41 protein-coding genes are annotated in these 49,360 nt (G+C 71.5%); 30 read left to right on the top strand and 11 right to left on the bottom strand.

Annotated features, from left to right (window positions below; translation table 11 throughout):
• Window positions 1-32: 32 nt before the first annotated feature.
• Both ACPT94_RS28555 and ACPT94_RS28550 read right to left on the bottom strand, forming a co-directional pair.
• Window positions 33-1,199 (bottom strand): IS630 family transposase, encoded by a 1,167-nt coding sequence (locus ACPT94_RS28555; protein ID WP_425247161.1) that lies wholly within the window; start codon window positions 1,197-1,199, stop codon window positions 33-35.
• 31 nt (window positions 1,200-1,230) lie between these two features.
• Complete coding sequence (locus tag ACPT94_RS28550; RefSeq protein WP_360348910.1) at window positions 1,231-2,073, bottom strand: oxidoreductase; 843 nt, start codon at window positions 2,071-2,073, stop codon at window positions 1,231-1,233.
• 68 nt (window positions 2,074-2,141) lie between these two features.
• Here ACPT94_RS28550 and ACPT94_RS28545 point away from each other — a divergent pair, with 68 nt between their 5' ends.
• The 5 genes from ACPT94_RS28545 (at window position 2,142) to ACPT94_RS28525 (ending at window position 6,191) form a co-directional block, all read left to right on the top strand.
• Window positions 2,142-2,807 (top strand): DNA-binding response regulator, encoded by a 666-nt coding sequence (locus ACPT94_RS28545; protein ID WP_425247160.1) that lies wholly within the window; start codon window positions 2,142-2,144, stop codon window positions 2,805-2,807.
• Between the two features lie 116 nt (window positions 2,808-2,923).
• Entirely contained in the window at window positions 2,924-3,289 is a 366-nt protein-coding gene (locus ACPT94_RS28540; protein ID WP_360349224.1) for an Rv2175c family DNA-binding protein, read from the top strand.
• 118 nt (window positions 3,290-3,407) lie between these two features.
• Window positions 3,408-4,058: a thiamine phosphate synthase gene (thiE, locus tag ACPT94_RS28535; RefSeq protein ID WP_425247159.1), complete on the top strand. Its 651-nt coding sequence runs from the start codon at window positions 3,408-3,410 to the stop codon at window positions 4,056-4,058.
• Window positions 4,059-4,230: 172 nt separating this feature from the next.
• Window positions 4,231-5,154, top strand: coding sequence for a methylenetetrahydrofolate reductase [NAD(P)H] (metF, locus tag ACPT94_RS28530; RefSeq protein ID WP_360349230.1), 924 nt, complete (start codon window positions 4,231-4,233; stop codon window positions 5,152-5,154).
• A gap of 56 nt (window positions 5,155-5,210) precedes the next feature.
• A complete protein-coding gene (locus ACPT94_RS28525) occupies window positions 5,211-6,191 on the top strand; it encodes an SCO2102 family sporulation regulator (RefSeq protein ID WP_425247158.1) in 981 nt (326 codons plus the stop codon).
• Window positions 6,192-6,227: 36 nt separating this feature from the next.
• Here the strand turns inward: ACPT94_RS28525 and ACPT94_RS28520 are convergent, their stop codons facing one another.
• From ACPT94_RS28520 to ACPT94_RS28505, 4 genes are all read right to left on the bottom strand, one after another.
• Window positions 6,228-7,700 carry a phytoene desaturase family protein gene (locus ACPT94_RS28520; RefSeq protein WP_360349236.1) on the bottom strand — a complete coding sequence of 491 codons (1,473 nt, stop codon included), beginning with the start codon at window positions 7,698-7,700 and terminating at the stop codon, window positions 6,228-6,230.
• Window positions 7,701-8,269: 569 nt separating this feature from the next.
• Complete coding sequence (locus ACPT94_RS28515) at window positions 8,270-8,896, bottom strand: TetR/AcrR family transcriptional regulator (RefSeq protein ID WP_360349239.1); 627 nt, start codon at window positions 8,894-8,896, stop codon at window positions 8,270-8,272.
• 50 nt (window positions 8,897-8,946) lie between these two features.
• Complete coding sequence (locus tag ACPT94_RS28510) at window positions 8,947-11,031, bottom strand: YhgE/Pip family protein (protein ID WP_425247157.1); 2,085 nt, start codon at window positions 11,029-11,031, stop codon at window positions 8,947-8,949.
• Window positions 11,003-11,746 (bottom strand): ATP-binding cassette domain-containing protein, encoded by a 744-nt coding sequence (locus ACPT94_RS28505; protein ID WP_360349245.1) that lies wholly within the window; start codon window positions 11,744-11,746, stop codon window positions 11,003-11,005. Before ACPT94_RS28505 ends, ACPT94_RS28510 begins: the two co-directional genes overlap by 29 nt.
• 185 nt (window positions 11,747-11,931) lie before the next feature.
• On the opposite strand from ACPT94_RS28505, the gene ACPT94_RS28500 reads away from it, so the two are divergent.
• From ACPT94_RS28500 to ACPT94_RS28490, 3 genes are all read left to right on the top strand, one after another.
• Window positions 11,932-12,495, top strand: coding sequence for an SAV_6107 family HEPN domain-containing protein (locus ACPT94_RS28500; RefSeq protein WP_425247156.1), 564 nt, complete (start codon window positions 11,932-11,934; stop codon window positions 12,493-12,495).
• 258 nt (window positions 12,496-12,753) lie between these two features.
• Window positions 12,754-13,581: a methyltransferase gene (locus tag ACPT94_RS28495; protein WP_425247155.1), complete on the top strand. Its 828-nt coding sequence runs from the start codon at window positions 12,754-12,756 to the stop codon at window positions 13,579-13,581.
• 277 nt (window positions 13,582-13,858) lie between these two features.
• Window positions 13,859-14,260 (top strand): SCO2097 family morphological protein, encoded by a 402-nt coding sequence (locus ACPT94_RS28490; protein WP_360349253.1) that lies wholly within the window; start codon window positions 13,859-13,861, stop codon window positions 14,258-14,260.
• 210 nt (window positions 14,261-14,470) lie between these two features.
• On the opposite strand, the gene ACPT94_RS28485 is transcribed toward ACPT94_RS28490, so the two are convergent.
• From ACPT94_RS28485 to ACPT94_RS28470, 4 genes are all read right to left on the bottom strand, one after another.
• Complete coding sequence (locus tag ACPT94_RS28485) at window positions 14,471-16,978, bottom strand: transglutaminase TgpA family protein (RefSeq protein ID WP_425247154.1); 2,508 nt, start codon at window positions 16,976-16,978, stop codon at window positions 14,471-14,473.
• Window positions 16,975-18,351, bottom strand: coding sequence for a DUF58 domain-containing protein (locus tag ACPT94_RS28480; RefSeq protein WP_360349258.1), 1,377 nt, complete (start codon window positions 18,349-18,351; stop codon window positions 16,975-16,977). The genes ACPT94_RS28485 and ACPT94_RS28480 overlap by 4 nt, the downstream gene beginning before the upstream one ends.
• Window positions 18,351-19,385, bottom strand: a complete 1,035-nt coding sequence (locus tag ACPT94_RS28475) for an AAA family ATPase (RefSeq protein WP_360349261.1) — start codon at window positions 19,383-19,385, stop codon at window positions 18,351-18,353. Before ACPT94_RS28475 ends, ACPT94_RS28480 begins: the two co-directional genes overlap by 1 nt.
• A gap of 172 nt (window positions 19,386-19,557) precedes the next feature.
• Entirely contained in the window at window positions 19,558-20,175 is a 618-nt protein-coding gene (locus ACPT94_RS28470) for a beta-class carbonic anhydrase (RefSeq protein ID WP_425247153.1), read from the bottom strand.
• Between the two features lie 406 nt (window positions 20,176-20,581).
• Between ACPT94_RS28470 and rsmH the strand changes: the two genes are divergently transcribed.
• The 16 genes from rsmH (at window position 20,582) to ACPT94_RS28390 (ending at window position 38,421) form a co-directional block, all read left to right on the top strand.
• Entirely contained in the window at window positions 20,582-21,538 is a 957-nt protein-coding gene (gene rsmH, locus ACPT94_RS28465) for a 16S rRNA (cytosine(1402)-N(4))-methyltransferase RsmH (RefSeq protein ID WP_425247152.1), read from the top strand.
• A gap of 73 nt (window positions 21,539-21,611) precedes the next feature.
• Entirely contained in the window at window positions 21,612-22,142 is a 531-nt protein-coding gene (ftsL, locus tag ACPT94_RS28460; protein WP_360349269.1) for a cell division protein FtsL, read from the top strand.
• 5 nt (window positions 22,143-22,147) lie between these two features.
• Window positions 22,148-24,109, top strand: a complete 1,962-nt coding sequence (locus tag ACPT94_RS28455) for a peptidoglycan D,D-transpeptidase FtsI family protein (RefSeq protein ID WP_360349272.1) — start codon at window positions 22,148-22,150, stop codon at window positions 24,107-24,109.
• 196 nt (window positions 24,110-24,305) lie between these two features.
• On the top strand, window positions 24,306-25,892 hold the full coding sequence (locus ACPT94_RS28450) for a UDP-N-acetylmuramoyl-L-alanyl-D-glutamate--2,6-diaminopimelate ligase (RefSeq protein ID WP_425247151.1): 1,587 nt from the start codon (window positions 24,306-24,308) through the stop codon (window positions 25,890-25,892).
• 4 nt (window positions 25,893-25,896) lie between these two features.
• Window positions 25,897-27,312, top strand: a complete 1,416-nt coding sequence (locus tag ACPT94_RS28445; RefSeq protein ID WP_360349278.1) for a UDP-N-acetylmuramoyl-tripeptide--D-alanyl-D-alanine ligase — start codon at window positions 25,897-25,899, stop codon at window positions 27,310-27,312.
• Window positions 27,309-28,382: a phospho-N-acetylmuramoyl-pentapeptide-transferase gene (gene mraY / locus ACPT94_RS28440; protein ID WP_264931384.1), complete on the top strand. Its 1,074-nt coding sequence runs from the start codon at window positions 27,309-27,311 to the stop codon at window positions 28,380-28,382. The genes ACPT94_RS28445 and mraY overlap by 4 nt, the downstream gene beginning before the upstream one ends.
• Window positions 28,364-29,791, top strand: coding sequence for a UDP-N-acetylmuramoyl-L-alanine--D-glutamate ligase (gene murD / locus ACPT94_RS28435; RefSeq protein WP_360349281.1), 1,428 nt, complete (start codon window positions 28,364-28,366; stop codon window positions 29,789-29,791). Before mraY ends, murD begins: the two co-directional genes overlap by 19 nt.
• Window positions 29,792-29,864: 73 nt before the next feature.
• Window positions 29,865-31,220 (top strand): putative lipid II flippase FtsW, encoded by a 1,356-nt coding sequence (gene ftsW / locus ACPT94_RS28430; RefSeq protein WP_360349284.1) that lies wholly within the window; start codon window positions 29,865-29,867, stop codon window positions 31,218-31,220.
• Window positions 31,221-31,226: 6 nt separating this feature from the next.
• The gene (gene murG, locus ACPT94_RS28425) at window positions 31,227-32,324 is read left to right on the top strand and encodes an undecaprenyldiphospho-muramoylpentapeptide beta-N-acetylglucosaminyltransferase (protein WP_189938601.1); all 1,098 of its coding nucleotides are present in this window, start codon (window positions 31,227-31,229) and stop codon (window positions 32,322-32,324) included.
• Between the two features lie 39 nt (window positions 32,325-32,363).
• The gene (locus tag ACPT94_RS28420; protein WP_425247150.1) at window positions 32,364-33,158 is read left to right on the top strand and encodes a cell division protein FtsQ/DivIB; all 795 of its coding nucleotides are present in this window, start codon (window positions 32,364-32,366) and stop codon (window positions 33,156-33,158) included.
• A gap of 288 nt (window positions 33,159-33,446) precedes the next feature.
• The gene (gene ftsZ, locus ACPT94_RS28415) at window positions 33,447-34,643 is read left to right on the top strand and encodes a cell division protein FtsZ (RefSeq protein WP_360349290.1); all 1,197 of its coding nucleotides are present in this window, start codon (window positions 33,447-33,449) and stop codon (window positions 34,641-34,643) included.
• On the top strand, window positions 34,640-35,368 hold the full coding sequence (gene pgeF / locus ACPT94_RS28410; RefSeq protein WP_360349293.1) for a peptidoglycan editing factor PgeF: 729 nt from the start codon (window positions 34,640-34,642) through the stop codon (window positions 35,366-35,368). The genes ftsZ and pgeF overlap by 4 nt, the downstream gene beginning before the upstream one ends.
• Before the next feature lie 6 nt (window positions 35,369-35,374).
• On the top strand, window positions 35,375-36,109 hold the full coding sequence (locus ACPT94_RS28405) for a YggS family pyridoxal phosphate-dependent enzyme (RefSeq protein ID WP_425247149.1): 735 nt from the start codon (window positions 35,375-35,377) through the stop codon (window positions 36,107-36,109).
• Between the two features lie 126 nt (window positions 36,110-36,235).
• A complete protein-coding gene (locus ACPT94_RS28400; protein ID WP_189938610.1) occupies window positions 36,236-36,877 on the top strand; it encodes a cell division protein SepF in 642 nt (213 codons plus the stop codon).
• Window positions 36,878-36,940: 63 nt separating this feature from the next.
• Window positions 36,941-37,225 carry a YggT family protein gene (locus ACPT94_RS28395; protein ID WP_020129925.1) on the top strand — a complete coding sequence of 95 codons (285 nt, stop codon included), beginning with the start codon at window positions 36,941-36,943 and terminating at the stop codon, window positions 37,223-37,225.
• 53 nt (window positions 37,226-37,278) lie between these two features.
• Window positions 37,279-38,421, top strand: a complete 1,143-nt coding sequence (locus tag ACPT94_RS28390; protein ID WP_360349299.1) for a DivIVA domain-containing protein — start codon at window positions 37,279-37,281, stop codon at window positions 38,419-38,421.
• A 597-nt stretch (window positions 38,422-39,018) separates the two neighbouring features.
• On the opposite strand, the gene ileS is transcribed toward ACPT94_RS28390, so the two are convergent.
• Window positions 39,019-42,162 carry an isoleucine--tRNA ligase gene (gene ileS / locus ACPT94_RS28385; protein WP_425247148.1) on the bottom strand — a complete coding sequence of 1,048 codons (3,144 nt, stop codon included), beginning with the start codon at window positions 42,160-42,162 and terminating at the stop codon, window positions 39,019-39,021.
• A gap of 601 nt (window positions 42,163-42,763) precedes the next feature.
• Here ileS and ACPT94_RS28380 point away from each other — a divergent pair.
• The 6 genes from ACPT94_RS28380 to ACPT94_RS28355 all read left to right on the top strand — a co-directional run bounded on the left by ACPT94_RS28380 (window position 42,764) and on the right by ACPT94_RS28355 (window position 49,235).
• Window positions 42,764-44,506 carry a TraR/DksA family transcriptional regulator gene (locus ACPT94_RS28380; RefSeq protein ID WP_425247147.1) on the top strand — a complete coding sequence of 581 codons (1,743 nt, stop codon included), beginning with the start codon at window positions 42,764-42,766 and terminating at the stop codon, window positions 44,504-44,506.
• Window positions 44,507-44,573: 67 nt separating this feature from the next.
• Window positions 44,574-45,212 carry a signal peptidase II gene (gene lspA, locus ACPT94_RS28375; RefSeq protein WP_360349309.1) on the top strand — a complete coding sequence of 213 codons (639 nt, stop codon included), beginning with the start codon at window positions 44,574-44,576 and terminating at the stop codon, window positions 45,210-45,212.
• 51 nt (window positions 45,213-45,263) lie between these two features.
• Window positions 45,264-46,208: an RluA family pseudouridine synthase gene (locus ACPT94_RS28370; RefSeq protein WP_425247146.1), complete on the top strand. Its 945-nt coding sequence runs from the start codon at window positions 45,264-45,266 to the stop codon at window positions 46,206-46,208.
• Complete coding sequence (locus ACPT94_RS28365; protein ID WP_425247145.1) at window positions 46,205-46,675, top strand: GNAT family N-acetyltransferase; 471 nt, start codon at window positions 46,205-46,207, stop codon at window positions 46,673-46,675. The genes ACPT94_RS28370 and ACPT94_RS28365 overlap by 4 nt, the downstream gene beginning before the upstream one ends.
• A gap of 118 nt (window positions 46,676-46,793) precedes the next feature.
• Window positions 46,794-48,380 carry a Na+/H+ antiporter gene (locus tag ACPT94_RS28360; protein ID WP_425247144.1) on the top strand — a complete coding sequence of 529 codons (1,587 nt, stop codon included), beginning with the start codon at window positions 46,794-46,796 and terminating at the stop codon, window positions 48,378-48,380.
• A gap of 114 nt (window positions 48,381-48,494) precedes the next feature.
• Complete coding sequence (locus tag ACPT94_RS28355; RefSeq protein ID WP_425247143.1) at window positions 48,495-49,235, top strand: SDR family NAD(P)-dependent oxidoreductase; 741 nt, start codon at window positions 48,495-48,497, stop codon at window positions 49,233-49,235.
• The last annotated feature ends 125 nt before the right edge of the window (window positions 49,236-49,360 follow it).

The following is a 49,360-nucleotide window of genomic DNA, read 5'->3' as shown; positions in this document are numbered from 1 at the left end:
AGTGGTCGCACTGGTAAGTCCTTCAGGGGTGCTCATGCTGCCAGCGCAACGGAGGCTTCTTCTTGGTGATCGGCGGTGTACCGGTCGAGCCTGGCGAGCAGATCGTCCAGGTCGGAGGTGGTGAACTTCCACTGGAACGGCTGTGCCGTGGCGTTGTAGCGGTCTTCGAACGCTCGGAGCCGGTCCTCGACTTCGGTCAGGTCGGTGAAGTCGTTGGGTGAGACGACCTTGCGCTGCACGACGGAGAAGTAGATCTCTACCTGGTTCAGCCAGGAGGCGTGCACTGGGGTGTGGACCAGCACCGCGTTCGGGAACGCGGCGGTCTGCCGGTCGGCGGCCTTCTTCCCACGGTGGGAGGAGCCGTTGTCCACGATCCAGAACACGCGCTTGGCACTGGCATAGGGCTCCTGGTTCATGACCCGGGTGACCAGGGCCATGAACGGGTCGATGCCGGTCCTGGGCTCAGTGCGGCCGAACACTGTCGCGTGGTGAACGTCGTAGGCGACCAGGTAGGACAGTGCGCCGCCGCGGCCATAGGTGTGGTTGACGCGCATCGCGCGGGCCTGGCCGGGGGCGAGGGTGGGGTGGCAGCGGCAGCGGGCCTGGATGGAGGTCTTCTCGTCGGCGCTGATGACGAACTCGTCCGCGCCGAGGGGTTCGCCGTTCCAGGTGCGGGCGTACAGGTCCAGAACGCGCTCGGCCTTGGGACGGAAGTCGGGGTCGGTGACAAAGATCCAAGAGCGGTGCTGCCAGGGCTTGAGTGCGTCCCGCGCGAGCCAGCGGCGCACGGTGGAGGCCGACAAGGAGGGCGCGATGCCGCGCTTTACGGCCTCGCGGGCCAGTTCGGGGGTGGTCCAGCGGGACAGTGGCGCGCCGGTCTCGGCGGGCAGCTGGCAGGCGAGGGCCTTGACCTGGGTAGCCTGCAGCGAGGTGAAGGTGGGCGGGCGTCCGGTGCGCTTACGGTCGGCCAAGCCGGGCATGCCCTGCTCAGCGAAGCGGCTCCGCCAAGTGCGCACGGTGTCTACGTGCACACCAACCCGCTCGGCTATCCGCGCGTTCGGCAGCCCGCGGGCCGCGTGCAGCACGATCTGTGCGCGCACCCGCAGCCGGTGCTCGGTCTTGTGGCCCCTGGCTGCCTTCTTCAACCGGTGCAGCTCGGTATCGGTCGGGGATATCGGGCGGGCGGTGGCAACGGGCATGGCAGGCAAGCCGATTTCCGGAGCCGCCCAGTCAACCTCGCAGGTCAGACAGGTCCTGGTCGCTGAGACTGAGATCGTTCGCGGCGAGGTTCTCCTCTAGGTGATCGAGTGAACCAGTGCCCGGAATCGCCAGCAGCGAGGGCGAGGTCGCCAGCAGCGAGGCGAGGTGCACCTGCGTGGCGGTCGCGCCCAGGCGAACTGCCACCTTGTCCAGCCGTTCGGTGTCCAGCGGACTGACACCACCGCCGAGCGGAAAGTACGGCACGTACGCGATACCCGCTTCCTCGCATTCCGCCAGCAGCCCCATGTCACCTGTGTGACGGTTCTGCACCGCCGCGACAGGCGCGATCTCCCGGGCCTCGGCGAACTGGAAGGCGTCGACGTTACTGACGCCCAGGTGCCGGATCAGCCCCTCCGCGCGGAGCTCGGCCAGCACCGCGAAGCGTTCGGCGATCGCCTCGCCGCCTGGCCCGGTCATCCCGCCCACCCGCAGATAGACCAGGTCGAGCCGGTCCAGCCCAAGAGAGCGCAGGTCCGCCTCGACCAAGCCGCGCAGCTGATCAGGCGTCGCCTGCCCACTGGGCACACCGTCTGGCGTGGGCAGTGGCCCGACCTTCGTCGCGATCACCAGATCGTCACGGTACGGGGACAGCGCCCTACGGATAAGCTCGTTGGCCCGCACCGTACCCCTGCGGTAGAAGTCGGCCGTGTCGATGTGGTTCACGCCCAGTTCCACGGAGCGCCTGAGCACCGCGATGCCGTTCTCAGGATCTCGTGGCGGGCCGTCAAAGGTGTTTGCTGCCAGGCGCATCGCGCCGAAGCCGAGCCGGTTGATGGTCAGGTCCCCGCCGAGGGAGAAGGTCTTGATCGTCATAAGGCTTATGGTGTCCACCGCCATGACGTCCCTGCGAGCTTGTGGCAGCTTGCTGCCAGACTTGAGGTATGCGGAACGAGCAGGTGTTCTCCGTCCGAGGGGACACAGAGCTGATCGAGCGTGCCGGCCATCTCTTCGAGTCCGCGCAGGCCGAGTTCCTGTGCGCCGCCCGAGACCTCAAGACCTTCTCGCAGCCACAGGCCAGGGCCGCGATCCGCAACCGGATGCGCGCTGCGCACTCCCCGGACTTCATCCCTCGCAAGCTGCTCAGCCCGGTCGCGCTCGCTGACGAGGAGGCCCGCGCGCATCTACGGCTGGTGCAGAACAAAGGAGCTCTCGTCCGGATCAGCGGCTCGCGACTGCCGCACGAGACCATCATCATCGACCGGCGGGTGATGATCCTCGCCGGCGCAGAGACCCCTACCGGCCGCGAATACACCGTGACGACGTCGCAGATCCTGGTCGACGGCGTCCACTCGCTGTTCCAAGCGATCTGGGACACCGCCGTCGGTCCCGACACGTATCTGCGGAAGAACATCCCCCACCTCGATGCTGACGGCCGCGTGATCCTCAAAGCCCTCGGTTCGGGACTCACCGACGAATCAGCCGCCAAACAGCTCGGCCTTTCGCTACGCACCTACCGGCGGCGCGTGGCCGAACTGATGGTCAAGCTAGAGGCCAACTCCCGCTTCCAGGCCGGGCTGCGCGCGGGTGAGCTGGGGCTACCCCGCTGAGACCATAGTCATCACACCCCTGCAGGGTCTGTACACCTGAGCACCTCGGTATACGTAAACAACCGTCGCGTCAACCCCCGAATAACTTCCGGAGCCGACCACTTAGGCTTGTTCCCGTGACCGAGATTGACGCAAAGATCGATGCTCTCGTCCCCGCCTGGCTCACCCTGCCCGACATCGCCGAACAGCTCGGCGTCGAGGTGACACGCGTCCGGCAGCTGGTCAAGGAGGGCCAGCTCATCGCCGTACGCCGTGGCGAGAACCGCGCGCTGCACGTCCCCGCCGCCTTCATCGACGGGGACAAGGTGGTCAAGGGCCTGTCCGGGACCCTGACGCTGCTGCGGGACGACGGCTTCTCCGACGAAGAGGCGCTGGAGTGGCTCTTCACCCCCGACCCGTCCCTGCCGGGGACCCCGGCGCAGGCCCTGAGCGAGAATCGCGGCACCGAGGTGAAACGCCGCGCCCAGGCGCTCGCCGTCTGACCGCGGAGTCCGATCCGCAGAGCACGACCCGCAGACTCGAACAACCGCCTGGTGTACGGCCCTGGCGCGCCCCGTGGCTCGCCACGGCCGTACACCACCGCCCCGGGGGGACCCACGTATGCCCGACACCGCCCGCGCCCGGCTCGCCGACGCGCGTCTCTACCTGTGCACGGACGCCCGTAAGCGCCAGGGCGACCTGGCGGAGTTCCTGGACGCGGTCCTCGCGGGCGGCGTCGACATCGTCCAGCTGCGGGACAAGGGCATGGAGGCGGCCGAGGAGCTGGAGCACCTGAAGGTGTTCGCCGACGCCTGTGCCCGGCACGGCAAGCTGCTGGCGGTCAACGACCGCGCGGACGTGGCGCACGCCGCCGGCTCCGACGTCCTCCATCTGGGCCAGGGCGACCTGCCCGTCCCCGCGGCCCGCGCCCTCCTCGGCGACGACGTGCTCATAGGCCGCTCCACACACGCGGAGGCGGAGGCGGCCGCCGCGGCCGTCCAGGAGGGCGTGGACTACTTCTGCACCGGCCCGTGCTGGCCCACCCCCACCAAGCCCGGCCGTCCCGCCCCCGGCCTCGGCCTGGTCCGTCACACCGCGGCCCTGGGCACCGACCGCCCCTGGTTCGCCATCGGCGGCATCGACCTGGCCAACCTCGACCAGGTGCTGGAGGCGGGCGCCCGCCGGATCGTGGTCGTCCGGGCGATCACCGAGGCGGACGACCCGGGCGCCGCGGCGGCGGAGTTCACCAAGCGTCTGAGCCAGAGCGTCTGAGGCGGAGCACCTGAGCTAGAGCGTCTGAGGCGGAGCACCTGAGCCAGAGCGTCTGAGCCAGGCGTGGGCCCCGGTTGGCCCGGTTGTCCAAGGGATGGACAACAAATCGACAATTCGGGCAAATATCCGAGATCCGGTTGGGCGACCGCCGCCCCCTGGTTAACCTGCGGGTATGGCCCTCGGAACCGCATCCACCAGGACCGACCGCGCCCGGACCGTGCGCGACATCCTGGCCACCGGCAAGACGACGTACTCGTTCGAGTTCTACGCGCCGAAGACCCCCAAGGGTGAGCGGAGTCTGTGGAACGCCCTCCGCAGGGTCGAGGCGGTGTCCCCGGACTTCGTCTCCGTGACGTACGGCGCCGGCGGTTCCACCCGGGCGACCACGGTCAAGGAGACGCAGCAGATCGTCGCCGACACCACCCTCACCCCGGTCGCCCACCTCACGGCCGTGGACCACTCCATCGCCGAGCTGCGCAACATCATCGGCCAGTACGCCGACGCCGGGATCCGCAACATGCTCGCGGTGCGCGGCGACCCGCCCGGCGACCCCATGGGCGAGTGGGTGCCGCACCCGCAGGGCCTGACCTACGCCGCCGAACTCGTCCGGCTCATCAAGGAGTCGGGCGACTTCTGCGTCGGCGTCGCGGCCTTCCCCGAGATGCACCCGCGCTCCGACGACTGGGACACGGACGTCACGCACTTCGTCGACAAGTGCCGGGCCGGCGCCGACTACGCCATCACCCAGATGTTCTTCCAGCCCGATTCCTATCTGCGCCTGCGCGACAAGGTGGCGGCGGCCGGCTGCGCGACCCCCGTCATCCCCGAGGTCCTGCCGGTGACGAGCGTGAAGATGCTGGAGCGGCTGCCCAGGCTCAGCAACGCCCACTTCCCGACCGAGCTGAAAGAGCGGATCCTCACAGCCAAAGACGATCCGGCCGCTGTACGCTCGATTGGCATCGACTTCGCCACGGAGTTCTGCGCTCGGCTGCTCGCCGAGGGAGTGCCCGGACTGCACTTCATCACGCTCAACAACTCCACGGCGACGCTGGAAATCTACGAGAACCTGGGCCTGCACCACCCGCCGCAGGCCTAGACCGGTCGCACCCACATACGACACACTGCGTAGCGGCCACTGGGAGAGGGGCGTACATGGGCTGGACGGTCCTCTACATCGCGTTTGGCATCGTCGCGTTGTGGCTACTCGGAGAGGTTCTGCTCCAGTACAAGGCACGGCTGCGCTGGCGCCTCCTGGCGTTCGTCGGCTTCCTCGGCGTCGTGCTGGGTGTGCTGATCCCGTCCGTCATCGTCATCGGTCTGGGCGCGATCGCCTTCGCGGTCGGCCAGACCTACGTCACGCTCTCGTTCCGCCGCGGCTTCGCGGCGGGCTGGGCCGTCAGCCGCCCCGGCGCCGACGGCGCCAAGCGCCGCCGCGGCAAGGCCGAGCGCCAGGACCCGACCCTCCAGGTCTCCGACCTGGAGGCGACCGACGCCGGCGGCGACCCCTACGGCCAGGACGCCGGCACGCCGTTCGGCGGCGACAGCGTGGCGTACGGCCAGGACAAGGGCTCCTACGACGACTACGACCGCGACGACGTCTTCACGCCCGCCGCGCGCGGCAACACCCCCACGGCCGCCGAGACCACCGCCGTCTACGAGCCCCAGCCCATGCCCGACGACACCGGCTCCTACGGCATATACAGCGACTCCGCCCACGCGGCCGCCGCCCAGCCCCAGGACCAGTACGCGACGGCCGCCCAGGGCGCGGACCAGGGCTACGGGTACGACGGCTACACCGGGTACGGCCAGCAGCAGTACGGCTACGACACCTCCGGCGAGCAGCAGTACGCCGCCTACTCCGACCCGTACATCGGCACCCAGACCTACGGCGGCGCCTCCTACGACGCCGGCTACGGGCAGCAGCAGTACGGGCAGCAGGGCTACGGGCACGACCAGTACGGCACCGGCACCTACGGGGAGACCCCGGCCGGCGGTGTCTGGGTCCCGCAGCAGCGCACCACCGACGATCCCCTCGGCGGCGAACTCCCCGCCGAGCAGCAGTACCCCTACCAGGGCGACGGACAGCAGGGGCAGGGGCAGGGGAACGGGTACGACGAGCAGTACCGGTTCTGAGGACCGCTCAGCGCCGGTGGCCGGGGCGGCCGGGTCTCACTGCGAGCCCCGGAACTCCGGCCCCTCCACGATCAGTCCGGACACCAGCGCGCCCGACATGCCCGCGTGGGGGAGCCCACCACCCGGGTGCGACCAGCCGCCCACGGTGAACAGCCCCCGCACACCGGTGGAGTTCGCCGGGTGCAGCAGCCGGCCCTCGGCCGCGGCCAGCGCGGGCGCCGGAACGGACCCGCCCCGCGCGCCGGTCTCCTCCGCGATGTCGGCCGGGGTGCGGACCTCGCGCCACAGGACGCGGTCGCGCAGCCCGGGCACGGCCCGCTCGGCGACCGAGACCAGCGCGTCCACGTGCTCGTCGTGTATCTCCGCCCCGGCGGGAACCACGGCGCTGAGGGTGACCGCCTCGTGGGCGGTGTCCGGCGCCAGGTCCGGATCGTCGGGCCGCAGGACGGTGACCGTCGGCCGCGCCGGCACCGCCGGTGCCGTACCGAAGAGGCTCTCCAGTTCGCCGTCACGGTCGTCCGTGTGCACCACCGTCCGGTGAGCGGCTCCCTCCGGACGCCCGCCGCGCAGGGCGAGCAGCACGGTCAGCCGACTGGGCAGACCCTGCCGGGGTACGACCTCGCCCTGGCCGCGCGGGGGAAGACCTGCGGCGCTGCCCGGGGCGACCACGAAGTCCGCCTCCGCCACCCTGCCCCCGGCCAGCTCCACACCCACCGCCCGGCCGTCCTTCTCCAGGATCCGGGTGACCTCGGCGCCGAAGCCGAACTCGACCCGGCGGGCCAGGCACCGCTCGTACACCGCGCGGGCCAGCTCCCGCATCCCCCCGCGCACGTACCACATGCCGAAGGCGTGCTCCATGTACGGCAGCACGGCCGCGCTCGCGGGGGCGACGCGGGGATCCAGGCCGTACGCGAGCGCGTGGCTCTCCAGGAGCGCGGCGAGGCGCGCGTCGCGCAGTTCCCAGGCGCCGACCTCGGCGAGCGTGCCGGCCCTCCGGGTGCGCAGCAGGCGCTTGTGCGGGACCGACGGGTAGGGCTCGCGCTCGGCCAGCACCGACCAGTTCGCCCACAGGGGCTCCTCCAGGAGCGGCCGGCGGGTGCGGTCCCAGGCCTCGCGGGCCCGGACCAGGAAGTCGCCCCAGCGCTTCCCGGCGCCCGCCCCGAGCGTCTCCTCCAGGGCGGAGACGACTCCCGCCCGCGAGGCGTTCGGCAGAGACACCTCGCTGCCGTCCGCGAACACATGCCGCGCCGACGGATCGACCTGGACGAGCTCGACACAGGCCTCCAGAGGCTCCTTGCCGGTCTTGACGAACAGATCCCGCCAGACCGCGGGCAGGGGCAGCAGACCGGGCCCGGTGTCGAAGGAGAACCCGTCCCGCTCGAAGCGGCGCACCGCACCGCCGTACGTCTCCGTACGCTCGTACACCGCCACCCGGTGGCCCGCGACGGCCAGCCGGGCGGCGGCCGCCAGCGCGCCCATCCCGGCGCCGATCACCGCAATCCGTGCCATGCCTGCGACTTTATCGGCCGCCACCGACAGTGACCCCGTGAGCCCTCGGCGGGGGCCTGACCGGCGGCGAATCCGCGAGACGGGGAAGCCGGGAACCCCCGGACCCGCCGTGCGAGGGAGTACGGGCCCGGACGCGATCGGCACCAGGCGGCCGCGCGGCGCCCTGGAGTTGAGTACGCACGTCTGAGTACGCGTACCTAGGCGATGAGATGAGTACGCGCGCGGATGGGGGGCGACCTGCGCGAACGGGAGAGTGGAGGCACGGGAAGGGGCGCGGCACCGGCACCGCCGACACGGGGCGGCGGAACGGGGCCGCCCTCGACCGCTCCTTCCGCCGGCCCGGTCGGCGGAAGCGAGGCACGGGGGGACCCGGGGGAACGACCGAACGGGGGAGCAACGGGGAGGGAAACGGGGGACGGGGGATCGGGGGGATCGGGGGAGCACGAGGAAGCGCCGGTTCGCGGTGGCCCACGGGGGACGTGGCCACGACGGACCGGCGCTTTCGTGTACGCGCGCGTGGCGGGGCGGTTTCGCCGGCCCCGTGCACGCGCGCGTGGAGGGGACCGGGTTCAGGCCCGGCCGCTCACCCGCCCCTGCAACAGCCGCGACAGCGCCGCGTGGACGTCGTCCAGGGACCGTTCCGGCTGGAAGGCCTGCCAGTCCAGGGCGGCCACCAGGACCATGCCGACCAGCGCGGCCGCCGTCAGCGGCACGTCGATCTCGTCGCTGAACTCGCCGCCCTCGATGCCCTCGCGCAGCACGCCCTCGACGACGGCCACCGCCTCCTGCCGGACCACCATGAGCGTGGACTGCCAGGCCCGGTTGGTGCGCCACAGCTCGGCCACGTAGAGCTGCGTGAACGCCGGATAGCGGTCGATGAAGAGGAGACCCGCGCGGATCATCGCGTCCAGGGCGTCGACCCGGCTGCCGCCCTCCCGCGCCGTGTTCTCCGCCGCCTCCCGCAGGGAGGCGGTGAGCAGGCCCACGCCGTGCCGCAACAGCTCCTCGAAGAGAACCGACTTGCTCGCGAAGTTGTAGTAGACCGTGCCCTTCGCGACGCCGGCCCGCTCGGCGATCTCGTCCACCGTGGTGGCGGAGAAGCCCTGCTCGGCTATGAGGGTGACGGCCGCCTCGTAGAGCTTCTGCCGGGTGGCCTCGCGGCGGGTGCGGCCGCCGGGCGTGGTGGTGCTTTCCATGCCCCTGATTGTCACAGGAACCCGGCTCTCCCGATCCCGCGATCGCGTGCTCACAGGCTCAGCTCCGGGTGCAGCCGGTCGAGCGTCCACACCTGGCGGCGGCGCGCGGACAGGGCGGTCAGCGCGAGAGCGCCCGCGGTGAAGGCGATCAGCACCATGCACGCGTGCCACACCGGTTGCAGACCGCCGCCCGTGATGAGCCTGCGGAGCGCCTCGACGACGTAACTCATCGGCAGGTAAGGGTGGATGGCGTTGAAGAAGCCGGGGCTTGTCTGCACGGGGTAGGTGCCGCCCGCGGACGTCAGCTGAAGCATCAGCAGGGCGAGGACGAGGATCCGGCCCGCCGCGCCGAAGCGCGCGTTGAGCCACTGCACGAGCGCCGCGAAGCAGGCCGTCACCAGGAACAGGAAGCCGACCGTCCCGGCCGCCCGCGCCATCTCCAGGCCGACCGCCCAGTGCAGCACCGCCATCAGGGCCGTCGTCTGCAGCACGCCGACCGCCACCACCGGCAGCCAGCCCGCCAGCGCGATCCGCCACGCCGGGGCGCCCACGGCCAGCGCGCGCCGGTTCAGCGGCGTGATCAGCATGTAGGCCACCATCGCGCCCACCCACAGCGACAGCGGGATGAAGTACGGGGCGAAGCCGGTGCCGTAGTTGGGGGCCTTGTGCAGGTCCTTGGCGGCGAGCTGTACGGGGTCCGCCATGACGGCCGTGCGCGCGTCGCGGTCCTGCTGGTCGTAGTCGGGGATCTGCTCGGCGCCGTCGTGCAGACCGCCGGCGAGCTTCACGGAACCGTCGACCAGCTTGTACATACCGCCGTTGAGGTCCTCGGCGCCCGTCTTGAGCTTGCCGACGCCCTTGTCGAGGTCGCCGGCCCCCGTCTTGGCGGTGCCGAGGCTCGTGTGCAGCTTCTTGGCGCCGGCGGCGACCTTGGCGGCCCCCTTGTTCAGCGCGTTGATCCTGGACACGGCGTCATCGACGTCCTCGGAGAGGTGCGGGGCCCGGTCGGCGAGCGCCTGGGCCTGCTTCTGGAGCGTGCCGAGGTTCGCGCGGAGCGTCTTCAGGTCGCCGTCCTGGTCCGCGACGATCGTGTTGACGTCGTCGGCGACCAGCGCCACGTCGGCTGCCGCGTCCCGCGCCTTCCTCAGGTCGGCGCAGGCGGCGTCGGGCAGCACCGGCGTCTCGCAGCGCGTCCTGTAGACGCCGGCCAGCGTGTCCGAGGCGGTGTGCGCGCCCTTGGCGGCGACGGGCGCCGTCTTCACCAGGGTGGCGAGGTGGCCGCGGATCACCTTGGCGGAGTCGGCGACCAGTTGGGCGGTGTCCCCGATGGTCTTCTCGTTGTCCTCCAGGAAGGGCCCCACCTTGCCGGCGACCCCGTTGACCTTGTCGGCGAGCGCCTTGGTGCCGTCCGCGACCTTCTGCGAGCCGTCCTCCAGGTTCCCGGCGCCCTTGTTGAGCTTGTCGAGTCCCTTGGAGAGCTTGCCGCTGCCCTCCTTGGCGTCCTTCAGCCCGTCGGCGAGGTCCTGGGAGCCCTTCTCGGCCTTCCCGATGCCGCCCTTGAGCTTGTCCGCCCCGTCGGCGGCCTCCACCGTCCTGCCGTGGATGTCGGAGAACGAGATGAAGATCCTGTCCAGGAAGGAGCGCGACGCCTTGGTCGACGCGGCGGTGCGCACCTCGCTGAAGACGGTCCGTGAGATCTGCCCGACGATGTAGTTGTTCGCGTCGTTCGTCCGCACCTGGAGGGCGCTCGTCTCGGGCGAGTCGCCCGAACTGGAGGCGATCCGCGCGCTGAAGTCGGCCGGCATGGTCAGCGACAGGTAGTACGTCCCGTCCTCCACGCCCGCGCGTGCCTGCGCGGCACTCACCTCGTGCCAGTCGAAGACCTCGCTGTCGCGCAGCCCTTGGGCGATGTCGTCCCCGGCGGCGATCCGCTTCCCGTCGGCGGTCGCCCCCTTGTCGTCGTTCACCAGCGCCACGGGGATGCGGTCGAGCCGGCCGTACGGGTCCCAGAAGGACCACAGGTACAGGGCGCCGTAGAGCAGGGGCAGCAGCAGGAGCGCGACCAGGGCGGCCCGGGGGAGCTTCCCCCGGCCGAAGCGGCGCAGCTCAAGCGCGGCCAGTTCCGGCGAGCGCATCAGCCGTCTCCTCCTCGTCGTTCTCGCCGCTCGGGCGGGTGGTCACGGTGACGGCGCCCTCCGGGGCCTCGCCGCACACCGCGACGACGGTCGTCCCGGCCTCGGTGAGGGAGGCGAACAGGGCCCGTACCTCGGCGCGTTCGGCCTCGGACAGCTTCAGGTCGGCGTCGTCGACCCCGAGCAGCCTCGGCCGCCCGACGAGGGCCAGCGCCACGGACAACCGCAGCGCCTGAAGCCGCTCCAGGTCCCGTACGGCGGTCCGCGCCCCCTTGGGCAGGGCCTCCCGGTCGAGCCCGGCCGCGGCCAGCGCGGCGTCCACGCGCAGCTTCGTCCGGTCGGACTTCTCCGCGCGCGGCCGCAGCAGCTCCCGTACCGAGCCGCCGAACCGCCGCTCCAGCAGGGCCCGTTCGCGCAGGTGCTCGCCGACGGTCAGGGCCGGGTCGAGATCGGTGACGCCGGCGACGTGGGCCAGGGCGCTGATCCGGCGGACCGCCGCCGACTGTTTCGGCAGGCGTGCCGTGCCCACGGTCGCCGTGCCCTGCGTGGCCTTCATCCGGCCGGTGAGGGCGAGCAGCAGACTCGTCCGGCCGGATCCGGACGGTCCCTCGATCGCGATCAGCGAGCCCGGCTCCGCGTCGAGGCCGACGCCCCGGAACACCCACCCGCGAGGGCCCCGGAGCCCGAAGCCCTCGGCTGTGACACCGACTCCGTCCACAGCTCCCCCTGTCTTCCTGAGCACCGCATGAATTTGAACTGACTGGTCAGTGCAAAAACTAACCCGAACCTTCGACCGAAGCAAAAGACCAGGTCAGAACGGATTGTCAGTGGCATACCGCACGATGGGCACATACGGCGTCCCCTGCCAGGGCATGCCGTCACACAGACGACAGGAGGTTCGTCATGGCCAGCTACCACGCAGCAGCCGCCCGCCGGCGCCGCGCCACCGGCCCTGCCCCCTCGCTGACCGGCCCGGCGAGCGACGTGCACCCCGTGCTGCGCCGGACCACGGCCCCGCCCGCCGCCCTCGACCTGCTCGCCCAGGCCCGCGCCGGACTGGACGAGGCAACCGTCCTCGAAACCCCCAACGAGCGGTACGCCACGGCCCATCTGGCGGCCCTGCGCACCGCCGCCGCCGTACTCGCCGCGCGAGGCCGGCCGGAGACCTCGCCCCGACGCCGGGCCCGCATCAGGAGCGCCTGGGAAGTGCTCCCCGAGATCGCGCCCGAACTCACCGAGTGGAGCGCGCTGTTCGCCTCCGGAGCCCGGCGCCGGGCCCGGGCCGAGGCCGGCATCCAGGGCGCGGCCAGCCGCCGGGACGCCGACGACCTGATACGCGACGTGGCGATGTTCGTCCGCCTCGTCGAGCGGATGCTGGTCCTCCAGCCCGTCCTGCCCCAGCCGCGCCAGGAAGGCGAGGATCCGGACGGACCCGGTGCGGGGCGGGACATGCCGGACGCGGGCTGAGGAGGGACGCGCGCCGGGGCGCGGACCGGCGGGCGCGTCCTCGACACCGGGGGCGGCAGCGGCAGGGGTCCGGGCCGGGCGAGGCCTCACCCGGGCGCCGGACCCTTCCACCCGTGCCCACCGCGGGGGCCAGGTCCCCACCGGAGGCAATAGGGTGGAAGACGCCTGAAGCCTTCCCTCCTCCCGCAGCCGGGCCGGGGAGGCAGCCCGTTCGCTCCGCCGTGCAAGAGGCGGTGCCGCGCCGAGGAGTCAACTGCCGTGTCGGACCCGATGCGCCCTCCGGTCTCCCACCACCGTCCTCACACCGCGTCGCTACGCTCCGACCCTTCCCGGCCCCGCGCCGCTCTCCGTACCGCCGTGGTCTGGGAGGTCCTCCAGGACGCCCTCGACCGCCGGGTCAAGGCCACGGGCCGTGAGTCACTCGACGTCCTCGACACCGGGGGCGGCAGCGGCAACTTCGCGGTGCCCGTCGCCCGCCTCGGACACCGGGTCACCGTCGTCGACCCCAGCCCCAACGCGCTGTTCGCCCTGGAGCGCCGGGCCGCCGAGGCCGGCGTCGCCGACCGGGTGCAGGGCGTCCAGGGCGACGCCCACGGCCTCTTCGACGTCGTCGAGCGCGGCGGCTACGACGCCGTGCTGTGCCACGGCGTCCTGGAGTACGTCGACGACCCCGCCGAGGGCGTCCGCAACGCGGTGGCCGCACTGCGCTCGGAGGGTGTCCTCAGCCTGCTCGCCGCCGGCCTCGGCGGAGCCGTCCTCGCGCGCGCCCTCGCCGGCCACTTCACGGAGGCCCGGCAGGCCCTCACCGACCCGGACGGCCGCTGGGGCGAGGGCGATCCCGTGCCCCACCGCTTCACCGCCCAGCAACTCACCGACCTGGTCGAGGGCGCCGGCCTGAGGGTCGGCGCCGTCCACGGCGTGCGGGTCTTCGCCGACCTCGTCCCCGGCGTGCTCGTCGACACCGAGCCCGGCGCCCTGGAGGCCCTGCTGAAGCTGGAGGAGGCCGCCGCCGAACTGCCCGCCTTCCACTCCGTGGCGACGCAGCTTCATGTGCTCGGTGAGACGCCGGGAGCGGACGGGGCCTGAGCCCCCTGCCGGGGCGTGCCGCTGATCAGCGGCTCGGCTGCACATGGAGTACGCCACAGGCCCCCCGTTCGGGCGCAGTGCGCCGTATGATCGAGGGAGACCGCCCGGCATGACGGGTCGGCCGCCGGGGAATGGACTCCCCAGCGGACCGGGACGTCCATGACGGGCTCCGGTTGGCCAATTGGCGTAGAGGGGCGGGTTTCACGGGGGCGATTCCCTGCCTATCCTGAAGGGACCCCCCGGGTCGCCCCGGCGACTGCACGATGAGGAGGACTCCGTGCCGCTCTCGGAGCACGAGCAGCGCATGCTCGAGCAGATGGAGCGAGCGCTGTACGCCGAAGATCCCAAGTTCGCGTCGGCGCTTGAGGGAAGCGGGCTGCGTACGTACACCCGGCGGCGGGTCTACCAGGCAGTCGCGGGCTTCCTCGTGGGTATCGCGCTCCTCATGGCCGGTATGGTCGCCAAACAGGTCTGGCTCAGCGTGGTGGGCTTCCTCGTCATGCTGGGGTGCGCGGTTCTCGCCGTGACCGGCTGGCGCAAGGCTCCCAAGCCGGGTGAACAGCCGACGGGTGCAGCGCCGCACGCTCGCGGTCAGGGACGGCCGAAGCGCTCCATGATGGACCGCATCGAGCAGCGCTGGCAGCGCCGCCGGGACGAGCAGGGTGGCCACGGCCACTGACCTCGTCACCGGCTGCCGACCAGGAGCCGCGTACTGACGTTCTGAGGGGGTGACCACCCACCGGGGGTCACCCCCTCACCCTTGCGCCCACACCGCCGACCCGGCCCGCACGGCGACAGGACACCCGGTCCGGCAACGGACCACAGCGTTCGGCCCCCGTCCCCGGAGATCTCTCTCCCGGGACGGGGGCCCAACGCTGTCCTTACCGGCTCAGCCGCCCTCCTGCCCGGTGGACGGCGACGGGCGGCGCACCAGGGTCGCCAGGCGGGCCGCCCAGGCGGCCTTGAGAGCCGTCCAGCGGTCGGTGAGGTCCCAGACCGCGCGGATGGCCGAACGCGGTGCGACGACCGCCCGCAGCCGGGTGCGCCGGCCGGCCCGCTCGCGCAGGGCGGCCCGCACCTTCCGCACCTCGTCGGCCAGCCCGGCCTCGGCCCGCGGCTGCGGGGCGTACAGCACCTGCTCCACGGCGCCCGCCACCCGATGCACCGACCGGGCCACCGGCTCCTCCAGCTCACCGAGCCGGACGACCCGCGCGGCAGCCCGCCGGGGTGTGAGCGCCTCGTCGGGGACGATGCCGTAGTCCCAGGCCGTGTCCGTGAGCTCACGCCAGACCGCCAGGACGTGCCCGACGGCCGCCTCCGTGACCTCGTGCGCCGGCACGTCCACGACCACCGTGCCCGCGTCGGCCTCCGACCGACCGTCGCCGCCGTCCTTGCGCGGCCCCGGGCCCGCCCCGGCCGGCGCGGACCCGGCGTGCTGGCCCGACGCCAGCCGCACCGAGCGCCGTCTCAGCCGCCACAGCATCGGCAGCAGGGGCAGGACCAGCGCCGCCGCCCCCAGCAGCGACCATCCGGCGATCTTGTACCAGGCCGTGCCACCGCCGCCCTGCTCCGGACCGTCCAGCGGCAGCGCGCTGGCGCAGCCCTCGAGCTTCTTGTCCGCCGCCGAGCAGCTCGTGCTGGCCGACGGCTCGCTCGACGGCGCGGCGTTCGCCGAACGCGAGGCCTGCGGCAGGTCGGGGAGGGCGTCGCCCGAGGACTCCGGCACCGTGTACGAGGGCGTCGTACCCCGGGTCGGGGTCGGCTCGAAGCGGGTCCAGCCCACACCCTCGAAGTACAGCTCCGGCCAGGCGTGCGCGTCCTTCAGCCCCACCGACACCGAACCGTCCGCCTGCGGGGAACCGGGCGCGAAGCCCACCGCGACCCGGGCCGGTATGCCGAGCGTGCGGGCCATCGCCGCCATCGCGAACGAGAAGTGGACGCAGAAGCCCTGCTTGTCCCGCAGGAAGCGGGCGATCGCGTCCTTGCCGGTGCCGACCTCGACGTCGGTGTCGTACTCGAAGCCACCCGTCACCGCGAAGTAGTCCTGGAGCTTGACCGCCCGCTCGTAGTCGTTCGTCGCGCCCGCGGTCACCTCGCGGGCCGTACGCGCGACCACCGCCGGCAGCGAGTCCGGCACCTCGGTGTAGTCGCTCTTCAGCGAGCCGGGCGCCTCGGGCGCCGAGGCCAGCTGCTGCGCCGTCGGCCGCACCTCGAGGCTGTTCACCTCGTACGTCTTGCCGCGGGTGTTCTGGCCGTGGTCGCCGACCAGGGTCATGCCGACCGGCTCGTACCGCCAGTTGCCGCTGATCTTCACGCTGCTCGGCGGGTACGGCATCGGCAGCCAGTCCTGGGCGTACCAGTCGGCGGCCGAGACACGGGTCGTGATCTGCGTGCGCCGGACCTGCGCGCCCAGGCCGGCCGGCGTGGGCAACTCGTCGGGCACGGCGACGATGTTCCGCTTCGCCGGCTTCCACGTGGTGCCGTCGAAGTCGTCCAGGGAGACGATCCGCAGGTACAGGTCGGACAGGTCGGTGGTGCTGGTGCGCAGGGTCAGGACCGTGCGGTCCTCGTCCACGTTCAGGCTGTCGCGCAGTGACACCAGCGGGTTGACCGCGGAGATCGTGCCCCCGCTGCCGTTGCCCGCGCCCACTCCGGTGCCGGCGCCGTCCAGCAGGCCGCCGTCGATCGCGGGCAGCGGCAGCAGCGGCACCACCAGGGCCACGCCCAGGGCGACCGCGCCGATGCGCCGCCCCGTGCGCACCGGGGCCACCGGGCCGACCGGCCCGCCCGGGCCGCGCGGGGCGCCGCCGAAGACGCGGCCCCACTGCGACAGCCGCTCGCGGCCCTCGGCGAGGAGCAGCATCAGGTATCCGGCGGCGGCGACCAGGAACCACAGCCAGTCGGCGGCTCCGTCGGACAGGCCCGCGGCGATCGAGTACAGCGCGAGCAGCGGCAGACCGGCCGGGGCCGCGTTGCGGAAGGTCACCGCGAGGGTGTCCACCAGCAGGCCGATCAGCAGCACACCGCCGACCATCATCAGCCGGATGCCCTCGGACAGCGGCGCCGGTATCGCGTACCGCCCCACGTCGTCCGAGCCCGCCTGGAGCAGGTCGGCGAGGTGTCGGAAGGCCTCCGGGCCGGGGATCAGCCCGACCAGGGCCTGCTCCCGGGCGAAGACCAGGGTCAGCAGCACCAGCGTGACCAGGGCCTGCGCCAGCACGGTCAGCGGCCGGGCCAGCGGAACCCTTCGGGCGACCGCGCCCACCCCGGACTGGACCGCCAGCAGGAACGCCGCCTGGAGGAACCAGGTCGCCGGGTCCACCAGAGGGAGCAGGGCGCACGAGGCCATCAGCGTGGCCGCCGCCGAGCACAGCGTCAGCCGGGCCCGTCCGCTCATGATCCCGCCTCCCTTCCGCTCGTCCCGCCCGCCGTCACGACGCCTGAGCGCTCATGGTCCGCCTGGCGCCACAGGTCGCCCAGCGAAGCGCCCCGCGGCACGCTCAGGGCCGTCCAGCCCGCCTCCCGCAGCATCCGCAGCCGCTCCTCCGTGCTGTTCATCGGTCCGGGCACGTCGTTCGGTTCACGCCCCCAGCTGTCGCCGTCCATCAGGAAGGCGACCGCGCCGCCGCTGCGCTGGCGCATCTTCGCGGCGACCGCGGCCTGCTCCTCGTCGAGGTCGCCGAGAAACGCCACCAGCAGCCCCTCGTTGCCGCCGCGCAGCACGTCGTAGGCCCGGGACAGGCCGGCGCCGTCGGAGTGGTCGATCACCGCGAGGGTGTCCATCATCAGCCCGGCCGCGTCCGCGGACTCCTGGTTGGCCCCGGCGAACCCGTCGGCGCCCTCGCCGGGCACCGAGTTGCCGGTGTCCGTCAGCAGCCGCACGGAGAAACCCCGCTCCAGCATGTGCACCAGCACGGAGGCGGCGCCCGAGACCGCCCACTCGAAGGCCGAGTCGGGGCCGGCCCCGGCGTAGGCGAGGCCACGGGTGTCGAGGAACACCGTGCAGCGCGCACGCTGGGGCTGCTCCTCGCGGCGCACCATCAGCTCGCCGTAACGGGCCGTGGAGCGCCAGTGCACGCGGCGCAGGTCGTCGCCGTAGCGGTACCCGCGCGGGATCACGTCGTCCTCGCCGGCCAGCGCCAGCGAGCGCTGCCGCCCGTCGCCGTACCCCTTCGCCTCGCCGCTCAGCCGGACCGGCGGCAAGGCCTCCACGCGCGGGATCACCGTCAGCGTGTCGTACGTCGAGAAGGAGCGGCTCAGCTCGCACATGCCGAACGGGTCGTTCAGCCGGAGCTGGAGGGGGCCCAGCGGGTAGCGGCCGCGCAGGTCGGAGCGGACCCGGTAGGACACCTCGCGGCGGCCGCCCGCCTCGACCCGGTCCAGGACGAAGCGGGGGCGCGGGCCGAGCACGTAGGGCACCCGGTCCTGGAGCATCAGCAGGCCCGTGGGCAGCCGCGAGACGTTGTCCATCCGCAGATGGACGCGGGCCTCGCTGCCGGCGGGCACGCGCGCGGGGGAGAGCCGGCGGCTGCCGGCGACCCGGTACCGGGTGCGGTAGACGACGGCCGCGCAGACCAGCGGCAGCGCCGCCAGCAGCAGCCCCACCCGCAGCAGGTCGGGCTGCCCGAGGACGTACGCGCAGATGGCGGCCGCGACGCCGGCCGCCAGGAAGGAACGGCCGCGGGTGGTGAGGCCGGCCAGAGCGGTGCGGGCGCCGCTCTTCTCGCCGCGGCCGGTCTCCGCCTGCCCGGTCCCCCCGGCGGTCGTCATCACAGGCTCCGCGGCGGCTGCTCGCCGTAGGCCTGCGCACCGGCGCCCACGCCGTAGGCGCGCTGCTGGGGCGCCGCGGGCACCGGGGTGCGCTGGAGGATCTCCTCGACGACCTGCTCCGCCGTACGGCGGTTGAGCTGGGCCTGCGCGGTGGGCAGCAGGCGGTGGGCCAGAACGGCCACGGCGAGGTTCTGCACGTCGTCCGGCAGCGCGTAGTCCCGGCCGCCGAGAGCGGCGGAGGCCTTCGCCGCGCGCAGCAGATGCAGCGTCGCGCGCGGGGAGGCGCCGAGTCTGAGGTCGGGGTGGGTGCGTGTGGCGGCGACCAGGTCGACCGCGTACCGCCGGACCGCGTCGGCCACATGGACACCGCGGACGGCGTCTATCAGCTTCACGATCTCGTGCGCGTGCGCCACCGGCTGGAGGTCGTCCAGGGGACTCACCCCGCCGTGGACGTCGAGCATCTGCAGCTCGGCCTCGGGGCTGGGGTAGCCGATGGAGACGCGGGCCATGAAGCGGTCGCGCTGGGCCTCCGGCAGCGGGTAGGTGCCCTCCATCTCGACCGGGTTCTGCGTGGCCACCACCATGAAGGGACTGGGCAGCTCGTACGTCTGCCCGTCGATGGTGACCTGACGCTCCTCCAGGGACTCCAGCAGCGCGGACTGCGTCTTCGGCGAGGCACGGTTGATCTCGTCGCCGATCACGATCTGCGCGAAGATCGCGCCCGGCTTGAACTCGAAGTCCCGGCGCTGCTGGTCCCATATGGACACACCGGTGATGTCCGACGGCAGCAGGTCGGGCGTGAACTGGATACGCCGCACCGAACAGTCGATGGACCGCGCCAGCGCCTTCGCCAGCATCGTCTTGCCCACGCCGGGGACATCCTCGATCAGAAGATGCCCCTCGGCGAGCAGCACGGTCAGCGAAAGCCGTACGACCTCGGGCTTGCCCTCGATCACTCCTTCCACCGAACTGCGGACACGCTCCACAGTGGCGGTCAGATCAGTGAGGTTCGCTCGATCGTCATAGGTCGTCACCCGGCCCTCCTCGGCCCGTTCTTACGGGCCGACGCCTGCTCTGCGGACCGGCCCACCCCGAAACACGGGCACCACGCGTGGAAAGTTCCGCGTGACGCCACTCCCGCATTCTTGCCGCCGTTACCGTTTCGTGTCACTCGCCTGTGGACAACTGACAGCGATATGTCAGCTCTTAAGACGGTTGGACCGGATCGATCTCGCGCAGCAGACCCGTCTTCACGTCGAAGACGAAGCCCCGCACGTCGTCGGTGTGCAGCAGGAACGGCGAGGTGCGCACCCTCTGCATCGACTGACGTACGTCCTGGTCGACGTCCCGGAAGGCCTCCACGGCCCAGGCGGGACGCTGACCCACCTCCATCTCCAGTTCGGTACGGAATTCCTCCGTGATCGTCTCAAGGCCGCAGCCGGTGTGGTGAATCAGGACGATGCTTCGGGTACCCAGCTTGCGCTGGCTGATGGTGAGCGAGCGGATCACGTCGTCGGTGACCACACCGCCCGCGTTGCGGATCGTGTGACAGTCGCCGAGCTGCAGACCGAGCGCGGCGTGCAGGTCGAGACGGGCGTCCATGCAGGCCACGACCGCGACGTGCAGGACGGGGCGGGCGTCCATGCCCGGATCGGTGAACTCGGCGGCATATCGCTCGTTCGCCTCGACGAGACGGTCGGTCACGGCGCCGCCGCGTATGGCGCCTGCGGACTCGGTGGGTACGGATGCGGAGGTCGTCATACCCATGACAGTACTGGTCACCGCCGTTGCGGTCCTGTTGTGAGATGGGAAAAAGAGCGTCATCACGCTGAGCTTGTGAGGTAAGCCACAGGGGTGAGAGCCGGTTACCCGAGCGGGTGATTTTCGCCGGTTCGGCGCTTCACGCCCGCGCCGGGTCGCGACGCGCAGGCCGGTTGATTGACCGCGACAGAGGGTGGACTAAAGTGACGCGAAGCGGGAGACGGCGGTCTCCCTGCTGCATTCCCTGTGAGATCCCGGCGCGGCAGCCGGAGATCTCCCCGCGTGCGCGGCGCGTACGTACGGCTCGGCCTCCTCCCGCTCCCGGTCGGCTGACGCTTCCGGCGCCGGCAGACCTCCCCTTCCCGAGCGGGCGGGGACCCGGCGGTGCGTACGGCCCGCCGGATCTGAGAGGGCCCGCAGTCAAATGGGGCGCGAAGCGCATTCGAACGAGGATGGTGGCGGGCGACTGGTGGGGCAGAGTCGACACGTCCCGGTGATGCTCCAGCGGTGCCTGGGCCTGTTGGCCCCCGCCCTCCAGCGGCCCGGATCCGTCGTCGTCGACTGCACGCTCGGCCTCGGCGGGCACAGCGAGGCCCTCCTCACTCGGTTCCCCGAGGCCCGGCTCGTCGCCCTCGACCGCGACAAGGAGGCCCTGCGCCTGTCCGGCGAGCGCCTCGCCCCCTTCGGCGAGCGCGCCACCCTCGTCCACGCGGTCTACGACGAGCTGCCCACCGTCCTCGAACGGCTCGGCATCGCGCGCGTGCAGGGCGTCCTGTTCGACCTCGGCGTCTCCTCCATGCAGCTCGACGAGGCCGACCGCGGCTTCGCCTACGCCCAGGACGCCCCGCTCGACATGCGCATGGACCAGACGACCGGCATCAGCGCCGCCGAGGTCCTCAACACCTACCCGGCGGGCGAACTGGTGCGCATCCTGCGGGCGTACGGCGAGGAGAAGCAGGCCAAGCGGATCGTCTCGGCGATCGTGCGCGAGCGGGAGAAGGAGCCGTTCACCAACAGCGCCCGGCTCGTCGAACTGATCCGCGGCGCGCTTCCGCAGGCCGCCAAGCGCACCGGCGGCAACCCGGCCAAGCGCACCTTCCAGGCCCTGCGCATCGAGGTCAACGGCGAACTCGCCGTCCTGGAACGGGCGATCCCGGCCGCGGTGAAGGCCCTCGACGTCGGCGGCCGGATCGCCGTGCTGTCGTACCACTCGCTGGAGGACCGGCTCGTCAAGCAGGTGTTCGCGGCCGGCGCCGCCATCACCGCGCCGCCCGGGCTGCCGGTCGTGCCCGAGCGCTACCAGCCCCGCCTCAAGCTGCTCACGCGCGGTGCCGAACTTCCCACCGACGAAGAGATCGCCGAGAACCGGCGGGCCGCGCCGGCACGGCTGCGGGGGGCCGAGCGCATCAGGGAGGCCATCGAGTGAGCGGAGTGCGGCGGGCGCGCCGGGAGGGCACCCCGGCCCAGTGGGTTCAGGACTCCGACCCAGGGGAGGGCGAGTGAGCAGGAAACCCCAACTGAGGGGCAGGGCCGCCCGCCTCGCGCGTCTCTTTCCGACCGGCCCGCGCCAGGCCGCCCGCACCCCGTTCGTCCTCCTTGTCGTCCTCCTCCTCGGCGGCGGCCTCATCGGCCTGCTCGTGCTGAACTCCGCGCTCAGCGAGGGCTCGTTCAAGATGGACGACCTCCAGAAGGACACCAAGAACCTCACCGACGAGGAGCAGGCGCTCCAGCGGGACATCGACTCCTACTCCGCCCCCGACGCCCTCCAGCGCCGCGCCCGCGAACTCGGCATGGTCCCCGGCGGCGACCCGGCCTTCCTCAACCCCGACGGCACCGTGAAGGGCGTTCCCTCGCCCGCCGCCCAGCGGTCCACTGCGGACACCCCGACGCTCGTACAGCCGCCCGAGGCCATCGCCACCGGCCTGCCCCCGGCGACCGTCCCGAACGCCTCGCCCAGCACCCCGTACCCGGCGCCGCCCGTCCCGGGCGTCTCCCCGACCGCAGCCATCCCGACGACTCCCGGCAGGTGACGGAAGTGTCCGACAGGGAACCGCCGCGCCGGCGCGTGCCCGGCCCCGCCCGGCCCTCCCGCCCGGCTTCCGGACGGCGGCGCCCCGGCCCCGGCGCCCGTCCGGCCCGCCGTCCGGCCGCGCCCCGCCCCGCCGCCCCCCGCGCCATCCGGCTCGGCAGTCCCCGCCCCCGGCTGCGCATGGTCGGCCTCGCGCTCACCCTGGTCCTGCTCGCGTTCGTCGTCCGTCTGCTCCAGGTGCAGGCCGTCGACGCCGGCACCTACGCCGCCAAGGCCGAGCAGAACCGCTACGTCGGCCAGGTGCTGGCCGCCGAGCGCGGCGAGATCACCGACCGTGCCGGCGTGGCCCTCGCGACCAGCGAGGACGCCTACGACATCACGGCCGACCCGACGATGTTCGGCTACGAGCAGCTGAAGATCGAGGACGGCCCCGAGCAGGCCGCCGCCCTCCTCGCGCCGATCCTCGGCCAGGAGCAGGCCGATCTCGTCAGGAAGCTGCGGCCCAAGGACCCGACGGCGCGCTACGCCAAGCTGGCCGGCCGGCAGACCCCGCAGGTCTGGAAGCAGATCAGGGACCTGAAGTCCGCGCTCTCCACGAAGGCCGAGAAGGACAGCACCACGGTCAACGTCCTCGCCGGCGTCTTCTCCGTCCCCAGCAGCAAGCGCGTGTACCCCAACGGCGAACTCGCCGCCGGGATACTGGGCTGGGTCAACGCCGAGGGCGAGGGCGGCGGCGGGGTCGAGCAGCAGCTGAACAGCACGCTGGCCGGCAAGGACGGCAAGATCCGCTACGCCCAGTCCGGCGGCCGTCAGGTGCCCACCGTGGGCTCCACCGAGACGCCCGCCGTGCCCGGCTCCGACGTCGAGATGACGATCGACCGCGACATCCAGTGGGCCGCCCAGAACGCCATCACCGAGCAGGTGGAGAAGTCCAAGGCGGACCGCGGCTACGTCGTCGTCCAGGACACCCGCACCGGCGAGATCCTCGCCATGGCCAACTCACCCGGCTTCGACCCCAACAACCTCGCGAAGGCGAACCCCCAGGCCCTGGGCAACGCGGCCCTCCAGGACGCCTACGAGCCCGGCTCCACCGCCAAGGTCATGTCGATGGCCGCCGTCCTGCAGGAGAACGCCGCCACGCCGCTGACGCACGTCACCGTGCCCAACCGGCTGCACCGCGGCGACCGGCTGTTCCAGGACGACATCGACCACCCGACCTGGTACCTCACGCTCAACGGCGTGCTCGCCAAGTCCAGCAACATCGGCACGATCCTGGCCACCGGGCAGCTCGGCAGGACCCAGACCGAGGCCAACCGGGTCCTCTACTCCTACCTGCGCAAGTTCGGCATCGGCAGCCCCACCGGGCTCGGCTTCCCCGGCGAGACCAAGGGCATCCTGGCGCCGCCGGACAAGTGGTCGACCTCGCAGCAGTACACGATTCCTTTCGGCCAGGGCGTGTCCATCAACGCGGTCCAGGCGGCCTCCGTCTACTCGACGATCGCCAACGGCGGCGTCCGCGTCGAGCCGACCCTGGTGCGCGGCACCAAGGGACCCGACGGACGCTTCACGCCCGCCCCCGCCCCCGAGAAGACGCGGGTGGTCAGCCAGAAGACGGCCAGGACCCTCGCCCAGATGCTGGAGTCGGTCGTGGACGACCAGGAGGGCACCGGCACCAAGGCGCGCATCCCCGGCTACCGCGTGGCGGGCAAGACCGGCACCGCGAACCGCGTGGATCCGGCCACCGGCAAGTACCGCGGCTACACCTCGTCCTTCGCCGGTTTCGCACCGGCCGACAAGCCCCGCGTCACCGTCTACTGCGCGATCCAGAACGCCACCAAGGGCAGCTACTTCGGCGGCCAGATCTGCGGCCCCGTCTTCAAGCAGGTCATGGAGTTCGCCCTGAAGACCCTGCAGGTCCCTCCGACCGGGGCGAAGCCCGCGAACCTCCCGGTCTCCTTCACCCCGTGAGCCACCAGCCCGACCGTGTTCAGCGCCGAACCAGCCAGGAAACCAGCCCGTGACCATGATCACTCCCGATCCCGGGAACCACGCCCCGCGCGAGGCCCCGCCCGCGCCCTCGCTTCGCCCGCAGGCGGGTGCGCCCGGTACGCTCACCGCCGTGCCACACGCTGATCAGTCCCAAACCACCCAGAAGGGCGCTTCCGTGACATATCCGGGACCGCCGCGACCGGTTCAGGTCTCCGCCACACCCCTCGCGGAGCTCGCCGATCAGCTGGGTGTCGTACCGCCGGAGAACCTGGAGGGCACAGCCGAGGTCACGGGCATCACCCACGACTCGCGGGCCGTCCGCCCCGGTGACCTGTACGCCGCCCTCCCGGGCGCCCGCCTGCACGGCGCCGACTTCGTCACCCAGGCCGCCGGCCTCGGCGCGGCCGCCGTCCTGACCGACCCGACCGGCGCCGAGCGCGCCGCCGCGACCGGCCTGCCGGTCCTGGTCGTCGACGACCCGCGCGGGCGGATGGGCGAGCTGGCGGCCACGATCTACGGCCACCCCGGTGAGGACCTGCTCCAGATCGGCATCACCGGCACCTCCGGCAAGACCACCACCGCGTATCTCGTCGAGGGCGGCCTCAGGACCACCCGCAGCTCGGACGAGGGGGGCCGGCGCGAAGCGCCGTCGGTCGAGGGCGGTGGTGGGCGACGGGTGGGCCTGATCGGCACCGTCGAGATGCGCATCGGCGACGAGCGCATCAAGTCCGAGCGCACCACCCCCGAAGCCACCGACCTCCAGGCCCTGTTCGCCGTCATGCGCGAACGCGGCGTCGAGGCGGTCGCGATGGAGGTCTCCAGCCACGCCCTGGTCCTCGGCCGGGTCGACGGCTGCGTCTTCGACATCGCGGTCTTCAACAACCTCAGCCCGGAGCACATGGAGTTCCACTCCGGCATGGAGGACTACTTCCAGGCCAAGGCGCAGCTGTTCACCCCGCGCCGCAGCAAGCTGGGCGTGATCAACCTCGACGACGAGTACGGCCGCCGGCTCACCCACGAGGCCACCGTCCCGGTCGTCACGTTCTCCGCCGAGGGCCACCCCGACGCCGACTGGCGTGCCGTGGACGTCCAGGTCGGCCCGATGGACTCGACGTTCACCGTCCTCGGCCCCGAGGGACAGCGCGTCGCCGCCAAGTCGCCGCTGCCGGGCCCGTTCAACGTGGCCAACACCCTCGCCGCGATCGTCGCCCTCGCCGTCGCCGGCTTCGACCCGCAGTCCGCCGCCGACGGTGTCGCCGCCGTACCGGGCGTGCCGGGCCGGCTGGAGCGGGTGGACGCCGGGCAGCCGTACCTCGCGGTCGTCGACTACGCGCACAAGACGGACGCCGTCGAGTCGGTCCTCAAGGCGCTGCGCAAGGTCACCAAGGGCCGGCTGCACGTCGTGCTCGGGTGCGGCGGGGACCGGGACACCACCAAGCGGGCGCCGATGGGCGCCGCCGTGGCCCGGCTCGCCGACACCGCCGTACTGACCTCCGACAACCCCCGCTCCGAGGACCCCCTCGCGATCCTCGCGACGATGCTCCAGGGCGCGGCGTCCGTGCCGGCCCACGAGCGCGGCGAGGTGCAGCTCTTCGAGGACCGGGCCGCCGCGATCGCCGCCGCCGTCCGCCGGGCACAGCCCGGGGACACCGTGCTGGTCGCGGGCAAGGGCCACGAGCAGGGCCAGGACATCGCCGGTGTGGTCCGTCCGTTCGACGACCGCCAGGTGCTTCGCGAAGCTATCCAGAAGACCCAGGGATGAACTTGTGATCGCCCTCTCCCTCGCCGAGATCGCAGCAGTCGTCGGCGGGCAGACGTACGACATACCGGATCCGGCCACGCAGGTCACCGGGCCGGTCGTCCGGGACTCCCGCGAGGTGGAGCCCGGCAGCCTCTTCGTCGCCTTCGTCGGCGAGCGCGTGGACGGCCACGACTTCGCACAGGCGGTCGTCGAGGCGGGCGCGGTGGCCGTACTGGCCTCCCGCCCCGTCGGCGTGCCCGCGATCGTCGTGGACGACGTCCAGACGGCGCTCGGCGCCCTCGCCCGGCACGTCGTGCGCAAGCTCGGCACGACCCTCGTGGCCCTCACCGGCTCCGCCGGCAAGACCAGCACCAAGGACCTGATCGCCCAGGTCCTGCAGCGCAAGGCGCCCACGGTGTGGACGCCCGGCTCGCTCAACAACGAGATCGGGCTGCCGCTGACCGCCCTGACCGCCACCGAGGAGACGAAGTTCCTCGTGCTGGAGATGGGCGCCCGCGGCATCGGCCACATCCGCTACCTCACCGGCCTCACCCCGCCGAAGATCGGCCTCGTCCTCAACGTCGGCACCGCCCACATCGGCGAGTTCGGCGGCCGCGAGCAGATCGCACAGGCGAAGGGCGAACTCGTCGAGAGCCTTCCGCCGGCGGAGGAGGGTGGCGCCGCGATCCTCAACGCCGACGACCCCTTGGTCCGGGCGATGGCCTCCCGAACGAAGGCGAAGGTGATCCTTTTCGGAGAGTCCGGCGAAGCGGACGTACGCGCCGAGAACGTGCGACTCACGGACAGCGGACAGCCCGCCTTCAGGCTTCACACACCCTCCGGTGCAAGTGATGTGACCATGCGCCTGTACGGTGAGCACCACGTGTCGAACGCGCTCGCCGCGGCCGCCGTCGCCCATGAGCTGGGCATGTCCGCGGAAGAGATCGCCACCGCGCTCTCCGAGGCGGGCTCCCTCTCCCGCTGGCGGATGGAGGTCACCGAGCGCCCGGACGGCGTGACCATCGTCAACGACGCCTACAACGCCAACCCCGAGTCCATGCGGGCCGCCCTGCGCGCCCTGGCAGCCATGGGCCAGGGACGTCGTACGTGGGCGGTGCTCGGCAAGATGGCCGAGCTCGGGGACGAGGCGCTCGCCGAGCACGACGCGGTCGGACGGCTCGCCGTCCGGCTCAACGTCAGCAAGCTCGTCGCGGTCGGGGGGATCGAAGCCTCCTGGCTGCAACTGGGCGCATATAACGAGGGTTCGTGGGGTGAGGAGTCGGTGCACGTGTCCGACGCACAGGCGGCGGTCGACCTGTTGCGCAGCGAGTTGCGCCCGGGAGACGTCGTACTCGTGAAGGCGTCCCGTTCGGTCGGCCTCGAGAGCGTCGCGCAGGCGCTGCTGGAGACCGGTGCCGAGGGTGAGGTCGCTGCCCGATGATGAAGCAGATCCTGTTCGCCGGTGTCATCGGCCTCTTCCTGACGCTGATCGGCACGCCGCTGCTGATCAAGCTGCTCGCGCGCAAGGGCTACGGCCAGTACATCCGTGACGACGGCCCGCGCGAGCACGCCAGCAAGCGCGGTACGCCGACCATGGGCGGCATCGCCTTCATCCTGGCGACGATCGCCGCCTACTTCCTGTCGAAGCTCATCACGGGCAAGCCGCCGACCTACTCCGGTCTGCTGGTGCTCGGCCTGATGTTCGGCATGGGCCTGGTCGGCTTCCTGGACGACTACATCAAGATCGTCAAGCGGCGCTCGCTGGGTCTGCGGGCCAAGGCGAAGATGGCCGGCCAGCTGCTCGGCGGCATCGCCTTCGCCGTGCTCTCGCTCCAGTTCGCGGACGCCCGCGGCAACACCCCGGCCTCCACGAAGCTGTCGTTCATCACGGACTTCGGCTGGACGATCGGCCCCGTGCTGTTCGTCGTCTGGGCGCTGTTCATGATCCTCGCGATGTCGAACGGCGTGAACCTCACCGACGGTCTCGACGGCCTCGCCACCGGCGCGTCCGTCCTGGTCTTCGGCGCGTACACCTTCATCGGTGTGTGGCAGTACCAGGAGTCCTGCGCCAACGGCGAGACGCTGACCAACCCGAACGCCTGCTACGAGGTGCGCGACCCGCTCGACCTCGCCGTGGTCTCCGCCGCGCTGATGGGCGCCTGCCTCGGCTTCCTGTGGTGGAACACCTCACCGGCCAAGATCTTCATGGGCGACACCGGTTCGCTGGCGCTCGGCGGTGTCCTCGCGGGTCTCGCGATCTGCTCCCGTACCGAGCTGCTGCTGGCCATCCTGGGCGGTCTGTTCGTCCTCATCACCATGTCGGTGGTCATCCAGGTCGGCTCGTTCCGGCTGACCGGCAAGCGGGTCTTCCGCATGGCGCCACTCCAGCACCACTTCGAACTCAAGGGCTGGTCCGAAGTCCTTGTCGTGGTCCGCTTCTGGATCATCCAGGGCATCTGCGTCATTGTCGGACTGGGCCTCTTCTACGCGGGATGGGCAGCGGAAAAGTGACCGACTGGCAGGGCAAGAACGTCACCGTCGCCGGGCTGGGCGTCTCCGGCGTCCCGGCGGCCAAGGTGCTGCACGGGCTCGGCGCGAAGGTCACCGTCGTCAACGACGGCGACGACGCACGCGCGCGTGCCCAGGCGGCCGAACTGGAGGCGCTCGGCATCACCGTGCGCCTCGGTGACGCAGCGACCCTGCCCGAGGGCACCGAGCTGATCGTCACCGCTCCCGGCTGGAAGCCGGACAAGCCACTGTTCGCGGCCGCGCACGAGGCCGGAGTGCCGGTCTGGGGCGACGTCGAACTCGCCTGGCGGCTGCGGGGCCCCGACGCGGCTCCCTGGCTCGCCGTCACCGGCACCAACGGCAAGACCACCACCGTCCAGATGCTCGCCTCCATCCTCGAGGCGGCGGGCCTGCGCACGGCGGCCGTCGGCAACATCGGCGTCTCCCTGCTGGACGCGGTCCTCGGCGAGGAGCGCTACGACGTCCTCGCCGTGGAGCTCTCCAGCTACCAGCTGCACTGGGCGCCCTCCCTGCGCGCCCACTCCGCCGTCGTGCTCAACCTCGCCCCGGACCACCTCGACTGGCACGGCTCCATGGAGGCGTACGCCAAGGACAAGGGCCGTGTCTACGAGGGCAATCGGGTCGCCTGCGTCTACAACGTGGCCGACAAGGCCACCGAGGACCTGGTGCGCGAGGCGGACGTCGAGGAGGGCTGCCGGGCCATCGGCTTCACGCTCGGCACGCCCGGCCCGTCCCAACTCGGCGTCGTGGACGGCATCCTGGTGGACCGCGCCTTCGTCGAGAACCGGCAGAAGAACGCCCAGGAGCTGGCCGAGGTGTCCGACGTCAACCCGCCGGCCCCGCACAACATCGCCAACGCCCTTGCCGCGGCGGCCCTGGCGCGCGCCTTCGGCGTACCCCCCAAGGCCGTACGGGACGGTCTGCGGGCCTTCACCCCGGACGCCCACCGCATCGCCCATGTCGCGGACGTGGACGGGGTCGCGTACGTCGACGACTCCAAGGCGACCAACACGCACGCCGCGGAAGCCTCGTTGGCGGCCTACGAGTCGATCGTGTGGGTCGCGGGAGGTCTCGCGAAGGGCGCGACCTTCGACGAGCTGGTCGCCAAGTCGGCGAAGCGACTTCGGGGCGTCGTCCTCATCGGTGCCGATCGGGCGCTGATCCGCGAGGCCCTCGCGCGACACGCCCCGGAAGTACCCGTCGTCGACCTCGACCGGACCGACACTGGGGCGATGCTCGCGGCTGTCCGGGAGGCGAAGCGGCTGGCGCGGTCCGGCGACACGGTACTGCTCGCCCCGGCCTGTGCCTCCATGGACATGTTCGCCAACTACAACCAGCGCGGTGACGCGTTCGCGGAGGCGGTTCGCGAACTCGGAGCCGACCCCCATTGACCCGGCCGCCTGCCGGGCGGACCTCGGGAGGGACGCGTGGGACGGTCACGGCCGACGTACGACGGAGACACGGATGCCCGGTAGCCGTACCGGGCGCCCGCCCGTCCAGCGCACCGTCCGCAGGCCCGCGGCCCCTCGTCCGGGTCGCGACAACCCGGTGCTCCGGCTGTACACACGCGCGCGCAAGACCTGGGACCGGCCGCTGACCGCCTACTACCTGATCTTCGGCGGCAGCATGCTGATCACCGTGCTGGGCCTGGTGATGGTGTACTCGGCCTCGCAGATCACCGCGCTGCAGATGTCGTTGCCGGGGTCGTTCTTCTTCCGCAAGCAGTTCCTGGCGGCCGTCATCGGCGGGGCGCTGCTGCTGATCGCCTCCCGGATGCCGGTGAAGCTGCACCGGGCGCTGGCCTATCCGATCCTGGCCGGCGCCGTCGCCCTGATGGTGCTGGTGCAGGTGCCGGGGATAGGGATCGCCGTCAACGGCAACCAGAACTGGATCTCGCTCGGCGGCTCCTTCCAGATCCAGCCCAGCGAGTTCGGCAAGCTCGCCCTGGTGCTGTGGGGCGCCGACCTGCTCGCCCGCAAGCAGGACAAGAAGCTGCTCACGCAGTGGAAGCACATGCTGGTGCCGCTGGTGCCGGTCGCGTTCATGCTGCTCGGGCTGATCATGCTCGGTGGCGACATGGGCACGGCGATTATCCTGACGGCGATCCTGTTCGGTCTGCTGTGGCTGGCGGGCGCGCCCACCCGCCTCTTCGTCGGCGTGCTCTCGATCGCCGCCGTGATCGGCGTGATCCTCATCAGGACCAGCCCCAACCGCATGGCCCGGCTCGCCTGCATCGGCGCCACGGAGCCGCGGTCCGGGGTCGCCGACTGCTGGCAGGCCGTGCACGGGATCTACGCCCTCGCCTCCGGCGGGATCTTCGGCTCCGGACTCGGCGCGAGCGTGGAGAAATGGGGCCAACTCCCCGAAGCGCACACCGACTTCATCTTCGCCGTCACCGGTGAGGAACTGGGCCTGGCGGGGACGCTGTCGGTCCTCGCCCTGTTCGCGGCTCTAGGCTATGCGGGTATCCGCGTGGCCGGTCGCACGGAGGACCCCTTCGTGAGGTATGCCGCGGGAGGCGTGACCACCTGGATCACGGCCCAGGCCGTGATCAACATCGGTGCGGTGCTCGGCCTGCTGCCGATCGCCGGCGTCCCCCTCCCGCTGTTCTCCTACGGGGGATCCGCCCTGCTGCCGACCATGTTCGCCATCGGGCTGCTGATCGCCTTCGCGCGAGACGAGCCCGCTGCGCGGGCGGCGCTTGCGATGCGGCACCCCCGCTTTGGTAGAAAGCGGGGGGCTGGGGGCCTCACGAGGCCCCGGAGATGGAACACGATGCGACGGCGTGCCTCGGCGGCGCGCTCGTCCGGAGAGCGGTGAATTTCGGTGCATGTCGTACTCGCTGGTGGGGGGACCGCCGGCCACATCGAGCCCGCGCTCGCCCTCGCGGACGCCCTGCGCAGGCAGGACCCGACCGTGGGCATCACGGCCCTGGGCACGGAGCGCGGCCTGGAGACCACGCTCGTTCCCCAGCGGGGCTACGAGCTCGCGCTGATCCCGGCGGTTCCACTGCCGCGCAAGCCCACGCCCGAGCTGATCACCGTCCCGGGCCGGCTGCGCGGCACGATCAAGGCGACCGAGCAGATCCTGGAGCGCACCAAGGCGGACTGCGTCGTCGGCTTCGGCGGCTACGTGGCCCTGCCCGGCTACCTCGCGGCCAAGCGCCTGGGCGTGCCGATCGTCATCCACGAGGCCAACGCCCGCCCCGGCCTGGCCAACAAGATCGGCTCCCGGTACGCCGCCCAGGTCGCCGTCTCCACCCCGGACAGCAAGCTCCGCAACGCGCGCTACATCGGCATCCCGCTGCGCCGCTCCATCGCCACTCTGGACCGGGCCGCCGCGCGCCCCGAGGCCCGCGCGATGTTCGGCCTCGACCCGAACCTGCCCACGCTGCTCGTCTCCGGCGGCTCGCAGGGTGCCCGCCGCCTCAACGAGGTGGTGCAGCAGGTCGCCCCGTGGCTGCAGCAGGCCGGCATCCAGATCCTGCACGCGGTCGGCCCGAAGAACGAACTGCCGCACGTCCAGCAGATGCCGGGAATGCCCCCGTACATCCCGGTAAGTTACGTGGACCGGATGGATCTCGCGTACGCGGCGGCCGACATGATGCTCTGCCGCGCGGGCGCGATGACCGTCGCCGAACTCTCCGCCGTCGGACTCCCGGCCGCCTACGTCCCGCTGCCCATCGGCAACGGCGAACAGCGGCTCAACGCCCAGCCGGTGGTCAAGGCCGGCGGCGGCCTCCTGGTCGACGACGCGGAACTGACCCCGGAGTGGGTCCGGGAGAACGTCCTGCCCGTCCTCGCCGACCCGCACCGGCTGTACGAGATGTCCCGCGCCGCGAGCGAGTTCGGCCGCCGGGACGCGGACGACCTGCTCGTCCGCATGGTGTACGAGGCGATCGCCGCCCACCGTGCACACCACTAGGCACCACAGGTAGGGCTCTGTGAGCGAAGGGCAGGGAGCGTGGCCGGACCCACCACCGCCGAACGCGGTGCGCGTCAGCAGGAGTCGTCCGGTCCGCCCCTCGCCCGGAGGCTGGGACCGCGCTGGCTTCGTACGATCATCATCCTGGCGCTGGCCGTCGTCCTTCTCGGGGTGGGTACCGTCTGGGCGTTGTACGGCTCGCAGTGGCTGCGCGTGGAGCGCGTCTCCGTCTCCGGCACGGGCGTTCTGACGCCGCAGCAGGTGCGCGAGGCCGCCGACGTCCCCGTCGGGGAACCGCTGATTTCCGTCGACATCGACGCGATCGCGAGGCGTTTGCGCTCGGAATTGCCCCGAATCGACTCGGTTGACGTGGTCCGTTCCTGGCCCGATGGAATCGGCCTGAAAGTGACCGAACGCAAGCCGGTCCTGCTGGTTCAAAAGGGGCGCAACTTCGTGGAAGTGGACGACGAAGGCGTCCGTTTCGCCACGGTTTCCGTGGCTCCTCGGGGCGTTCCCCTTCTCGAATTGGAAACCTCCTCGCCCGGTTCGGCCTCCGCGAGCCTGCGGCGCTTCGGCGAGGACCGGCTGGCGCGGGAGGCGGTGAAGGTCGCCGGTGCCCTTCCGGCCGCCGTCGCCCGGGACACCCGGGTCGTCAAGGTCCGTTCCTACGACGACATCTCGCTGGAGTTGAGCGGCGGGCGCACGATCGCCTGGGGGAGCTCCGAGAAGGGCGCCGCAAAGGCCCGTACCATCACCGCCCTGATGAAAGCCGCCCCGGGCGCACGGCACTTGGATGTCAGTGTTCCCACCGCCCCCGCGTCATCGGGGAGTTGACGCCTGTTCGCGCAGGCCAGCACCCTGGTTGGGCAGTGACACGGCTGATCACATAGGGTGAAAAGAAAAACGGGAGGTTCGGCGTGTTCGTTGAACGGGCGCCACTTGTCGACTTAGTGTCCTGTTCAGAAGACTCCAAGGAACAGACACACTGGTAACCCTAAACTTCAGCGTTAGGGTTCGGGTCGGCGAAACGGACCGTCCCATTCGGCATCAGTCGCCGGAGCGCGGAGCGCAACAGCGTCCCGTGATCCGACGACACGTAACTCGAGGCGAGAGGCCTTCGACGTGGCAGCACCGCAGAACTACCTCGCAGTCATCAAAGTCATCGGTGTCGGCGGCGGTGGTGTCAATGCCATCAACCGGATGATCGAGGTCGGTCTCAAGGGCGTCGAGTTCATCGCCATCAACACCGACGCGCAGGCGCTGTTGATGAGCGACGCCGACGTCAAGCTCGACGTCGGCCGCGAACTCACCCGCGGACTCGGCGCCGGAGCCAACCCGGCCGTCGGCCGCAAGGCCGCCGAGGACCACCGCGAGGAGATCGAGGAGGTCCTCAAGGGGGCCGACATGGTCTTCGTGACGGCCGGTGAAGGCGGCGGCACCGGCACCGGCGGGGCGCCCGTCGTGGCCAACATCGCACGCTCCCTGGGCGCCCTCACCATCGGCGTGGTCACGCGCCCGTTCACCTTCGAGGGACGGCGGCGCGCCAACCAGGCCGAGGACGGCATCGCCGAACTCCGCGAAGAGGTCGACACCCTCATCGTCATCCCGAACGACCGGCTGCTGTCCATCTCGGACCGCCAGGTCTCCGTCCTCGACGCCTTCAAGTCGGCGGACCAGGTCCTGCTCTCCGGTGTTCAGGGCATCACCGACCTCATCACCACGCCCGGTCTGATCAACCTCGACTTCGCCGACGTCAAGTCGGTCATGTCCGAGGCCGGTTCGGCCCTCATGGGCATCGGCTCGGCCCGCGGCGACGACCGCGCGGTGGCCGCGGCCGAGATGGCGATCTCCTCCCCGCTGCTGGAAGCCTCCATCGACGGCGCCCGGGGTGTGCTCCTGTCCATCTCCGGCGGCTCCGACCTCGGCCTGTTCGAGATCAACGAGGCCGCCCAGCTGGTCAGCGAGGCAGCCCACCCCGAGGCCAACATCATCTTCGGCGCCGTCATCGACGACGCCCTCGGCGACGAGGTCCGGGTCACCGTGATCGCGGCAGGCTTCGACGGGGGCCAGCCCCCGGCCCGCCGGGACAACGTCCTCGGCTCGTCCTCGGCCTCCGCCCGCCGCGAGGAGCCCACTCCGGTACGGCAGCCCGAGAGCCGCCCGTCCTTCGGCTCCCTCGGCAGCGTCACGCCGAAGGAGGAGCCGGAGCCGGCGCCCGAGCCGGTGGCCGACCTCCCGGTCGCCCCGCCGGTGCCGCCGTCGCGGACCTACACGGACAGCGCGGCCGAGGAACTGGACGTGCCGGACTTCCTGAAGTGATAGGCCTGCGTGGACACGTGAGCGGCGCGCACTTCGCCTTCACCGACAGGTGGGGCGGGGTGAGCGCCGCTCCGTATGAGGAGCTCAACCTCGGCGGCGCGGTCGGCGACGACCCGGCCGCCGTACGGGCCAACCGGGACCTGGCGGCGAAGTCGCTCGGACTCGACCCCGGCCTGGTCGTGTGGATGAACCAGGTGCACGGCAACGAGGTGGCCGAGGTCGACGGGCCGTGGAACGTCGAGCGCGTCCCCGAGGTCGACGGCCTGGTGACCGCCGGACGGAACATCGCGCTCGCCGTGCTCACGGCCGACTGCGTCCCGGTCCTGCTGGCCGATCCGGTCGCCGGGGTGGTGTCGGCGGCTCACGCGGGCCGGCCGGGCATGGTCTCCGGGATCGTCCCCGCCGCGGTGGGGGCGATGGTGAAGCTCGGGGCCGAGCCGTCGCGGATCGTCGCCCGCACCGGGCCCGCCGTCTGCGGCCGGTGCTACGAGGTGCCGGAGGCGATGCGCGCCGAGGTGGCCGCCGTCGAGCCGGCGGCGTACGCCGAGACGAGCTGGGGCACGCCGGCGGTCGACGTGACCGCCGGGGTGCACGCGCAGCTCGAGCGGCTCGGGGTGCACGACCGGGAGCAGTCGCCGGTGTGCACGCGGGAGTCGCAGGACCATTTCTCGTACCGCCGCGACCGCACGACAGGGCGACTCGCGGGATATGTCTGGCTGGACTGATGGAGCATGACGGACCGTAAGGGCGAACTCGCCGGAAACCTGGCGAAGGTGGAGGAGCGCATCGCCGCGGCGTGCGCGGCCGCCGGGCGCGGGCGGGAGGAAGTGACCCTGATCGTGGTCACCAAGACCTACCCGGCGAGCGACGTGCGGATCCTGTCGGAGCTCGGGGTGCGCCACGTCGCCGAGAACCGTGACCAGGACGCGGCGCCCAAGGCCGCGACTTGCTCGGATCTGCCGCTTTCCTGGCACTTCGTGGGCCAGCTGCAGACCAACAAGGTGCGTTCCGTGGTCGGTTATGCGGATGTCGTGCAGTCCGTCGACCGTTCCCGGCTGGTGACGACCCTCTCCAAGGAGGCTGTCCGGGCCGGGCGCGAGGTCGGATGCCTCATCCAGGTCGCGCTCGACGCGGGGGAGCCTTCGGCGGGAGGAGGCGCGCGCGGGGAGCGGGGTGGTGTCGCGCCCGGCGGAATCGAAGAGTTGGCCGACCTCGTCGCGGACTCCCCGGGGCTGCGGCTTGACGGACTGATGACCGTCGCACCCCTGACCGGGGAGTACGCGGGGCGCCAACGGGCGGCGTTCGAGCGGTTGATGGATTTGTCGACTGACCTGCGCCGAGCTCATCCGGCTGCGAACATGGTGTCGGCAGGGATGAGTGCGGATCTCGAGGAAGCCGTGGCGGCCGGAGCGACACATGTGCGCGTCGGCACTGCGGTACTCGGAGTCCGCCCCAGGCTCGGGTAACGTCGCCAAGAAGTCGGACCACAGCAGAAAATATGGTCATTACCGTCGAAAGGCGGGCGTAAGGACCTCGTGGATCGCGGGACTTCAGTCGTCAGCCGATCCACCACAGAGCGGAGGACTCAGAGCATGGCCGGCGCGATGCGCAAGATGGCGGTCTACCTCGGCCTCGTGGAGGACGATGGGTACGACGGCCGAGGATTCGACCCCGACGACGACTTCGAACCCGAGCTCGACCCTGAGCCCGAGCGTGACCATCGGCGGCACGAGCCGTCGCATCAGTCACATGGTGCACATCAGTCCCAAAGGGACGAAGAGGTAAGAATCGTGCAGCCGCCCGCGCCGCGCGAACCAGTGGCCCGAGCCGCTTCGCCCGTCGCGGAATCCGGGCGCCCGGCGCGCATCGCGCCCGTGGCATCCATCACACAAGAACGTCAGTCCCTGGAGAAGAACGCACCGGTGATCATGCCCAAGGTCGTGTCGGAACGAGAGCCGTACCGGATCACCACGCTTCACCCCCGGACCTACAACGAGGCCCGTACCATCGGGGAACACTTCCGTGAGGGCACCCCGGTGATCATGAATCTGACTGAGATGGATGACACAGACGCGAAGCGACTTGTCGACTTTGCGGCCGGTTTGGTGTTTGGTCTTCACGGCAGCATCGAGCGGGTGACGCAGAAGGTGTTCCTGCTGTCTCCTGCTAACGTCGATGTCACGGCGGAGGACAAGGCCCGCATCGCAGAGGGCGGGTTCTTCAACCAGAGCTGAGACGCAAGACCGGAAACAGGCAGTACCGAGAGCACGTAAGCAGGGGAGAGGGAAGCACCGAACATGAGCGTGGTCCTGGATGTCGTCTACATCGCGCTGATGGTCTTCCTCATCGTGCTCATCTTCCGGCTGGTCATGGACTACGTCTTCCAGTTCGCCCGCTCATGGCAGCCCGGCAAGGCGATGGTGGTCGTTCTGGAGGCCACCTACACTGTCACCGATCCACCGCTCAAGCTTCTGCGGCGGGTCATCCCGCCGCTGCGTCTCGGGGGCGTGGCGCTCGACCTGTCCTTCTTCGTACTGATGATCATCGTCTACATCCTGATCTCGATCGTGAGCCGGCTGTGAGCGATGTGAACTACCGTCTTGCCGAATGCCGACGACTACGTTGAGGTGAAGAGATGCCGTTGACCCCCGAGGACGTGCGGAACAAGCAGTTCACGACCGTCCGCCTCCGAGAAGGCTATGACGAGGACGAGGTCGATGCCTTCCTCGACGAGGTCGAAGCCGAACTGACCCGACTGCTCCGCGAGAACGAGGACCTGCGGGCCAAACTGGCCGCGGCCACGCGCGCTGCTGCCCAGAACCAGCAGAACATGCGCAAGCCTCCGGAGCCGCAGGACCAGCAGCAGCAGGGCATGCCGCCCCAGCAGCAGGGCATGCCCCAGCAGGGGATGCGAGGTCCGGGCGCTCCGGTACCCGCCGGCATATCGGGCCCGCCGCAGCAGCAGATGGGTGGCCCCATGGGTGGTCCGCCCCAGCTGCCGAGCGGTGCCCCGCAGCTGCCTGCAGGTCCCGGCGGCCAGGGCCCCCAGGGTCCCGGTCCGATGGGTCAGGGCCCCATGGGGCAGGGTCCGATGGGTGGTCAGCCCCCCATGCAGCAGCAGATGGGCGGTCCGATGGGCGGCCCCATGGGCGGTCCGATGGGCGGCCCCGGTCAGGGCCCCGGTGGCGACAGCGCCGCCCGTGTCCTCTCGCTGGCCCAGCAGACCGCCGACCAGGCGATCGCCGAGGCCCGCTCCGAAGCCAACAAGATCGTCGGCGAGGCGCGTTCGCGTGCCGAGGGTCTCGAGCGTGACGCCCGTGCCAAGGCCGACGCCCTGGAGCGGGACGCGCAGGAGAAGCACCGCGTCGCGATGGGCTCCCTGGAGTCCGCTCGCGCCACGCTGGAGCGCAAGGTCGAGGACCTGCGCGGCTTCGAGCGCGAGTACCGTACGCGCCTGAAGTCGTACCTCGAGTCCCAGCTGCGTCAGCTGGAGACCCAGGCCGACGACTCCCTCGCCCCGCCGCGCACCCCGGCCACGGCTTCGCTTCCGCCGTCCCCGGCGCCCTCCATGGCCCCGGCCGGCGCGAGTGCCCCGTCCTACGGCGGCAACCAGGGCATGGGCGCGCCGAGCCCGGCTGCCCCGTCCTACGGCGGCCAGCAGCAGATGTCCCCGGCGATGACCCAGCCCATGGCTCCGGTGCGGCCGCAGGGCCCGTCGCCGATGGGCCAGGCCCCCTCGCCGATGCGCGGCTTCCTCATCGACGAGGATGACAACTGACGGCCAGTAGTACGCCGTAGGCGTCGGCAGCGTTCAAAAGGGCGGGCCCCGGATTCCGATCCGGGGTCCCGCCCTTTTTCCGCGCGTTGCGGCCGCGTGCCGCTAGCCTGCGAGTCATGGGCCGGCGGAGGCGGCGGGAGCAGTCGCAGGAGCAGAGGCAGGCCTACGCGGAGACGCTGCGGTTGCGGGAGCAGGTGGCGAGTGCGGTACGGCTTCAGCCGGCCTGCGCGGGTCTCCCGGTCCTCCCGGCCGGGATGCAGGCGGGGCAGGGCTCCGGAGCCGTCGTGTATGTGGACGCGCAGGAACAGCTCACGGGCACCGGGGTCTGGGTCGGCTGGGGCCTGGCGCCGGCCGTGGCCACGTTCATCGGGCAGGCCGGGGCCGACACCGAGGAGGGGCGCCTCCGCGGGAAGGTACGGCTACGCGGTCATCGAGGCGATGACGGGCGCGATACGGGACATCCTCACCGCCGGCGGCTACAGCGTCGACGTGAACCTTGGCACGGAACCGCACTACACGGTCTACGTCGTCGCTGCTCCGTGAGAGCGAGCGGAGGGGCCCGGTTCCCTGGAAGAACCGGGCCCCTTCCGTACGTCCTTATGCCTTGCGCAGGCGGAACGTCAGGGTCAGGCCCTCGTCCGTGAACGGGGCGCCGTAGGTGTCGTCCGCCTCGCCCTGGGCGAAGTCCGTGGCGAGGACCTCGTCGGCGATCAGGCCGGAGTGACCGGTCAGGGCGTCCACCGTGGCCGGGTCCGTCGCGGTCCAGCGGAGCGCGATGCGGTCGGCGACGTCGAGGCCGCTGTTCTTGCGGGCCTCCTGGATCAGGCGGATCGCGTCTCGGGCCAGGCCCGCGCGGCGCAGCTCCTCCGTGATCTCCAGGTCCAGGGCGACCGTCGCGCCGGAGTCGGACGCCACCGACCAGCCCTCGCGCGGGGTCTCCGTGATGATCACCTCGTCCGGGGCGAGGGTGACGGTCTCGCCGTCGACCTCCACGGACGCCGTGCCCTCGCGCAGGGCGAGGGAGAGCGCGGCCGCGTCGGCGCCGGCGACGGCCTTCGCCACGTCCTGGACGCGCTTGCCGAACCGCTTGCCCAGGGCGCGGAAGTTCGCCTTGGCGGTCGTGTCGACCAGGCTGCCGCCGACCTCGCTCAGCGACGCGAGCGACTCGACGTTCAGCTCCTCCGTGATCTGCGAGTGCAGCTCGGGGGAGAGGGCGTCGAAGCCCGTGGCCGCGATGAGCGCGCGGCGCAGCGGCTGGCGGGTCTTCACGCCCGACTCCGCGCGCGTGGCGCGGCCCAGCTCGACCAGGCGGCGCACCAGGACCATCTGCTTCGACAGCTCCGGGTCGATCGCCGAGAGGTCCGCCTCCGGCCAGGACGCCAGGTGCACGGACTCCGGGGCACCGGGGGTCACCGGCACCACCAGGTCCTGCCAGACCCGCTCGGTGATGAACGGGGTCAGCGGGGCCATCAGCTTGGTGACCGTCTCGACGACCTCGTGCAGCGTGCGCAGCGCGGCCTTGTCGCCCTGCCAGAAGCGACGACGGGAGCGGCGCACGTACCAGTTGGACAGGTCGTCGACGAACGCCGAGAGCAGCTTTCCGGCGCGCTGGGTGTCGTACGCCTCCAGGGACTGGGTCACCTGGTCGGTGAGCGCGTGCAGTTCGGACAGCAGCCAGCGGTCCAGCAGCGGGCGGTCGGCCGGGGCCGGGTCCGCCTCGGAGGGGGCCCAGCCGGACGTGCGGGCGTACAGCGCCTGGAAGGCGACCGTGTTCCAGTACGTGAGGAGTGTCTTGCGGACGACCTCCTGGATGGTGCCGTGGCCCACGCGGCGGGCCGCCCAGGGCGAGCCGCCGGCCGCCATGAACCAGCGGACCGCGTCCGCGCCGTGCCGGTCCATGAGCGGGATCGGCTCCAGGGTGTTTCCCAGGTGCTTGGACATCTTGCGGCCGTCCTCGGCGAGGATGTGGCCGAGGCAGACGACGTTCTCGTACGACGACTTGTCGAAGACCAGGGTGCCGACGGCCATCAGCGTGTAGAACCAGCCGCGGGTCTGGTCGATCGCCTCGGAGATGAACTGCGCCGGGTAGCGGCTCTCGAACAGCTCCTTGTTCTTGTACGGGTAGCCCCACTGCGCGAACGGCATCGAACCCGAGTCGTACCAGGCGTCGATGACCTCCGGCACGCGCGTGGCCGTCTTGCCGCAGCCGTCGTGGCGGCAGGCGAAGGTGACGTCGTCGATGAACGGGCGGTGCGGGTCGAGGGTCGACTGGTCGGTGCCGGTCAGCTCGGTGAGCTCCGCGCGGGAGCCGACGCAGGTGAGGTGGTCGTCCTCGCAGCGCCAGATCGGCAGCGGGGTACCCCAGTAGCGGCTGCGGGACAGCGCCCAGTCGATGTTGTTGTTCAGCCAGTCGCCGAAGCGGCCGTGCTTGACCGTCTCCGGGAACCAGTTGGTCTTCTCGTTCTCCTGGAGGAGACGGTCCTTGACGGCCGTGGTGCGGATGTACCAGGACGGCTGCGCGTAGTAGAGGAGCGCGGTGTGGCAGCGCCAGCAGTGCGGGTAGCTGTGCTCGTACGGGATGTGCTTGAAGAGGAGGCCGCGCTGCTGGAGGTCCTCGGTGAGCTTTTCGTCCGCCTTCTTGAAGAAGATGCCGCCGACCAGGGGGACGTCCGCGGCGAAGGTGCCGTCCTGGCGGACCGGGTTGACCATCGGCAGGCCGTAGGAGCGGCAGACCCTGAGGTCGTCCTCACCGAAGGCGGGGGACTGGTGGACCAGACCCGTACCGTCCTCGGTCGTCACGTACTCGGCGTTGACGACGTAGTGCGTCGCGACGTCGGCCGGGAACTCCACGAGCTCGAACGGACGTTGGTAGGACCAGCGCTCCATTTCGGCGCCGGTGAAGGTCTCGCCGGTGGTCTCCCAGCCCTCGCCGAGAGCCTTGGCGACGAGCGGCTCGGCGACGACGAGCTTCTCCTCGCCGTCGGTCGCGACGACGTAGGTGACCTCGGGGTGCGCGGCGACGGCCGTGTTGGAGACCAGGGTCCACGGGGTGGTCGTCCAGACCAGGAGCGCGGCCTGGCCGGCGAGCGGACCGGAGGTGAGCGGGAAACGGACGTACACGGACGGGTCGACGACCGTCTCGTAGCCCTGCGCCAGCTCGTGATCGGACAGGCCGGTGCCGCAGCGGGGGCACCAGGGGGCGACGCGGTGGTCCTGGACCAGCAGGCCCTTCTCGAAGATCGTCTTCAGCGACCACCAGACCGACTCGATGTACTCCGGGTCCATCGTGCGGTAGGGATCCTGGAGGTCGGTCCAGTAGCCCATGCGGGTCGTGAGCGCCTCGAAGGCGTCGGTGTGCCGGGTCACCGACTCGCGGCACCTGGCGTTGAACTCGGCGATGCCGTACTTCTCGATGTCCTGCTTGCCGGAGAAGCCGAGCTCCTTCTCCACCGCCAGCTCCACCGGCAGGCCGTGGCAGTCCCAGCCGGCCTTGCGGGCCACGTGGTAGCCACGCATGGTGCGGAAGCGGGGGAAGACGTCCTTGAAGACGCGCGCCTCGATGTGGTGGGCGCCCGGCATGCCGTTGGCGGTGGGCGGGCCCTCGTAGAACACCCACTCGGGGCGGCCCTCGGACTGCTCCAGGCTCTTCGCAAAGATCTTCTGCTCGCGCCAGAAGTCGAGCACCGCGTGCTCGAGGGCGGGCAGGTCGACCTGGGCTGGCACCTGGCGGTACTGCGTCATCGATCTTCCTCCGGCGGACGTTCTGCCTTCCGTCGGAGGGACGAGAGCCTTCTTGCCTGTCTACGCCGTGTGCGGCGCGCTCCCGCGGTACCACCCTCCTTGGCCCTCCGGTGCGACCTGCGCTCCGGTGAGCCCCCTCATTGGGGTCGCGATGCCGGTTCTACTCGCCCTCGCCTGTCGGCTGAGGCTTTCTTCCGGCGGCTCCGGGGTGATCTTCACGTCGCGCTCGCCCCCGGGCTCCCACCGTCCCCGGGTCGCTCTGGGCTGCGTACGCCGCTACTCGTCCCCATCCACGCTTTTCGCTCCGCCCAGTGTACGGCGCGGCGACGACAGCGGCAGACCGGTTTTCCGGGGCCCTGGCCGAGGAGCGGGGGCGCGTCCGGGATGACCCGAATGGGGAGGTACGCGTGTTCGGATCCTGGGACCGTGAGCTCGGCGGATTACCCGGCGGGGAGCTGGGCACAACGCATGCAGGCTTGCCGCGCGGCATGCGCGAGGCGGGCGAATCGGGCGGTGCGCCCCGTTGCCGCGGGACCAAAGTCGATTTATCGTCCCAGCACGATTCGCGCGCAAGATCACAATATGTGAAGGGGCCGCGGCCATGGTGGCGAAGAAGACCGCCGTACAGCAGTCGGCGTCCGGCAGGCCCATGGGTGCCTCCGGCGGCGCGGCCAGGGATGCCAAGGACGTCGGCGGGAAGAAGAGCACGCGGGGCGGGGGCGGCGCGCGTGCCGCCAAGACGGTGAAGGCCGTGAGGGCGGTGGGGGCTGCTGCCCGGGAGGCGAGGAAGGCGGCCGGGGGGAAGAAGGCGACCGTGGGGGAGGGGGTGGGCAGACCGGGGGTTGCCGGGGCTTCGGAGGGGAAGAAGGTGGTCGCCGGGGCGGCTGCCGCGACGCGGGCGGTTGCCGGGCAGGGTGCGGACAGGAAGGCGGTCGCCGAGGAGACCACTGGCAGGAGGACGGCTGCTGCGAAGAGGGCGCCCGTGGAGGAGGCGCCCGCGAGGAAGACGACCGCGAAGAGGGCGCAGGCGAAACAGACGGGCGTCAGGACGGCTACGGCGGACAGGGCGACGGCGGACAGGACGACGGTGAGGACGACGGCTGACAAGCAGACGGCCGTCAAGAAGGCGGCCGCGAAGCAGGCGGCTGCCAGGAAGACGCCGGCGGGCAGGAAGGCGGCGGCCGGGCGGTCCGCGTCGGGCGCTGAGGGTGTGCCGGCCAGGAAGACGGCCGGGGCCGACAAGAAGGGGTCGGGCAGGAAGGTGCCGGTCGAGGAGGCCGCGTCGGTCGAGGAGGCTGTGCCGGCCCTGACCGCACCGGCCAAAAAGACCGCGTCGGGGAAGAAGACCACGTCGGCCAGGAAGACGGCCGGGCAGGCCGGAAAGGTGGTCGGGTCGGCCAGGAAAGTGGTCGGGTCGGCCGGAGAGGCGGTCGGGAAGGAGGCCGTCTCTGACAAGACGGCTGTCGGGAAGACGGCTGTCGGGAAGAAGGCGACGGCGAAGAAGGCGACGGCGAAGAGGGCCGCGGCGAAGAAGGCCGCGGGCTCCGGGACGGCCGCGGTGGTGGGGGGCGCCGGCGGCGAGATGGGCGCCGGTGCGGGGGGCGCGATCGGTCAGGCGGCTGGGGTGCCGGAAGGCGCGGCAGACCGGACGGCTGCCGTCGCGGAAGGCGCGGTCGCCACAGTGGACGCCGGTTCGGAGGGGACGGTCGGGCAGACCGTCGACGCTTCGGAGGGGGCCGGTGGCAAGGGCGGTGCGGCCGGGAAGGTAGCGGCCGGGAAGGGCCCCGTCGGAAAGGGCGCCGCCAGGAAGAGCACGGCCAAGAAGGTGGGCGCGGCCTCGGCCGCGGAGCAGACGGGAGCCACAACGGTGGTTGCGAAGAAGACTCCTGGCACGGCCACGGCGGCGAAGACGGCCGTTCCCAAGGCACGGCTCGTCGCGGCGGAGCCCGGCGAGCTGGCGGTGCGCCCCGGTGAGGAGCCGTGGACTCCGGAAGAGGCCGCGGAGGCCCGCGCCGAACTGCAGTCAGAGCAGGAACGGCTGCGCGCGGAGCTCGCCTCGTCCGAGGCGGCCCTCGCGGGACTGATGCGGGACTCCGGAGACGGTGCCGGCGACGACCAGGCGGACACCGGCACCAAGAACATCACCCGCGAGCACGAACTGGCGCTGGCCGCCAACGCGCGCGAGATGCTGATCCAGACCGAACACGCCCTGGAACGGCTCGACGCGGGTACGTACGGCCTGTGCGAGAACTGCGGCAACCCCATCGGCAAGGCCCGTATGCAGGCCTTCCCGCGGGCCACGCTGTGCGTCGAGTGCAAGCAGAAGCAGGAGCGCCGGTACTGATCACCCGATGGCCGGAGGGCGTGCCGTACTCTCGTCCTCAGTCAGGTACCTAGGTTGAGGGACTCACGTGGCAGAGGCGGAGCGCATCATCGGTACGCCGGACACCCCCGAGGCGGCGGGAGCCGAGCCGGAGCCGTCCGACGAGCACGTCGGGAAGCCGGCGTCGGGCGAGTCGCCCGGTGCGGACGAGCCGGCGGCGGCCGGGGCCGGCGGGCCCCGCGGTAAGCGCCGGATCGCCGTGCTGTTCGCGGTCGCCGCGTTCGCGTACGCCCTCGATCTGGTGAGCAAGATGATCGTGGTCGCCAAGCTGGAGCACCACGAGCCGATCGAGATCATCGGGGACTGGCTGCGGTTCGAGGCGATCCGTAACGCGGGCGCGGCCTTCGGCTTCGGTGAGGCGTTCACCGTGATCTTCACGGTGATCGCGGCGGCGGTGATCGTGGTGATCGCCCGGCTCGCCCGCAAGCTCTACAGCCTGCCCTGGGCGATCGCGCTCGGCCTGCTGCTCGGCGGCGCGCTCGGCAACCTCACCGACCGGATCTTCCGCTCGCCGGGTGTCTTCGAGGGCGCGGTCGTGGACTTCATCGCACCGAAGCACTTCGCGGTGTTCAACCTCGCCGACTCGGCGATCGTGTGCGGCGGGATCCTGATCGTGCTGCTGTCCTTCAAGGGGCTCGACCCGGACGGCACCGTCCACAAGGACTGAGCGTCCGGGCTGGCGTACGAGGGCTCCGGACCCGTCCGGCATACTCGACGGGTGACCACGATTCCCGAGATCCGTACCCTGCCCGTGCCCGACGGTCTGGAGGGCGAGCGCGTCGACGCCGCCATCTCCCGCATGTTCGGCTTCTCCCGGACCAAGGCGGCCGAGCTCGCCGCGGCCGGGAAGGTCACGGTCGACGGGTCGGTGGTCGGGAAGTCCGAGCGCGTGCACGGCGGTGCCTGGCTCGAGGTCGAGATGCCGCAGGCGCCCGCGCCGGTGCAGGTGGTCGCCGAGCCGGTCGAGGGCATGGAGATCGTCCACGACGACGAGGACGTGGTCGTGATCGTCAAGCCGGTGGGCGTGGCCGCGCACCCCTCGCCCGGCTGGACCGGACCGACCGTCATCGGTGGTCTCGCGGCCGCCGGGTACCGCATCTCCACCTCCGGCGCCGCCGAGCGCCAGGGCATCGTGCACCGGCTCGACGTGGGCACCTCGGGTCTGATGGTGGTCGCCAAGTCCGAGTACGCGTACACCTCGCTCAAGCGCCAGTTCAAGGAGCGCACGGTCGACAAGCGCTACCACACGCTCGTCCAGGGCCACCCCGACCCGACCAGCGGCACCATCGACGCGCCCATCGGCCGGCATCCGAACCACGACTACAAGTGGGCGGTCACCGCGGACGGCAAGCCGTCCGTCACGCACTACGACCTGATCGAGGCGTTCCGCGCGGCCTCCCTGCTGGACGTCAAGCTCGAGACCGGCCGTACGCACCAGATCCGCGTTCACATGGCCGCCCACCGCCACCCGTGCGTCGGTGACCTGACCTATGGCGCCGACCCGACGCTCGCCAAGCGCCTGCGCCTGACCCGGCAGTGGCTGCACGCGGTGCGGCTGGGCTTCGAGCACCCCGGGGACGGGCGGTGGGTCGAGTTCTCCTGCGACTACCCGGACGATCTGCAGAACGCCCTGGACCAGGTCCGCGAGGAGACCTACGGATGAGCACGCGCGCGTACGAGGTGCGGATCGCCGAGGATCCCGCCGACCGCGAGGCCTGCTTCGGGGTGCGCAAGGAGGTCTTCGTCGGCGAGCAGCAGGTCCCCGAGGACCTCGAGTACGACGCCTACGACGCCGGCGCGGTGCACGTCCTGGCGGTCGGGGAGGACGGCGTACCCCTGGGGACCGGGCGGCTGTTGTACGGCGAGGCGGCCGCGGCGAAGACCGACGGCGACCCGTCGGTCGGCTCGCTGGGGCGGCTCGCCGTGACGCGGGAGGCGCGCGGGCTCGGCGTCGGTGCCGCGCTGGTGCGGGCCATCGAGGAGGCGGCACGCGCGCGTGGGCTCGTGGCCGTGGACCTGCACGCTCAGACGCACGCGCTGGGGTTCTACGAGCGCCTCGGATACGCGGCGCACGGGCCGGAGTTCATGGACGCGGGCCTTCCGCACCGGGCGATGCGGCGGGTGCTGTAGCCGGGTGGCCGGGACGCGCTGGGACGGGTTGCCGGCCGGGGGGTGGACCGGTTGGTGGCGGGGTGACGGGGCAGGCTGGAAGTGAGCCCTGTGACCCTGGAACCCCGGAGCGCTGACCGTGGATCAGTTGGCCCTGCTGTTCATCCTGTTGCTGGGGGCCGTGGTGAGCGTCCCGCTGGGAGACCGGTTGGGGCTGCCCGCGCCGGTCCTGATGACGCTGCTCGGGATCGTGCTCGCGATCCTCGACTTCGTGCCCAATGTGAGCATCCCGCCCGACCTCATCCTGCCTCTGCTGCTGCCGCCCCTGCTGTACGCGGCGGTCCGGCGGACCTCCTGGCGGCAGTTCACGGCGAACAAACGGCCGATCTTCCTGCTCGCCGTGGCGCTGGTCTTCGTCACGATGCTCTGCGTGGCCGCCGTCGCCCACACGATCGTGCCCGGGCTGCCGGTCGCCGCGGCCATCGCGCTCGGGGCGCTCGTCGCGCCGCCCGACCCGGTGGCCGCGACCGCGGTGGCCGGGCAACTGGGGCTGCCGCGACGGCTGGTGTCCATCCTGGAGGGCGAGGGGCTGTTCAACGACGTCACGGCCATCGTGCTGTACCACGTGGCGATCGCCGCGGTCGTGAGCGGGACCTTCTCACCGTGGCGGGCGGGGCTGGATCTCGTGCTGTCCGCCGTGGTGGCCGTGGCGGTCGGGCTCGCGCTGGGATGGGGCGCCAACAAGCTCATGGACCTGCTCGGAGACGCGACCCTGCAGATCGGGCTGACCCTGCTGGTGCCGTACGCCTCGTATGTGATGGCGGAGGAGTTCCACGGCTCCGGGGTGCTCGCCGTGCTCACCACCGCGCTCTACCTCGCGGAGTTCGCCACCGATCCCGACGACGTGATGACACGGCTGGCCGGGCACACCTTCTGGGACATCGTGGACACGATGGTCACCGGGGTCGCGTTCGGGTTGATCGGGCTGGAGCTGCACAACGCGATCCGGACGGCGTCCGGGCGGTGGGGGGAGATGCTGGGGTGGGCCGCGGCGGTGGTCGGGGTCGTCGTGCTGGTGCGGCTGTTGTGGCTGCTGCCGGCCACCTGGCTCACCCGGCGGATGCACGCCAGGCGGGACCACGACGAGGACATTCCGATGGGCTGGCGGGAGACCGTCGTCATGTGGTGGTCGGGGATGCGGGGGGTGGCCTCGGTGGCGCTGGCGCTGGCGATCCCGTTGCAGACCGAGGACGGGGCCGCCTTTCCGGACCGGGACGAGATCGTGTTCATCGCCTTCGGGGTGATCATGGCGACGCTGGTGTTGCAGGGGCTGACCCTGCCCTGGTTGGTGAAGCGGCTGGGGGTGCAGGCCGACACGGACCGGGAGAAGGCGTTCGAGAAGGAACTGGCCGTGCGGGCGGCCAAGGCGGCCAAACGCAGGCTTCGGGAGATCGAGGCCGAGGAGGAGCTGCCCGAGGAGCTGACCGAGCAGATGGTGCGGCGGGCCTTCGACATCGGGCTGCGGATCAGCCCGGACATCGGGGAGGACGAGCGGCGGGAGGCGCATGAGCAGCGGGTGCGGAGGTTGAAGCGGGTCCGGCGGATTCAGGGGGAGATGCTGAGCGCTGCGCGGCACGAGGTGGTGGCGGCGCGGAGTGAGGCGGGGGCCGATCCGGAGATCGTGGATCGGGTGCTGCGGCATCTCGATGTGCGGAGTCTGCGGTGACGGTCGCGGTGGTTCCCGCGCGTGCGACGCCCGGCCGTTCGGATGTGTGCCTTGTTCATGGCGGCCGTGTAAATCCTGGTGACCCCGCGTCTCCTCCTTCATAGGGTCGGGACCATGGCACGAAACGTAGTAATCAGTGGTGGAGGTACAGGAATCGGGCTCGCCGCGGCGCGGGTCTTCGCCGCCGACGGAGACCGGGTGCTGTTGCTCGGACGGCGGCGGGAGGTACTGGAGAAGGCCGGGGTGGACGGAGCGCTCACCTATGCCGCCGACCTCAGTGAGCCCGACGAGGTGCGGCAGGTCGAGTTGTTCGTCGGGGAGACCCTCGGGACCGTGGACGTGCTCGTCCACGGTGCCGGCGGGACCGGGCAACTGGAGCCGCAGCCCGACAGCGACGACCCCCTCGATCGCGTCGCCCACACCTGGGCCCTGAACTTCCGGATCAACGTCCTCACCGCGGCCCTGCTCACGGAGGCGCTGAAGGACCGGCTCGCGCGGCCGGGCGGGCGGGTGCTGTTCATCAGCTCGATCGCCGCCTACCGGGGGTCGGGAAGCGGGGCGTACGGCGGCGCCAAGGCCGCGCTGCACCCGTACGCGCATGATCTCGCGCGCGAGTTGGGGCCGCAGGGTGTCACCGTGAACGTCGTCGCGCCCGGGTACGTCGAGGACACCGAGTTCTTCGGCGGGGCGATCGAGGAGGCTCGGCGGGAGCGGCTCGTGGGGGAGACGGCGAACGGGCGCGCCGGGACGCCCGGGGATGTCGCCGCCACCCTTCACTGGCTGGCCTCCCCGGGCGCCGGGCACGTCACCTCGCAGGTCGTACAGGTCAACGGAGGCGCCGAGCGCGGGCGCTGACGGTCAGCGGTCCGCGCGCGGCGCGTCGTGGACGCGGCGCTGGCGCGGGGGCGGGGCGGGCCCCGCCCCCCCCCCCGGCCCCGCCCCCCCCCCCCGGGGGGGGGGGGCCCCGCGGCCCCCCCGCG

It is taken from the genome of Streptomyces aurantiaciflavus, assembly GCF_049808595.1.
GTDB lineage: Bacteria > Actinomycetota > Actinomycetes > Streptomycetales > Streptomycetaceae > Streptomyces.
Note: the sequence above shows the minus strand (reverse complement) of the source record. Positions and strands in the feature narration are given on the sequence as shown.

Bases quoted from the DNA above. Each gene is read 5' to 3' on its own strand.
- ACPT94_RS28555 (WP_425247161.1), bottom strand. From the start codon at position 1,199: ATGCCCGTTGCCACCGCCCGCCCGATATCCCCGACCGATACCGAGCTG.
- ACPT94_RS28550 (WP_360348910.1), bottom strand. From the start codon at position 2,073: ATGACGATCAAGACCTTCTCCCTCGGCGGGGACCTGACCATCAACCGG.
- ACPT94_RS28545 (WP_425247160.1), top strand. From the start codon at position 2,142: ATGCGGAACGAGCAGGTGTTCTCCGTCCGAGGGGACACAGAGCTGATC.
- thiE (WP_425247159.1), top strand. From the start codon at position 3,408: ATGCCCGACACCGCCCGCGCCCGGCTCGCCGACGCGCGTCTCTACCTG.
- metF (WP_360349230.1), top strand. From the start codon at position 4,231: ATGGCCCTCGGAACCGCATCCACCAGGACCGACCGCGCCCGGACCGTG.
- ACPT94_RS28525 (WP_425247158.1), top strand. From the start codon at position 5,211: ATGGGCTGGACGGTCCTCTACATCGCGTTTGGCATCGTCGCGTTGTGG.
- ACPT94_RS28520 (WP_360349236.1), bottom strand. From the start codon at position 7,700: ATGGCACGGATTGCGGTGATCGGCGCCGGGATGGGCGCGCTGGCGGCC.
- ACPT94_RS28515 (WP_360349239.1), bottom strand. From the start codon at position 8,896: ATGGAAAGCACCACCACGCCCGGCGGCCGCACCCGCCGCGAGGCCACC.
- ACPT94_RS28510 (WP_425247157.1), bottom strand. From the start codon at position 11,031: ATGCGCTCGCCGGAACTGGCCGCGCTTGAGCTGCGCCGCTTCGGCCGG.
- ACPT94_RS28500 (WP_425247156.1), top strand. From the start codon at position 11,932: ATGGCCAGCTACCACGCAGCAGCCGCCCGCCGGCGCCGCGCCACCGGC.
- ACPT94_RS28485 (WP_425247154.1), bottom strand. From the start codon at position 16,978: ATGAGCGGACGGGCCCGGCTGACGCTGTGCTCGGCGGCGGCCACGCTG.
- ACPT94_RS28480 (WP_360349258.1), bottom strand. From the start codon at position 18,351: ATGACGACCGCCGGGGGGACCGGGCAGGCGGAGACCGGCCGCGGCGAG.
- ACPT94_RS28470 (WP_425247153.1), bottom strand. From the start codon at position 20,175: ATGACGCTCTTTTTCCCATCTCACAACAGGACCGCAACGGCGGTGACC.
- mraY (WP_264931384.1), top strand. From the start codon at position 27,309: ATGATGAAGCAGATCCTGTTCGCCGGTGTCATCGGCCTCTTCCTGACG.
- murD (WP_360349281.1), top strand. From the start codon at position 28,364: ATGGGCAGCGGAAAAGTGACCGACTGGCAGGGCAAGAACGTCACCGTC.
- ftsW (WP_360349284.1), top strand. From the start codon at position 29,865: ATGCCCGGTAGCCGTACCGGGCGCCCGCCCGTCCAGCGCACCGTCCGC.
- ACPT94_RS28405 (WP_425247149.1), top strand. From the start codon at position 35,375: ATGACGGACCGTAAGGGCGAACTCGCCGGAAACCTGGCGAAGGTGGAG.
- ACPT94_RS28400 (WP_189938610.1), top strand. From the start codon at position 36,236: ATGGCCGGCGCGATGCGCAAGATGGCGGTCTACCTCGGCCTCGTGGAG.
- ACPT94_RS28395 (WP_020129925.1), top strand. From the start codon at position 36,941: ATGAGCGTGGTCCTGGATGTCGTCTACATCGCGCTGATGGTCTTCCTC.
- ACPT94_RS28390 (WP_360349299.1), top strand. From the start codon at position 37,279: ATGCCGTTGACCCCCGAGGACGTGCGGAACAAGCAGTTCACGACCGTC.
- ileS (WP_425247148.1), bottom strand. From the start codon at position 42,162: ATGACGCAGTACCGCCAGGTGCCAGCCCAGGTCGACCTGCCCGCCCTC.
- ACPT94_RS28380 (WP_425247147.1), top strand. From the start codon at position 42,764: ATGGTGGCGAAGAAGACCGCCGTACAGCAGTCGGCGTCCGGCAGGCCC.
- ACPT94_RS28365 (WP_425247145.1), top strand. From the start codon at position 46,205: ATGAGCACGCGCGCGTACGAGGTGCGGATCGCCGAGGATCCCGCCGAC.
- ACPT94_RS28355 (WP_425247143.1), top strand. From the start codon at position 48,495: ATGGCACGAAACGTAGTAATCAGTGGTGGAGGTACAGGAATCGGGCTC.